The 56,999-nt window shown below is 68.3% G+C and carries 49 protein-coding genes (1 of these 49 running past the window's edge); 15 read left to right on the top strand and 34 right to left on the bottom strand.

The window, feature by feature from the left end; genetic code table 11:
* The 4 genes from QO010_RS20040 to QO010_RS20025 form a co-directional block, all read left to right on the top strand.
* Positions 1-1,604 carry the 3' portion of a hypothetical protein gene (locus QO010_RS20040; protein ID WP_307352162.1) on the top strand. It extends 328 nt beyond the left edge of the window, so 1,604 of the gene's 1,932 nt are visible here — the last part of the coding sequence; the start codon falls outside the window, past its left edge; it ends in the stop codon at positions 1,602-1,604.
* Between the two features lie 117 nt (positions 1,605-1,721).
* Positions 1,722-2,885 carry a type IV secretory system conjugative DNA transfer family protein gene (locus QO010_RS20035; protein WP_307352161.1) on the top strand — a complete coding sequence of 388 codons (1,164 nt, stop codon included), beginning with the start codon at positions 1,722-1,724 and terminating at the stop codon, positions 2,883-2,885.
* Positions 2,886-2,888: 3 nt separating this feature from the next.
* Complete coding sequence (locus QO010_RS20030; protein WP_307352160.1) at positions 2,889-3,065, top strand: hypothetical protein; 177 nt, start codon at positions 2,889-2,891, stop codon at positions 3,063-3,065.
* 348 nt (positions 3,066-3,413) lie between these two features.
* Positions 3,414-3,632: a hypothetical protein gene (locus QO010_RS20025; protein ID WP_307352159.1), complete on the top strand. Its 219-nt coding sequence runs from the start codon at positions 3,414-3,416 to the stop codon at positions 3,630-3,632.
* Between the two features lie 45 nt (positions 3,633-3,677).
* On the opposite strand, the gene QO010_RS24035 is transcribed toward QO010_RS20025, so the two are convergent.
* From QO010_RS24035 to sucC, 11 genes are all read right to left on the bottom strand, one after another.
* The gene (locus tag QO010_RS24035) at positions 3,678-3,884 is read right to left on the bottom strand and encodes a helix-turn-helix transcriptional regulator (RefSeq protein ID WP_370873792.1); all 207 of its coding nucleotides are present in this window, start codon (positions 3,882-3,884) and stop codon (positions 3,678-3,680) included.
* A gap of 185 nt (positions 3,885-4,069) precedes the next feature.
* A complete protein-coding gene (locus tag QO010_RS20020) occupies positions 4,070-4,669 on the bottom strand; it encodes an ankyrin repeat domain-containing protein (protein WP_307352157.1) in 600 nt (199 codons plus the stop codon).
* Between the two features lie 5 nt (positions 4,670-4,674).
* Complete coding sequence (locus QO010_RS20015; RefSeq protein WP_307352156.1) at positions 4,675-5,592, bottom strand: alpha/beta hydrolase; 918 nt, start codon at positions 5,590-5,592, stop codon at positions 4,675-4,677.
* Positions 5,593-6,017: 425 nt separating this feature from the next.
* Entirely contained in the window at positions 6,018-7,415 is a 1,398-nt protein-coding gene (gene lpdA, locus QO010_RS20010) for a dihydrolipoyl dehydrogenase (protein WP_307352155.1), read from the bottom strand.
* A gap of 131 nt (positions 7,416-7,546) precedes the next feature.
* Positions 7,547-7,924, bottom strand: a complete 378-nt coding sequence (locus tag QO010_RS20005; protein ID WP_307352153.1) for a hypothetical protein — start codon at positions 7,922-7,924, stop codon at positions 7,547-7,549.
* Positions 7,924-8,415, bottom strand: a complete 492-nt coding sequence (locus QO010_RS20000; RefSeq protein WP_307352151.1) for a hypothetical protein — start codon at positions 8,413-8,415, stop codon at positions 7,924-7,926. Before QO010_RS20000 ends, QO010_RS20005 begins: the two co-directional genes overlap by 1 nt.
* Before the next feature lie 37 nt (positions 8,416-8,452).
* A complete protein-coding gene (gene odhB, locus QO010_RS19995; RefSeq protein WP_307352149.1) occupies positions 8,453-9,700 on the bottom strand; it encodes a 2-oxoglutarate dehydrogenase complex dihydrolipoyllysine-residue succinyltransferase in 1,248 nt (415 codons plus the stop codon).
* Positions 9,701-9,721: 21 nt separating this feature from the next.
* Entirely contained in the window at positions 9,722-12,700 is a 2,979-nt protein-coding gene (locus QO010_RS19990) for a 2-oxoglutarate dehydrogenase E1 component (RefSeq protein WP_307352147.1), read from the bottom strand.
* Between the two features lie 456 nt (positions 12,701-13,156).
* Positions 13,157-14,041, bottom strand: a complete 885-nt coding sequence (sucD, locus tag QO010_RS19985; RefSeq protein ID WP_307352145.1) for a succinate--CoA ligase subunit alpha — start codon at positions 14,039-14,041, stop codon at positions 13,157-13,159.
* Between the two features lie 51 nt (positions 14,042-14,092).
* Entirely contained in the window at positions 14,093-14,644 is a 552-nt protein-coding gene (locus QO010_RS19980) for a hypothetical protein (protein WP_307352143.1), read from the bottom strand.
* On the bottom strand, positions 14,641-15,840 hold the full coding sequence (gene sucC, locus QO010_RS19975; RefSeq protein ID WP_307352141.1) for an ADP-forming succinate--CoA ligase subunit beta: 1,200 nt from the start codon (positions 15,838-15,840) through the stop codon (positions 14,641-14,643). Before sucC ends, QO010_RS19980 begins: the two co-directional genes overlap by 4 nt.
* Before the next feature lie 172 nt (positions 15,841-16,012).
* On the opposite strand from sucC, the gene QO010_RS19970 reads away from it, so the two are divergent.
* Complete coding sequence (locus QO010_RS19970; RefSeq protein WP_307352139.1) at positions 16,013-16,627, top strand: DJ-1/PfpI family protein; 615 nt, start codon at positions 16,013-16,015, stop codon at positions 16,625-16,627.
* 205 nt (positions 16,628-16,832) lie between these two features.
* On the opposite strand, the gene QO010_RS19965 is transcribed toward QO010_RS19970, so the two are convergent.
* The 8 genes from QO010_RS19965 to QO010_RS19930 all read right to left on the bottom strand — a co-directional run bounded on the left by QO010_RS19965 (position 16,833) and on the right by QO010_RS19930 (position 29,333).
* On the bottom strand, positions 16,833-20,177 hold the full coding sequence (locus tag QO010_RS19965) for a trifunctional glycoside hydrolase family 18/polysaccharide deacetylase/glycosyltransferase family 2 protein (RefSeq protein ID WP_307352137.1): 3,345 nt from the start codon (positions 20,175-20,177) through the stop codon (positions 16,833-16,835).
* A gap of 343 nt (positions 20,178-20,520) precedes the next feature.
* Positions 20,521-22,758: a TonB-dependent receptor gene (locus QO010_RS19960; RefSeq protein ID WP_307352135.1), complete on the bottom strand. Its 2,238-nt coding sequence runs from the start codon at positions 22,756-22,758 to the stop codon at positions 20,521-20,523.
* Between the two features lie 387 nt (positions 22,759-23,145).
* On the bottom strand, positions 23,146-24,495 hold the full coding sequence (locus QO010_RS19955; RefSeq protein WP_307352134.1) for a cytochrome P450: 1,350 nt from the start codon (positions 24,493-24,495) through the stop codon (positions 23,146-23,148).
* Positions 24,492-26,108: a Dyp-type peroxidase gene (locus QO010_RS19950; RefSeq protein ID WP_307352132.1), complete on the bottom strand. Its 1,617-nt coding sequence runs from the start codon at positions 26,106-26,108 to the stop codon at positions 24,492-24,494. Before QO010_RS19950 ends, QO010_RS19955 begins: the two co-directional genes overlap by 4 nt.
* 12 nt (positions 26,109-26,120) lie before the next feature.
* The gene (locus tag QO010_RS19945) at positions 26,121-27,068 is read right to left on the bottom strand and encodes a hypothetical protein (RefSeq protein WP_307352130.1); all 948 of its coding nucleotides are present in this window, start codon (positions 27,066-27,068) and stop codon (positions 26,121-26,123) included.
* A 12-nt stretch (positions 27,069-27,080) separates the two neighbouring features.
* A complete protein-coding gene (locus tag QO010_RS19940) occupies positions 27,081-27,740 on the bottom strand; it encodes a hypothetical protein (protein WP_307352128.1) in 660 nt (219 codons plus the stop codon).
* A gap of 266 nt (positions 27,741-28,006) precedes the next feature.
* Positions 28,007-28,702, bottom strand: a complete 696-nt coding sequence (locus tag QO010_RS19935) for a TetR/AcrR family transcriptional regulator (RefSeq protein ID WP_307352126.1) — start codon at positions 28,700-28,702, stop codon at positions 28,007-28,009.
* Positions 28,703-28,772: 70 nt separating this feature from the next.
* Positions 28,773-29,333: a DUF2306 domain-containing protein gene (locus QO010_RS19930; RefSeq protein WP_307352123.1), complete on the bottom strand. Its 561-nt coding sequence runs from the start codon at positions 29,331-29,333 to the stop codon at positions 28,773-28,775.
* 68 nt (positions 29,334-29,401) lie between these two features.
* Between QO010_RS19930 and QO010_RS19925 the strand changes: the two genes are divergently transcribed.
* Positions 29,402-30,199, top strand: a complete 798-nt coding sequence (locus QO010_RS19925) for a LytTR family DNA-binding domain-containing protein (RefSeq protein WP_307352121.1) — start codon at positions 29,402-29,404, stop codon at positions 30,197-30,199.
* A gap of 260 nt (positions 30,200-30,459) precedes the next feature.
* Here QO010_RS19925 and QO010_RS19920 read toward each other — a convergent pair whose 3' ends face one another.
* Together QO010_RS19920 and QO010_RS19915 are read right to left on the bottom strand one after the other, a co-directional pair.
* Entirely contained in the window at positions 30,460-30,906 is a 447-nt protein-coding gene (locus QO010_RS19920) for a DUF2141 domain-containing protein (protein ID WP_307352119.1), read from the bottom strand.
* 18 nt (positions 30,907-30,924) lie between these two features.
* Entirely contained in the window at positions 30,925-31,431 is a 507-nt protein-coding gene (locus QO010_RS19915) for a GNAT family N-acetyltransferase (RefSeq protein ID WP_307352118.1), read from the bottom strand.
* Between the two features lie 168 nt (positions 31,432-31,599).
* Here QO010_RS19915 and QO010_RS19910 point away from each other — a divergent pair, with 168 nt between their 5' ends.
* A complete protein-coding gene (locus QO010_RS19910) occupies positions 31,600-32,256 on the top strand; it encodes a lysozyme inhibitor LprI family protein (protein WP_307352117.1) in 657 nt (218 codons plus the stop codon).
* A gap of 147 nt (positions 32,257-32,403) precedes the next feature.
* Here the strand turns inward: QO010_RS19910 and mdh are convergent, their stop codons facing one another.
* A complete protein-coding gene (mdh, locus tag QO010_RS19905; protein ID WP_307352115.1) occupies positions 32,404-33,366 on the bottom strand; it encodes a malate dehydrogenase in 963 nt (320 codons plus the stop codon).
* A 111-nt stretch (positions 33,367-33,477) separates the two neighbouring features.
* Between mdh and QO010_RS19900 the strand changes: the two genes are divergently transcribed.
* The 3 genes from QO010_RS19900 (at position 33,478) to QO010_RS19890 (ending at position 35,984) form a co-directional block, all read left to right on the top strand.
* Positions 33,478-34,467 (top strand): hypothetical protein, encoded by a 990-nt coding sequence (locus QO010_RS19900; protein ID WP_307352114.1) that lies wholly within the window; start codon positions 33,478-33,480, stop codon positions 34,465-34,467.
* Between the two features lie 67 nt (positions 34,468-34,534).
* Positions 34,535-35,581 carry a MaoC family dehydratase gene (locus tag QO010_RS19895; protein ID WP_307352113.1) on the top strand — a complete coding sequence of 349 codons (1,047 nt, stop codon included), beginning with the start codon at positions 34,535-34,537 and terminating at the stop codon, positions 35,579-35,581.
* Complete coding sequence (locus tag QO010_RS19890; RefSeq protein ID WP_307352112.1) at positions 35,574-35,984, top strand: HIT domain-containing protein; 411 nt, start codon at positions 35,574-35,576, stop codon at positions 35,982-35,984. The genes QO010_RS19895 and QO010_RS19890 overlap by 8 nt, the downstream gene beginning before the upstream one ends.
* Before the next feature lie 224 nt (positions 35,985-36,208).
* Here the strand turns inward: QO010_RS19890 and QO010_RS19885 are convergent, their stop codons facing one another.
* The 3 genes from QO010_RS19885 to QO010_RS19875 form a co-directional block, all read right to left on the bottom strand.
* On the bottom strand, positions 36,209-36,601 hold the full coding sequence (locus QO010_RS19885) for a lipocalin-like domain-containing protein (protein WP_307352111.1): 393 nt from the start codon (positions 36,599-36,601) through the stop codon (positions 36,209-36,211).
* A 62-nt stretch (positions 36,602-36,663) separates the two neighbouring features.
* Positions 36,664-37,284: a hypothetical protein gene (locus QO010_RS19880; RefSeq protein ID WP_307352109.1), complete on the bottom strand. Its 621-nt coding sequence runs from the start codon at positions 37,282-37,284 to the stop codon at positions 36,664-36,666.
* Positions 37,281-38,150, bottom strand: a complete 870-nt coding sequence (locus QO010_RS19875; protein ID WP_307352107.1) for an HpcH/HpaI aldolase/citrate lyase family protein — start codon at positions 38,148-38,150, stop codon at positions 37,281-37,283. Before QO010_RS19875 ends, QO010_RS19880 begins: the two co-directional genes overlap by 4 nt.
* A 167-nt stretch (positions 38,151-38,317) precedes the next feature.
* On the opposite strand from QO010_RS19875, the gene QO010_RS19870 reads away from it, so the two are divergent.
* Entirely contained in the window at positions 38,318-38,710 is a 393-nt protein-coding gene (locus QO010_RS19870) for a DUF2237 family protein (protein WP_307352105.1), read from the top strand.
* Here QO010_RS19870 and thpR read toward each other — a convergent pair whose 3' ends face one another.
* The gene (gene thpR / locus QO010_RS19865) at positions 38,711-39,244 is read right to left on the bottom strand and encodes an RNA 2',3'-cyclic phosphodiesterase (RefSeq protein WP_307352103.1); all 534 of its coding nucleotides are present in this window, start codon (positions 39,242-39,244) and stop codon (positions 38,711-38,713) included.
* Positions 39,245-39,877, bottom strand: a complete 633-nt coding sequence (locus QO010_RS19860) for an arylesterase (RefSeq protein WP_307352101.1) — start codon at positions 39,875-39,877, stop codon at positions 39,245-39,247.
* A gap of 109 nt (positions 39,878-39,986) precedes the next feature.
* Between QO010_RS19860 and QO010_RS19855 the strand changes: the two genes are divergently transcribed.
* Genes QO010_RS19855 through QO010_RS19845 form a run of 3 tightly spaced genes read left to right on the top strand, consistent with a single transcriptional unit; the run spans position 39,987 to position 44,051 of the window.
* On the top strand, positions 39,987-40,679 hold the full coding sequence (locus tag QO010_RS19855) for an ABC transporter ATP-binding protein (RefSeq protein WP_307352100.1): 693 nt from the start codon (positions 39,987-39,989) through the stop codon (positions 40,677-40,679).
* Entirely contained in the window at positions 40,679-43,213 is a 2,535-nt protein-coding gene (locus QO010_RS19850) for an ABC transporter permease (protein ID WP_307352098.1), read from the top strand. The genes QO010_RS19855 and QO010_RS19850 overlap by 1 nt, the downstream gene beginning before the upstream one ends.
* A gap of 37 nt (positions 43,214-43,250) precedes the next feature.
* Positions 43,251-44,051: a Bax inhibitor-1/YccA family protein gene (locus QO010_RS19845; RefSeq protein ID WP_307352096.1), complete on the top strand. Its 801-nt coding sequence runs from the start codon at positions 43,251-43,253 to the stop codon at positions 44,049-44,051.
* 59 nt (positions 44,052-44,110) lie between these two features.
* On the opposite strand, the gene QO010_RS19840 is transcribed toward QO010_RS19845, so the two are convergent.
* From QO010_RS19840 to QO010_RS19820, 5 genes are all read right to left on the bottom strand, one after another.
* Positions 44,111-44,446, bottom strand: coding sequence for a DUF2794 domain-containing protein (locus QO010_RS19840; RefSeq protein ID WP_307352094.1), 336 nt, complete (start codon positions 44,444-44,446; stop codon positions 44,111-44,113).
* Positions 44,447-45,782: 1,336 nt separating this feature from the next.
* Positions 45,783-47,186 carry a tetratricopeptide repeat protein gene (locus QO010_RS19835; RefSeq protein WP_307352092.1) on the bottom strand — a complete coding sequence of 468 codons (1,404 nt, stop codon included), beginning with the start codon at positions 47,184-47,186 and terminating at the stop codon, positions 45,783-45,785.
* Positions 47,187-47,189: 3 nt separating this feature from the next.
* Entirely contained in the window at positions 47,190-49,532 is a 2,343-nt protein-coding gene (locus tag QO010_RS19830; RefSeq protein ID WP_307352090.1) for a GumC family protein, read from the bottom strand.
* Between the two features lie 197 nt (positions 49,533-49,729).
* The gene (locus QO010_RS19825) at positions 49,730-50,356 is read right to left on the bottom strand and encodes a polysaccharide biosynthesis/export family protein (protein WP_307352088.1); all 627 of its coding nucleotides are present in this window, start codon (positions 50,354-50,356) and stop codon (positions 49,730-49,732) included.
* A gap of 143 nt (positions 50,357-50,499) precedes the next feature.
* Positions 50,500-51,303, bottom strand: a complete 804-nt coding sequence (locus tag QO010_RS19820; RefSeq protein ID WP_307352086.1) for a tyrosine-protein phosphatase — start codon at positions 51,301-51,303, stop codon at positions 50,500-50,502.
* A gap of 421 nt (positions 51,304-51,724) precedes the next feature.
* Here QO010_RS19820 and QO010_RS19815 point away from each other — a divergent pair, with 421 nt between their 5' ends.
* Positions 51,725-52,816, top strand: a complete 1,092-nt coding sequence (locus QO010_RS19815) for an MraY family glycosyltransferase (protein ID WP_307352084.1) — start codon at positions 51,725-51,727, stop codon at positions 52,814-52,816.
* A gap of 452 nt (positions 52,817-53,268) precedes the next feature.
* Here the strand turns inward: QO010_RS19815 and QO010_RS19810 are convergent, their stop codons facing one another.
* Positions 53,269-54,447 carry an OmpA family protein gene (locus QO010_RS19810; RefSeq protein ID WP_307352082.1) on the bottom strand — a complete coding sequence of 393 codons (1,179 nt, stop codon included), beginning with the start codon at positions 54,445-54,447 and terminating at the stop codon, positions 53,269-53,271.
* Between the two features lie 275 nt (positions 54,448-54,722).
* Positions 54,723-56,804 carry an NAD(+) synthase gene (locus QO010_RS19805; RefSeq protein ID WP_307352080.1) on the bottom strand — a complete coding sequence of 694 codons (2,082 nt, stop codon included), beginning with the start codon at positions 56,802-56,804 and terminating at the stop codon, positions 54,723-54,725.
* Positions 56,805-56,999: the final 195 nt, after the last annotated feature.

Genomic DNA, 56,999 nt, shown 5'->3' with positions numbered 1-56,999 from the left:
CCGCCTGGGTTCTGTACTTTCCCTACCTCCGCAGCGCGGAGGAAGCCGCATTCCTAACAGACTGTCCTCGGTGCCTCGATCCGGTTCTTTCAGCCCGTAGTTTTTCATCTGAAGAGCCGGCAGCGAGTGGTTTCATCGTCGTTGGTGAGCCGGCAAACCGTTCCGACGGGCCTATTGCGGTCGTGGATGATGGTCATGTGCCCCGGTGGTTAGTCCGCAATGTCGAGCAATCAGCTCAAGCGGCGCTCAGTTTTCATGAACGGTTCTTCGGGTCCCGCGTCTCTGGGCGACCGGTCATTGCTATTTCCCAAAGCCCGCTAGTCGCAAACTCCTGGCGCGGAGACGCCGCCCAGAACGGGATAATTCTGTTGCGCATAAAAAGCGATACGCTGAAGGACGATCCCGGGTTGCGCCGGCAACTCGTGCGGTTCGTGGCGCATGAAACTGCCCATCTTTGGATCGGCGCTCGCTATCGGCTGCGAAGTGAAACGGATCCTTGGTTCAGCGAGGGGGCGGCCGAATACGCCGGGCTCTATTTCGCACTCCGGCGTGGATACGTCGAAGGGCATGTGGAGGACGAGCTCGCGCAGCATCTCAATAGTTGCGCGCGAGACCTGGGAGACCGGCCGTTCTCGGACCTGAATCAGTTGAAGGGCCGCGCCGTATATGACTGCGGAGTGCTCGTGCAGTGGTGGTTGGACTTAGAGATGCGTCAGGGTGGGGCAAATTCCTCGTTGCCCCGCCTATGGAGGGAAACTCTCGATCGCGCCGATCCGTCGGACGGTCAGTTCGCTCTGGAGGACATGTTCCAAACCGCCGGGGAGATTCTGGACTCCCCATTGAGCCCTGCCATGGCTGAATTTTTGGAGGGCGGAGAGGGGCGTTGGGCTAAATTTCTGTCGAGACTGCGCGAGCTTGGTGTCGTCCTCAGAGAGGATCCGAGTCTTGAGGAATGGCGCTCTGCAGTGCTGACGCCGTTCCTGAGCACTTACTGCCCGACCGGAACAGGATTCGGCTTCTGGACTGAAAATAATAGGGTGACGCTCGACACTGGAGCGAACTGCGGCCCCCTGTCGAATAGTCCTATAGTCGTCACCGTTGCCGGGGTAGATTTAGCGACGGCCCCTAAGGAAGCCTTCCTTTCATTACGGGCGCAGTGCGAGAAAGCGGTTTCGGTGTGGTTTGGGATTCGACGTGCCAGAAAGATTGAGCTTAGATGTCCCGCCTCCCTCTTGCGTCCCGATCAAGTTGATCGGCGACAACGCCTGCTGCGGCACCTCCTCCAGCAGGTATGCGCAACAGGTCCAATGGGCTTCACCGATCTAGGCAATGCGGTTCGCCTGGATACGGGCCAACGCTGCGGCCCGCTATCGGGCGACCCAATCATTTCGGAAGTGGCCGGGCACAACTTGGCTGGTGACATCGATGCTGCATGGGAAGACGTGCGTAAGCGTTGCTTGGACGGACTTCCAATCGAGCTAGCGAGTCCAGGGAGTCGCCCCCGGTCTATGGTCTGCGCCAATCCCATGGACGCGTTTCAACCTACCTTCCAAGTCGAATACAGCCCGGTTCCGCGTCGCCGCTTATTTGCTCTTAGCCCATAGAGGCTGCCTGGACGTCACGGGCATCTATTACCGCGTGCCAAGGTGACTACCAGCGCGCCACCATTCGTCACAAACCGACGCCTCGCGCCGCCGGGCATCCGGTCGCACGATGGCCGCATGCATGGCGACGTCTCATACATCGGCGAGACCACATTCCGCCGCCGCTTCCGCCGCTTCGGCATCAAGCAGGCCGACCGTCTCCCGCATGTCCATATTCTCGGGAAGACCGGCGTCGGTAAATCGACGCTGTTGGAAACTCTCGCCCGGCAAGACTTGGAAGCCGGCCGTGGCTTTGCCCTCATCGATCCGCACGGCGATATGGTGGAGCGGATCGCGGCGACGGTGCCGCCAGCATTTGCGCATCGCATCCGCTATCTGAACGCACCCGATCCTACGCAGCCTTTCGGATACAACCCGCTTCGGCGCGTTCGGGACGACAAGATTCCTCTCGCCGCTTCCGGCCTTCTTGAGACTTTGAAGAAGCTCTGGCCCGAAGCCTGGGGCGTGCGCATGGAGCATGTGCTCCGCAATTCCCTCTACACGCTCATCGGACGCGAGGGCTCGACCCTGCCCGACCTTCTTCGGCTCTACGCCGACAAGAAATACCGCCGACAGGTCACGGCCGGCGTCCGCAATGAGACCGTCCGGCGCTTCTGGACCGACGAGTTCGAGCACTATCCCGACCGTTACAAGCTGGAGGTCGTCGCGCCCATCCAGAACAAGCTCGGTGCGCTTTTGTCCGATCCGACGCTGTATCGCATCCTGGTAGCGCCCAAGGAGGAGCTTCGCTTCCGCTCGCTCATGGACGAGGGCGCCGTGCTCCTAGTGAACCTCTCTAAAGGGCAGCTGGGGGAAGACAGCGCAACGACGCTCGGCGGCCTTTTGGTCTCCACCATCGGCCTTGCCGCCCTCAGCCGTGCTGAGGTGCCGGCACAGGAGCGTCGGCCGTTCTTCCTGTATGTCGATGAATTCCAGAGCTTCACGACGCTCTCCTTCGTCAACATGCTCTCCGAACTTCGGAAGTACGGCTTGGGGCTCACCCTCGCACACCAGCATTTCCATCAGCTCGATCCCGATGTGCGGCATGCGGTGCTCGGCAATGCCGCGACCCTGGTCTCGTTCCGCGTCGGCCCCGAGGACGCCATGATCCTGGCCCGTGAGTTTCAGCCGACGTTCGGCGTCGAAGACCTCATCAATCTCCCGAACCAGCACATCTACCTGAAGCTCATGATCGACGGGACGCCATCGCGGCCGTTCAGCGCGCGTACCGTGCTACTGTGACGGATGCGTAGCGCCGCCCAATGCTTAGCCAAAGCCGCCGAAATTGCCGAGATGGCGGAGCAGACTCAGAGCCCTGAAGGGCGAGCGCGCTTCTTGGTGCTGGCGCTCGAATGGCAGCGCGCGGCCGTTGAGGCGGCCCGCCAGGATGGCGCCGTTATAGACGCAACCTCGGAAAACTAAGTCCCCGGGCTACCGAAGGGGTGCCAATCAGCGCCTTGCGGATCGCGCCGCGTGGGCCTCAAGTTCGGCTTGATGCTGCCGCCAGTGAGGTTCGTTTACGGCTAACAGCGCAGCTTCCCGACGGCGCGGTCACGAACCATGCACGGCTTCGTTTGGGGAGCGTCATGGAGCGGGCCCGCCGCCGGTCAACCCAGCATCGCTTCCTCCGCGCACAAGGTGCGCTCCGTGCAGCTTGCTCCCTGCGGGCGCGCCTTGGGCGCGGGGTCTGACCGCCGGCTCCTTGGCCCACTCCCTTGTCTCCCCATGAAGCCGCGGAATGGTCCGCGGCGGACTTAGGAGAAATCTCCCATGGCTCAGCAACCCCCACTGCTCTCCCGCATGCCGACCCACCGTCTGTATCGTGTCCTTGGCGATGGCCAGGGTGCGATCTGGACCCCCATCGGCGCGGCCTGGCCGAACAAGGACGGGCAGGGCTTCAGCATCATCTGCGATGCGGTGCCGCTGCATGGACGCATCGTGATGCGGACCATCACCGAGCGGACGGAGGAGACGCGGGGTCAGCAATGACCCCAACCTTCCAGGAGCCAGGCGCGAGGCGGTCGCCTCGCGCCTTCACGTGAGGAAGCGAGCGATTGCCGAACCGTATCGCGCTGCCGGCTCTTGCTTCCCTTGTTCCCAGAGTCCGAGCGTCCAGCGCGTGACGCCGATGAGCGCAGCGGCTCTCGCGCACGAAAGTCCGAGCTGCCGGCGGCGGCGCTCAATCTGAGCCCCAAGTCGCTCGCCTTGCCGGGCCCGGAATTTCGTCCTATCGCCCTTCAAACGAACCGGAACGCCCGGTACCAAAAAGGCTACGCGACCCAGGCTTTTTGCTGTTGAGGGCAATGCTGACAGGTCTGGACGGCTGAAAGTCAGCTACGAAAAACACCTGGGTCCCCGCTTTCGCGGGGATGAGCGGAGGGGGGGGTGAGCTCTTGAACTATCTCAATCGCAATTGAGTCTTGACCCTAGCGCAGCAATTCCAGGATCTCCGCCTGCAGCGCCCGGGCCGTCGGCGAGCCGCTGCCGCCCCGGCCCGTGGTGATTTCCGCCAGCTTGACCGGCGTCGAACCCCGCCCGTTGTCACGCCGGGGATCGGCGCCGCCCGCCAGCAGGGCCCGCACGGCCCCGGCGCAGCCGGTGCGCACGGCCCGATGCAGGGGCGTGGTCCCGCTCCTGTCGGCGGCGTTGGGGTCGGCCCCGGCGGCCAGCAGCACGGCGATGGTCGCCGCCTGGGTCGTCGGGTTCCAGCCGGGCGAGTCCGGATGGCCGTCGGCGGCGTAGTGCAGCGGCCGGGCGCCGCGCCGGTTGGCGGCCCGGACCGACGCCCCAAGCCCGATCAGCGTCCTGGCGATCTCCGGGCGATAGGCCGCCGCGGCGATGTGCAGGGCGGTGTCGCCGGCATAGAGATAGTGGGTGATGGCCTGGAAAAAGTGCGGGCTGGCGTCCTGCCGCGTCGCCCCCGCGCGCGAGACCGCCGTGGCCAGGCCGGGCGTTTCGGCCAGCAACCGTTCGGCCAGCGCTCCGTCGCCGTCGACAATGGCCTGCAGCAGGTCGGGCAGCGCCACGGCGGCTAGCCCAGCCTGGCGTTCATCCAGGCGCTGGCCTCGCTGATCGCCCGCCGGCCCGCGCCCAGCTGGGTGAAGAAGGCGTGCCAGACATGGATCATCTCGGGCCAGATCTCCACGCGGACATCCACCCCGGCCAGGCCGGCCTTCTCGGCAACGGCGATAGCGTCGGAGGCCAGGATCTCGGCCCCGCCGGCATGGATCAGCAGCGGGGCGATGCCGGCGTAGTCGGCCAGGGCCGGCGAGGCGAGTGGGTCGCTGACCGAATGGCCGTTCAGATAGGTCGCGGCGAACTCGTCGAGGCCCGCCTTGGTCAGCATCGGGTCGACCCCCGCCAGAACCTCATAGGCCGCGCCCTGCTGGGCGAGATTGGCCCAGGGGCTGATGGCGAACAGGCAGCCCGGCTGCGGCAGGCCATTGGCGCGGATGGCGAGCGCGGTGGCCAGGGTCAGCCCGCCGCCGGCGCTGTCGCCGGAGATGGCGATGCGACCGGGCGCGACGCCCTCATCCAGCAGATGGCGATAGCAGGCGACCGCATCCTCGACCGCCGCCGGGAAGGGATGCTCGGGGGCCATGCGGTAGTCGGGCACCAGGGCCGGGGCGTTGATCTCGCCGGCCAGCCGGGCGGCCAGGCCCCGGTGGCTCTTGGGACTGCCCACGCAATAGCCGCCGCCATGCAGGTAGAGCAGGGCCTTGGTCTGGTCGGCGCCGGCGGGGGTGAGTTTCTCGCAGGGGATACCCGCGACGGTGAGCTCGACCTTCTCGCAGCCGTCCGGCAGCGGGCTCATATCGCCGAACGCATCCATGCCCGCGCGGCGGGTGGCCCAGTCCTGGCCGGGCTGCTCGATAGCCGAGAACTGCTCCAGCAACACGCGCACCGCGCCGATATCGGGATCCTTCCAGACCTGATTGCCGTCAGCCATGCGCGTGTCCTCCCGTGGTTGGGAGGAAAGCTAGGTCGATGGGGAATGGAATCCAAGCGCCGATGAAGCCCACAGTCGGCTCCCTTCCTCCTCGATGGAGGAAGGGCGGGGATGGTGGTGGTGGCATAGCGCTTCCGGAAGCACTCGGGGAGGCGCCCACGCCACCCTGCGTTTTTCGCCCAGGCTCCAAGCGCGCACCACCAACCCTGCCCTTCCTCCATCGAGGAGGAAGGGTTCCCAGAGCTGACAGCGCTACATTGCGGACGAGATGCGGCAGCGCCCTCGGGTGATTTCGGTGACAGTTTACTTAATTCGCCCTTGGATCATCGTCAGGCGTGGGTGCGCTCAGAGCGAATTAAGTAAACTGTCACCGAAATGGCCCCCGCCACAGACGATAGGCCTGGGCGCGGTGAAGAGCGCCGTCGTCAGGCCTGCATCGTCCACCCCTCGACCCCCATCGCCGCCTGGCGCAACGCCTCGGACCGCGTGGGGTGGGGGTGGCACGTCCGCGCGATGTCTTCCGACGCCGCCGAGAACTCCATCGCCACGCAGTATTCGCCGATCATCTCGCCGACCTGGGGGCCGATCATGTGGACGCCCAGCACCTTGTCGGTCACCGCGTCCGCCAGGACCTTCACGAAGCCCTCGGCCTCGTGGTTGACCTTGGCGCGGGCGTTGGCGGTGAAGGGGAACTTGCCGGCCTTGTAGGCGACCCCGGCGGCCTTCAGCTCCTCCTCGGTCTTGCCGACCCAGGCGACCTCCGGCCAGGTGTAGACCACGCTCGGAATGACATCGTAGTTCACATGGCCCGCCTTGCCGGCGATCAGCTCGATGCAGGCGACGCCCTCGTCCTCGGCCTTGTGGGCCAGCATCGGGCCGTGGGTGGTGTCGCCGACGGCCCAGACGCCCGGCGCGCTGGTCTTGAAGTGGTCGGTCTCGATGAAGCCGCGCTTGTCCGGGGTGATCCCCACGCTCTCCAGCCCCAGCCCCTCGGTATAGGGCCGCCGCCCGATGGCCAGCAGGACATAGTTGGCCTCGATGGTCTGGGCCTCGCCGCCCTTCACGGGCTCGAAGGTCAGCTTGACGCTCGACCCGCCCGCCTCGGCCCCCGTCACCTTGGCCCCCAACTGGAAGCGCATGCCCTGCTTGGTCAGCGAGCGCTGGAAGGTCTTGGCGGTTTCCTCGTCCATGCCCGGGCAGATGCGGTCGAGATATTCGACCACGGTGACTTCCGCCCCCAGCCGGCGCCAGACCGAGCCCAGCTCCAGGCCGATGATCCCGGCCCCGATCACCACCAGGCTGCCGGGCACTTCGGGGATGTTCAGGGCGCCGGTGGAATCGACGATGCGCTGCTGGTCGACGGTGACGCCGGGCAGGCCGGCGGGCTCCGAGCCGGTGGCGATGACGATGTTTTTGGCGTTGTGGGTCTCGACCGACCCGTCGGCGGCGGTGACCTCCACCTTGCCGGGACCGGCGATCTTGCCGGCCCCCTTGATCCACTCGACCTTGTTCTTCTTGAACAGGAACTCGATGCCCTTGGTCAGGGCCCCGACGCTGTCGGCCTTCTGGGCCATCATCTGCGGCAGGTTGAGCTTGGGGGTGACGTCGATGCCCAGGCTGGCGAAATCCTTGCCGGCCAGTTCGAACATCTCCGAGGCGTGCAGCAGGGCTTTCGACGGGATGCAGCCGACGTTGAGGCATGTGCCGCCCAGGGTCTCGCGCTTCTCGACGCAGGCGGCCTTGAGGCCCAGCTGGCCGGCCCGGATGGCCGCGTTGTAGCCGCCGGGACCGCCCCCGATGATCACCACGTCATAGTCCGCCATGCCTCAGCCTTCCGCTTCTCGACTCGCCGCTCAGATAAGCATCCGGCCCGCGCTTTGCAGCCGGGCCGGAGAGGTGGGCGCCTTACCGCCGACGGGGACCCAAGGCAAGGCGGGGGGTCAAGGCAACCGGTTCAATCGCTGCCGAAGAAGCCTCGGTAGAGGAATGAGCCGATGGCGAACAGCATGCTGAGCGCCGCCAGGCCAAGCCCGGCATAGACAACATAGCCCAGAATCCGCACTGACAGCCGCCGGGGCCTGGCGGCGATCTCGGGATCCGGCTCGAAGTCGGCCGCCCGCGCCGCCGCCTCGTCCAGCACCGCCTTGGCGTCCTCAGCCTCGTCCTCCGGGACCCAGATCCCGAAGCCGCCGATGGCCTGGCGAACCAGAAAATCGACAGCGCCAAGCTGCTCGTTCTGCAGGTGTACGGCGAAACCCTGGGCCTGCAGCATGCCGGCCGCGATCTGGGCCTCCTGCAGGTCGATGTAGCGGCCGATGCGAACCTGATCCATCAGCGGCTCCGGCCGGCGGACCGCACCCGCAGCCAGAGCAGCAGGGCCAGGGCCAGTTCGCTCACCGCGAAGGTGATCGCCGCCCGCCGTTCGGGGTCGTTGATGGCTGGATTGTGCAGCAGGTCGAAGCTCAGGAACCAGTCGGCCCCGTTTAGGATAGCCGCGCCCGCGAACAGCATCGCCGCGAGGGTCAGCCGGCGACGGGCCTGGGTCAGGGCCGCGATGCAGAGCGCCACTTCCACCAGGCCAAGGCCGGTCTGCCACCAGCCGGCGGTCAGCCGGGCATGGATCAGCCGTTCCCAGAGAAAGGGCGAAAGCCGGTCGATCGGATGCCAGAGCTGGCGGCCCAGGCCCGCCTTCTCCGCCAGGGTGCAGAGCGGCGGGATGGCGTGGAACACCGCCGCGGCCCCGGCGGCCAGCGACAAGGGCAGCCATGCGCCGGCGCCGGGCGTCGGCGCCGCTTCAGGCTGTGGATTGGCGTCGTCCGACATGGCGTTCCCCGAGGTTGGGACCCACCATGGCCCAGGCCTAGAGGTCCAGCAACAGCCGCTGCGGATCCTCGAGCGCTTCCTTGACGTGGACCAGGAAGGTCACCGCCCCCTGGCCGTCGACCACCCGGTGGTCGTAGCTGAGCGCCAGATACATCATCGGGCGGATGACGATCTGACCGTTCACGACCATCGGCCGGTCCTGGATCTTGTGCATGCCCAGGATGCCCGACTGCGGGGCGTTGAGGATCGGGGTCGACATCAGCGAGCCATAGACCCCGCCGTTGGAGATGGTGAAGGTGCCGCCCTGCATGTCCTCGATGGCCAGATGGCCGTCGCGGGCCTTCTTGCCCAGCGCCCCGATGGCCTTCTCGATCCCGGCCAGGCTCATGGCGTCGGCGTCACGCACGACCGGCACGACCAAGCCCTTCTCGGTGCCGACGGCGACCCCGATGTCGTAGTGGTTCTTGTAGATCAGGTCCTGGCCGTCGATCTCGGCGTTGACGTCGGGCACCTGCTTGAGCGCCGCCACGCAGGCGCGGACGAAGAAGCTCATGAAGCCCAGCTTCACGCCGTGGGTCTTCTCGAAGACGTCCTTGTACTGGGCCCGGATGGCCATGATCGCGGTCATGTCCACCTCGTTGAAGGTGGTCAGCATGGCGGCGTTGGTCTGGGCCTCCTTCAGCCGCCGGGCGATGGTCTGGCGCAGGCGGGTCATGCGGACCCGCTCCTCGCGCTCATGGGTGGCGCGCGGCGCGGCGGGGGCCGCGGCGGGCGGCGGGGCGGCGGCCCTGGCGTCCAGCGCGGCCAGGGCGTCGCCCTTGGTGATGCGGCCGTCCTTGCCCGAGCCGGGGACGGTGGCCGGGTCCAGCCCCGTCTCGGAAACGATGCGCTGCACTGATGGAGCCAGCGGTTGGGCGGACGCGGCGGCTGGCTCGGCAGCCTTGGGGGCGGGCGCGGGTTCCGGAGCCTTGGCGGGTTCGGCGGCCTTGGCCGGCTCAGGCTCTTTCGCAGGTTCCGCCGCCTTGGCGGCCGGCTTGGCGGCGGCGGTCGCGCCTTCGCTCACCCGGCCCAGCAAGGCGCCGGGGACGACCGTGTCGCCGTCATTGGCCGCGATGCTCTCCAGCACCCCGTCGGCGGGCGAGGCGACTTCCAGGCTGACCTTGTCGGTCTCCAGCTCGACCAGGATCTCGTCCTTCTTGACGGCGTCGCCGGGCTTCTTGGTCCAGCGGGCGATCGTCGCCTCGGTGACGGATTCCCCGAGGGCGGGGGTCATGATGTCGGCCATGGTCTTCTTCTTACTCGGGGTCTAGGCGAAGGCTTCGGCGAGGAAGGCTTCGAGTTCTTTCAGGTGGCGGCTCATCAGGCCGGCGGCGGTCGAGGCCGAGGCCGGGCGGCCGACATAGCGGGCCCGCTTGGCCTTGATGTCCATCCGCGCCAGGGTCAGTTCCAGCCAGGGGTCGATGAAGGTCCAGCCGCCCATGTTCTTGGGTTCTTCCTGGCACCAGACCAGCTCGGCGCCCCGGAACCGCGCCAGCACCTGGCTCACCGACTTCAGCGGCCAGGGATAGAACTGCTCGATGCGCAGCAGGTAGACGTCGTCGCGGCCGGCCTTGGCCCGGGCGTCGACCAGGTCGTGATAGACCTTGCCTGAGCACATGACGACCCGCGTGATCTCCGCATCCGGCTTCAGCGTGATGCCGCCGACATCGCAGCCGGCTTCGGCCCCGTCGACCATCACCCGGTGGAAGCTGGAGCCCTCGGCCAGGTCGCTGAGATTCGACACCGCCTTCTTGTGCCGCAACAGCGACTTGGGGGTCATGACGATCAGGGGCTTGCGGAACTCGCGGTGCATCTGCCGGCGCAGGGCGTGGAAATAGTTGGCCGGGGTCGAGCAGTTGAGGACCTGCAGGTTGTCCTCGGCGCAGGACTGCAGGAAGCGCTCCAGCCGGGCCGACGAGTGTTCCGGCCCCTGGCCCTCGTAGCCGTGCGGCAGCAGCATCACCAGGCCGCTCATCCGCAGCCACTTGCGCTCGCCCGAGGCGATGAACTGGTCGATGACCACCTGGGCGCCGTTCACGAAGTCGCCGAACTGCGCCTCCCAGATGGTCAGGGTGTTGGGGTCGGCCAGGCTGAAACCGTATTCGAAGCCCAGCACCGCCTCTTCCGACAGGGCCGAGTCGATGACCTCATAGGGCGCCTGGCCGGGGCGGATGTTGTTCAGCGGCGTGTAGTGCGCCTCGCTGGTCTGGTCGATCAGGTCGCTATGGCGCTGCACGAAGGTGCCGCGCACGCTGTCCTGGCCGCTGAGACGAACCGGGAAGCCTTCGTCCAGCAGGGTGGCGAAGGCTAGGTGCTCGGCCGTCCCCCAGTCGAGGTTCTCGCCGCTCTCGATGGCGGCCCGGCGGTTGTCGATGGCCCGGCGCACGGTCTTGTGGGCGTCGAAGCCTTCGGGAATGGTGGTGATGCGCTCGCCGATGTCCTTGAGCTTCCGCAGCGGCACGCCCGTCGTGCCCCGGCGCTCCTCGTCGAGCGGCTGGGCGAACCCGGCCCACTTCCCATCCAGCCAGTCGGCCTTGTTGGCGTGATAGGTCTTGCCGGCCTCGAACTCGGCGTCGAGGAAGGCGGCGAACTCGGCCACCCAGCCGTCGACCTCGGCGGCGGTGGCCACGCCCTCCTCGACCAGCCGCTTGCCGTAGATCTCGCGGGTCGAGGGCTGGTCCTTGATGCGGGCGTACATCAGGGGCTGGGTCATCGTGGGGTCGTCGCCCTCGTTGTGACCGAACCGCCGATAGCAGAACATGTCGACCACCACGTCCTTGCCGAACTGCTGGCGGTATTCGGTGGCCACCTTGGCGACGAAGGTCACCGCCTCGGGGTCGTCGCCGTTGCAGTGGAAGATGGGCGCCTCGACCATCAGCGCCACATCCGAGGGATAGGGGCTGGAGCGCGAGAAGCGCGGATCGGTGGTGAAGCCGATCTGGTTGTTGACGATGAAGTGGATGGTGCCGCCGGTGCGGTAGCCCTTCAGGCCCGACAGCGCGAAGCACTCGGCCACCACGCCCTGGCCGGCGAAGGCCGCGTCGCCGTGCAGCAGCAGGGGCATGACATGGCCGCGGCCGGCGTCTGGCGTCTCGCGCAGGGTGAAGGCCTGCTTGGCCCGCACCTTGCCGATCACCACCGGGTTGACGATTTCCAGGTGGCTGGGATTGGCGGTCAGCGACAGGTGGACGATGTTGTCGTCGAAGCTGCGGTCCGACGAGGCGCCCAGGTGGTATTTGACATCGCCCGAGCCCTCGATGTCCGAGGGCAGCGACGAGCCGCCCTGAAACTCGTGGAAGATGATGTGGTAGGGCTTGCCCATCACCGCGGCCAGGACGTTCAGCCGGCCCCGGTGGGGCATGCCGATGACGATGTCCTTCACCCCCAAGGCGCCGCCGCGCTTGATCATCTGCTCCAGGGCCGGGACCATGGCCTCGCCGCCGTCCAGCCCGAAGCGCTTGGTGCCGGGGAAGCGCTTGTGCAGGAAGCGCTCGAAGCCCTCGGCCTCGATCAGCTTCTTGAGGATGGCGATCTTGCCCTGGGGCGTGAAGACGATCTCCTTGTCGCGCCCCTCGATGCGCTCCTGCAGCCAGGCCTTCTCCTGCGGATTGGAGATGTGCATGTACTGCACGCCGACCGTGCCGCAGTAGGTGCGGCGCAGTATGGCGAGGATTTCGCGCAGGCTGGCGGTCTCCAGGCCCAGCACGAAATCCAGGAAGATCGGCCGGTCGAGGTCGGCGTCGGAAAAGCCGTAGGTGGCCGGGTCCAGTTCGCTGGCGTCGCCCGGCGTGGTGGCGATGCCGAGCGGGTCGAGCTTGGCCTGCAGGTGGCCGCGCATGCGGAAGGCGCGGATCATCATCACCGCCCGCAGCGAGTCGAGGGTGGCGGCGCGGATGGCTTCGGTGGTGGGGGCGACCGCGGGCGCGGTGGCCGGGGCGACAGCGCGGTCGGCGATGGCCTTGCCGAGCTTGGCTTCCACGGCGGGCCAGAGGCCGTCGATGGCCGACAGCCAGTCGGGGCGCGCCGTCGGGGCGGAGACATGGGTCCAGCTCGGCTTGACGGCGCTGGCTTTGACCTGGGCGGCCTGGTCGGTGAGGCTGGCGAAGAAGGCGGCCCAGCTGGGATCGACCGAGCCCGGATCGTTCGCCCAGCGCTCGTGCAGGTCCTCGACGAAGGCGGCATTGCCGCCGTAGAGGAAGGAGGTCTCGGTCAGGACCTTGTTGATGATGCCCGCGTCGTCAGCCATGGGTCGTAGCGCCTTCCAACCGTCCCTGCTGGGGACGGCTTAACTTTAAGCCGGTGTATATAGTGTTTCGGGGTCGTGCTTGTGCGCCTGTCAGGCGAAAAACTCGACCCCTTACGGGCCTTCTAGACCCACTTTTTTACCGCAATGCGGCAATCAGCCTTCCAGGAGGGCCGCTGGCGTCTCTTGCAGGGCTGAGGCGTGGGGATTTTGGGGTCGCTTCGCGACAGAAAGATAAGGGAGAGAAGAAGAGGAAGCGGCCGTGGCCGCGGCCGGCGCCACGTGTAGCCTGCGCTGGCGGCGGGCTTGTTGAGGCGCTACGCGCCTCGATAGATATCAGCGGGTCTGCAAAAGCGGCCCTCAGGACAGCGCCGTCCCTTGCGCTTCTTCTCTTCCCTTATCTTCCTGTCGCGCAGCGACCCGGAACCCCACCTTCACGCCGGCAACGGCCTGGGGCAACTAACCCTTGAGAAGAGCCGCCAGCGTCTCGCCCAGAGCAGCCGGAGACGGCGAAACCTTGATCCCGGCCGCTTCCATGGCCGCAATCTTGTCTTCCGCCCCGCCCTTGCCGCCCGAGATGATGGCGCCGGCATGGCCCATGCGCCGGCCCGGAGGCGCGGTGCGGCCGGCGATGAAGCCGACGGTGGGTTTCCAGCGGCCCTTCTTCTTCTCGTCGGCCAGGAACTGGGCGGCGTCCTCTTCGGCGCTGCCGCCGATTTCGCCGATCATGATGATCGACTGGGTTTCCTCGTCGGCCAGGAACAGCTCCAGCATGTCGATGAACTCGGTCCCCTTGACCGGGTCGCCGCCGATGCCGACCGCCGTGGTCTGGCCCAGGCCGGCATTGGTGGTCTGGAACACCGCCTCGTAGGTGAGCGTGCCCGAGCGCGAGACCACGCCCACCGAGCCGTGGCTGAAGATGTTGCCCGGCATGATGCCGATCTTGCACTGGTTGGGGGTCAGCACGCCCGGGCAGTTGGGCCCGATCAGCCGGGACTTCGACCCGCTCAGCGAGCGCTTGACCTTGACCATGTCGGCCACCGGAATGCCCTCGGTGATGCAGACGATCAGCGGCACCTCCGCGTCGATGGCCTCCAGGATGGAGTCGGCGGCATAGGGCGGCGGCACATAGACCACCGAGGCGTCGGCCTTGGTGGCGTGCATGGCCTCGCCGACGGTGTTGAACACCGGCAGGCCGACATGGGTCTGGCCGCCTTTGCCAGGGGTGACCCCGCCGACCATCTGGGTGCCATAGGCGATGGCCTGCTCGGTATGGAAGGTGCCCTGGGCGCCGGTGAGGCCCTGGCAGATGACCTTGGTGTTCTTGTCGATCAGGATGGACATGGTCGGACTGGCTATCTCGTGAGGGCGGGAGCCGAAAAGGCGATAAGAAGCTTAGGGCTTGCGGGCGAGGCGGGCGTCGAGCAGCAGGCGGGCGGTCAGGGCGCGCATTCTCGGATCGGGTTCGTTGCCCAGCGCCGTGGTGGCGATGTTGGTGAAGGCGTTGCCGAAGAAGCCGGGCGTCGCGCCGTCCGGATAGACGATCTCGCCGGTATCCGGATCGAGCCTGGCCTTGTCATAGGGGCCGATCATCATCTTTCGGGCGGCCTCGGCGTCGGCCTTTTGCTCGGGCGTAGCCTTGGGATCGTCCGGCATGGCCTTGATCATCGCCCCGAACGGGCCGCCATCCTTCATGGTCTCAATGAGGGCGCTGTTCTGGATGTAGCGCTGGCGATTGCCGAGTTCTACGGCGCAGAGATCGTGCACGATGAAGGTCACGCCATCGGCCAGACTCGGCTCGACCCGCTCGACGCTGGGAACCGCGGCCCGGATGCAGGCCTCGGCCTTGCCGGTCAGCCGGGCCAGGTCCGGGCTCTCGGCGGCGTTGGCGGCGCCGGCCGTCAGGCCCAGCGCCAGGAGGGTCAGGATCGCGAGGCGGCGGCTCATTTGCCGGCCCGCACGGCGGCGACGATCTTCTGGGCGCCATCGCTCAGGTCGTTGGCGGCGATCACGTCCAGGCCGCTCTCATTGATGATCTTCTTGCCCAGCTCGACGTTGGTGCCTTCCAGCCGCACGACCAGCGGAACCTTCAGCCCCACCTCCTTCACGGCCGCCACCACGCCCTCGGCGATGATGTCGCAGCGCATGATGCCGCCGAAGATGTTGACCAGGATGCCCTTCACGTTGGGATCGGCCGTGATGATCTTGAAGGCCGCGATGACCTTCTCCTTGCCGGCCCCGCCGCCGACATCGAGGAAGTTGGCGGGTTCCGCGCCATAGAGCTTGATGATGTCCATGGTCGCCATGGCCAGGCCCGCGCCGTTGACCATGCAGCCGATCTCGCCATCGAGCGCGATGTAGCTGAGGTCGTATTTGGAGGCCTCGATCTCCTTGGGGTCCTCCTCGGTCTCGTCGCGCAGGGCGACGACGTCGGGGTGGCGGTAGAGGGCGTTGCTGTCGAAGCTGACCTTGGCGTCCAGCACGATCAGCCGCTCGTCGCCCGTGGCGATCAGCGGATTGACCTCCAGCATGGCCATGTCCTTGTCGACAAAGGCCTTGTAGAGCTGCGGCAGCAGGGCGCTGGCCTGCTTGGCCAGCGGCCCTTTCAGGCCCAGCGCCGTGGCCAGCTGCAGGCCATGGTGCGGCCAGACGCCGGTCGCGGGATCGATGAAAAAGGTGACGATCTTGTCGGGCGTCTCGTGCGCCACGTCCTCGATGTTCATGCCGCCCTCGGTCGAGGCGACCACGGCCACCCGGCTGGTCTCGCGGTCGACCAGCAGCGAGAGGTAGAATTCCTTGGCGATGTCGGCGCCTTCCTCGATGTAGAGGCGGTTGACCTGCTTGCCCTTCGGCCCCGTCTGGTGGGTCACCAGCACCCGGCCCAGCATCTCCTCGGCGTTCTTGCGGACGTCCTCGACGGACTTGACCACCCGCACCCCGCCCTTGGCGTCAGGGCCCAGCCCCTCGAACCGCCCCTTGCCGCGGCCGCCGGCATGGATCTGGCTCTTGACCACGAACACCGGCCCACCCAGCCGCTCGGCGGCGCTGGCCGCCTCATCGGGAGTGAAGGCGGCGAAACCCTTGGGAACCGGGACGCCGAACTCGGCCAGAACGGCCTTGGCCTGATGCTCGTGGATGTTCATGGAGGGGTCCGGTCGCTGCGCCGATGGTCGGGAAGGCTGTAGTTGGGAGATGGGCGCTTATAGGCGCCGGTTTTTGGCGGCGCAACGGATGACGCCGGGTGAGGTCGCGCGAGACAGGCGCGGGAAATTGATCCTACAAACCCCTATCGGTTGAAACAGGGGGCTGCGCGCCATGATCATCGGCATCCCGGTCTATGAGGGCGTCGACGTCCTGGACGTCACCGGCCCCTTCGAGATGTTCCACTGGGCCGGCTACGACATCGAGATCGTCGCCCAAAAGAGGGGCCCGGTGGTCTGCAACGGCGGCCTGGTCATTCACGCCGAGGCGTTCGGCAAGGCCGGCGCCTGGGACGTCCTCTGGACCCCGGGCGGCAATCCGCAGGCGCTGAACCGGATGATCGGCAAGGCGGGGACGGCCTACCGCCGGTTCCTGAACCAGAAGGCGACCGACGCGAGATATGTCTGCTCGGTCTGCGAGGGCGCGTTGATCCTGGCGGCGGCGGGGCTGCTGGATGGGTTCACGGTGACCACCCACTGGGCGTTCATTCCGTGCCTGCTGCAGAGCTATCCCAAGATCACCGTCGCCGACGGCCATCCCAGGTTCGTGCTGGACGGCAATCGGCTGACGGGCGGGGGGATATCCTCGGGGCTGGACGAGGCGCTGGAACTGATCAAGCTGCTCAGCGGCGAGGCGGCGGCGGTGCAGGTGCAGCAGACGACGCAGTACTACCCGGACCCGCCGGTGAGCAGCCAGATACCGAACACGATCAGCTGTCCGCTCCCCTAACTCCTCTCCTCGGTAGAGGAGAGGTCGAGAGGCATGCGCCGCAAGGCGCTGCCTCCGGGTGAGGAGATTCCCACGGTGGCGGCCGCAGGCGGTTCAGCTTGGTGTCGGCGTGGGAGATTTAAGCGACGGCAAGCGCGGGAATCTCCTCACCCGCTCTTCGCGCTGCCGCGCTCAGAGTCGACCTCTCCTCTAACGAGGAGAGGAGTTACGCCGCTTGATCCATCACCGCGCTGTTGCGGCGCTCCAGCTTGCCCCAGCCGACCCTGGGCCCACGGATGGCGGTGACGATCGACTTGACCACCACCCAGTACATCAGCTGCCGGTACCCGAACCGCTGGGCCGGCAGCCACAGCAGGTCCTTCCAGGGCGCGCGTTTCTCCAGCGCCATGCCCAGCGCCCCGGCCGACAGGTCCAGGAAGATGAAGGCGGCCCAGTAGAAGACCGGGCGCAGCACATTGTCCGGCGACCATTCGATGGGGTGGTAGCTCCAGCCGTAGACCGCCGAGACCAGGCTGAAGACGATGGCGAGATCGACCAGCGGCGCGACCGCGGTCAGCAGGATCTGGAACAGCCAGATCTGCGGCAAGGCCACGAAGCCCAGCACCGGCCGCCGTTTGTCCCAGAGCGCCGCCCGGTGCTTCCACAAACATTGCAGGGTGCCGAACGACCAGCGGAACCGCTGCTTCAAGAGTCCTCCGACCGTATCGGGCGCTTCGGTATAGGCCCGCGCCTGCGGATCGAACTCCACCCGCCAGCCGGCGCGTTGCACGGCGAGCGTCAGGTCCTGGTCCTCGGCCAGGGTGTCTTCCGGATAGCCGCCCAGCTGCTCCAGGGCCGCCCGCCGCCAGGCCCCGACCGCGCCCGGCACCACCGTCACCGCCCCCAGCGCCGCCAGGGCGCGGCGTTCCAGGTTCTGGGCGGTGACATATTCCAGGGCCTGCCAGCGGGTGACCAGGTTGATGCGGTTGCCGACGATGGCGTTGCCGGCCACCGCCCCCACCCCCGGGTCTTCGAACCAGCGCACCAGCCGTGCGATGGTTTCGGGCGCGAACAGGGTGTCGGCGTCCAGGGCCACGACGATCTCACCCCGGGCGTGGGTCAGGCCGCGGTTGAGGGCCAGGGCCTTGCCGCCGTTGGCGAAGCTGAGCAGCCGCACGCGCGGGTCCGAGCCGTGGTTGAGCCGGACCTGCTCGGCGGTGCCGTCGGTGGAGCCGTCGTCCAGGACCAGCACCTCCAGGCGACTCCAGCGAGAAGCGAGAATGCGCTCCACGGATCCGGCGATGACCGCTTCCTCGTTGAAACAGGGGATCAGCACGCTGACCAGCGGCTCACGCTCCAGCGGCAGCAGCTCGGGGGTCCGCCGGGCGACGCGCGAGCGGTGGATCAGGGCCAGCACCGCCAGGAAGACCAGCCTCAGCACCCCCAGCACGATGGCCGTGATGAACAGCCAGTAGAAGGCCAGGTCCAGGGTCCGGAAGAATCCGAACCCGATGCGGTCCAGCAGCAGGTCGCCGGAATCCCGCGTGGCCGCCGGCATGGCCTGGGCGTTGGTCATCCCGGCCAGTTGGTCGACGCTCACCAGCCGGTAGCCGTGGGCCCGCAGCGCGTCGATCAGGCCCGGCAGGGCCGCCACCGTGCGGCTGCGGTCGCCGCCGCCGTCGTGCAACAGCACGATCTGGCCGGCCCGCGGGCCCCCGTCGGCCAGCCGCGCCAGGGTGGTGTCGATGATGTGCTGCGGATCGGGCTTCTTCCAGTCGTCGGGGTCGATGCGCAGGCCCACGATCAGATAGCCCAGCTTCTGGGCGGTCAGCAGGGGTTCGACCTCGTTGGGGGTCGAGGGCTCCGCATCGCCGAAATAGGGCGGCCGGAACAGGCGCAGCGAGCGTCCGGTCAGCACCTCGAACAGGCGCTGGGTGGTGTTGAGCTCCAGGTCGGCCTGGGGCGCGGAGATCTCGCCGATATTGGGATGGGTCCAGGTGTGGCTGCCCACTAGTTGGCCCTCGGCCACCTCGCGCCGCACCGCCCCCGGATCGTCCTGCATGTTCTTGCCGATGACGAAGAAGGTCGCCTGGGCCCGCTTGGCCTTGAGAATGTCCAGGATCTTCGGCGTCCAGCGCGGATCGGGGCCGTCGTCGAAGGTCAGCGCCACCAGGCCGGGCCGCGCCCCATAGCGCTCGACCACATAGGAGGTGGGCATGACGTCATAGGTCTCGCCGTCGATCAGCCCGGTGGCCGGGTCGGTGGTCAGGGTCCGCTTGCCCACCGTGGGCGTCGCCGACACCCGCAGCACCTCGCCCGTGCCGTCGAAGTCGACCCCCTGGCCGGCGACGATGGTCTGCAGGCCAGTCGGCCGGTTGGAGCCATAGGGCTTGCCCATGAACCGCCAGGCCGAGGGATCCTCGGCCCCCATCCGCCAGAGGGCGTAGCCCATGGGCCGGTAGCTGTCGGCGGTGCGGATCTGGTTGAACAACGTCGCGGCGTCGAGGAACCAGACGCTGTGGTCGGCCCCGTTGTCGTCCTGGTAGTCGAAGGTCGGGTTGAGGCTGTCGCCGTCCAGCTCGACCTGGGCGTCGGCGTCGTGCGCCGTCTGGGTGGCGTCGTAGAAGCCGACCGCGTCGGCCGACCTCTTCGCGCCGGTCGTCCAGTCATACCCGTAGGCCCCCAGCGCCACGACCGTATGGGCCGGGTCCAGCCCGCGCATGGATTCGGCCAGCCGGGCCTCGAACCAGTCCTGGCCGGCGGCCGGGCCCGGATCGCCGGTGCCGTAGTGCTGGTCGTAGGCCATCAGCACGATGGCGTCGGCGCTCTTCTGCAAGCGGGGCAGCGGCCAGGCGCCGTCGCCGACCGGGGCGGAGACCCAGATGTCGCGGCCCAGCGGCTTCAGCGCCGCCTGCGCCTCTTTCAGGAAGGCGGGGTAGACCGCCAGGGACGGCGCCGACAGGTTCTCGAAATCGAAGACATAGCCGGCGTAGTTGCGCTTCCTCGCCAGATCGACCAGATGGCCGATCAGTCGGGAGCGCGCCGCCGGATCGGCCAGCATCCGGTCGGCCAGCGGGCCGTCGCTCAGGTCGTCATGGGCGTTGTGGACCAGCGGCAGGACCGAGACGGGATGCGGGGCCTTGGCCAGGATGGCCTCGGCCTGCGGGTCGGCGGTGACCTTCACGTCTCCCGCCGAGCCGTTCAGGGCCACCCACTGCGGGACCACCACGTCCAGGCTGGCGACGTTGCGGGCCAGCGAAGTGCGGCTGTCCTCGTCCCAGGAGACATAGAAGCCCACCGACAGCGGCCGGGCCGGTCCGCCGCTGGCGGCGCGGGGCTTGGGCACCCTGGTCCAGCCGGGCCGGCCCTTCACGTGGCGGGCCGTCTCGATATGCAGGGCCTGCAGGATGCGCGGATCCTTCAGCGACACCCCCGGCAGCCGGGGCGCGAAGGCCAGGGTGGCGAAGAATCCGGCGACCAGCAGGGCCGCCAGCGACACGATCAGCCCCAGCCCCTGCCCGGCCCGGCGCGCCCGCCGCCCGCTGGGATCGTGGAAGATGTAGTTGGCCATGCGGGAGAGTTCGCCGAGGTATCGCTCGAGCGCTTATGCCGCTGGCATCATGGCGGAACCTTGGCCTCTATTGGCCGGGACTGAGGAAGGCCGAACCCCACCCTAAACTCCGCTCATCCCCGCGAAAGCGGGGACCCAGGCTTTTTTGCTGTAGCGGGCGATTCTGACAGGCCCGGGCGGCTGAAAGGCTGAAACGAAAACACCTGGGTCCCCGCTTTCGCGGGGATGAGCGGAGGGTGGGTGAGGCTAAGGGACACCGCCCGGGCGATCCCCAGGCTTTCTCAAACGGAAGGCCCCGCGGAGGTTATCCGCGGGGCCCGTTCAGACATAGCTCAGACAGGCCTTAGAACTTGGCCGCGACCCGCAGCGTCACCGTCTGCGGCGCGCCGTAATAGACGGTGCGGATGCTGCCGACCGAGGAGAACTCCTGGCCGTCGGTCTTGTAGACCTCGTCCGAGAGGTTCTGGCCATAGACCCCGGCGCTGTATTTGCGCGAGGAATCCTCCCAGACGATGCGGGCGTCGAACAGCCAGTAGTTGGGCTGGTAGAGGCCGGCGATCTTGGTGTGGCTGTTGGTGATGGTGTTGTCGACCGCCAGGGCCGATTCGGCCCGGTAGCGGGCCTGGCCGCCCAGGGTCAGGAAGCCGGCCCCGCCCAGGTCCCACTGGTACTGGGCGCCGTAGCGGGCCGTCCATTTCGGCGAGAAGGCCGGGTCCTGGAAGTCGCGGCTGCCGCCGGTGGCGGTGAAGCGCACGTCCTTGAAGCCGTCATACTCGGCGTTCAGCAGGCCGATCTGGGCGTCCAGCTGCAGGTTGGCGATGGGAGTGGCGTTCAGTTCCAGCTCGGCGCCGGAGAGCTTGAGAGCGCCGGCGTTGATCACCGTCAGTTCGGGGCTGGGCAGGCCCGTGCCCGGGTCGATGACCAGGCCCGACACCCGCGCCTGGAAGTCCTTATAGCGGCTGGAGAACACCGCCAGGTTGGCCCGCAGGCGGTTGTCGAAGAACTGGGTCTTCAGGCCGCCTTCGATGGAGGTCAGGGTCTCGGGCTCGTAGGGGGCCTGTTCGCCGGGGTTGTTGGCGCGGCCGTTGAAGCCGCCCGACTTGAAGCCCTTGGACCACTTCAGATAGCCCATGGCGTTGTCGGCGAACTGATAGTCCACCGAGATCATCGGCGAGGTGTCGCTCCAGGTCTTGTTCAGACCGGTGAAGGCGAAGGCCGGATTGGCGGTCAGCAGCGGGCTGGAGGAGAAGGTCGAGGTGGTGCGGCTGTAGGTCTTTTCCTCCTCGGTGTAGCGGATGCCGCCCGAGATGCGCAGGGCGTCGGTCAGGTTGTAGCTGACATTGACGTAGGCGGCCTTGGAGGTGGTCTCCAGGTCGTCGTCGATGGTGCGCAGGAAGGTCGGATTGCCCAGCACCGGGCCCACCAGGTCGTCGGCATAGGCCTCCTGGTGCGAGGTGATGTTTTCCTTGAGGTAGTAGAGGCCGCCGACCACCAGCCAGGGACCCTCGTCATAGGTCAGCTGGAATTCCTGGCTGGTCTGGTCCTGGTCGACGCCCACGAAGACGTCGCCGACTTCCAGCTGGGTGGCGTCGATGTCGACATAGTCGTCGGTGTTGAGCTTGCGGTAGGCAGTGATCGACTTCAGCGTCAGGGCGTCGGTCAGGTTCCAGGTGAAGGTCCCGTTGATCCCCTGGCTCTTCAGCTTGGTGGAGTTGGGCAGGCCCGGGGTCGTACGCGCGGTGAACCTGTACGGGGCGTCGGTCGGGATGGCCAGCAGCGGGCCGCCGAACAGGGTGGTCAGGCTGTTGATCGGCTTGCCGACATTGAGGGCGGCGTCGTCGCGGCTGTAGTCGGCCGAGAGGTCGAAGCGGAAGTTGTCGGTCGGGGTGAAGGCCAGGGCGGCGCGGATCGCCTGGGTGTCCTTGTTGTTGTAGTCGCGGTGCAGGACCGGGTCATGGACATAGCCGTCGCGGGTCGAGCTGAGGACCGCGGCGCCCACCGCCAGGGTGTCGCTGATCGGGCCGGAGACCGCCAGCTTCACTTCCTGCTGGTTGTACGAGCCCAGGGCCAGGTTGACGCTGGCCCGGAAGTCCTGGCCGGGCCGGCGGGTGACGAACTTCATCGCCCCGCCGATGGTGTTCTTGCCATAGAGCGTGCCCTGCGGCCCGCGCAGCACCTCGACGCGCTCCAGGTCCAGCAGGTCGAACTGGGTGCCGCGGATACGGCTGTAATAGACATCGTCGATATAGACGCCGACCGCCGGGTCGAAGGTCTGCAGGGCGTCGGGCTGGCCGACGCCGCGGATGAAGATGTTGGTCGAGTTGGACGAGCCGCGGCCCGGCACGATGTTCAGGTTCGGCACCGCGCCCTGCAGGCCGGTGGCGTCGACGGCCTGGATCCGCTCCAGGGTCTTGTCCGAAAAGGCCGAGACGGCGGCCGGCACGGTCTGCAGGTTTTCTTCCGTCCGCCGGGCCGTGACCACCAGGGCCTCGACATCGGTCGTGTCCTGGGCCGCGGCGATCGTCGCGGTCGCACTCCAGGCGGCGCCCGCCAGCAAGGCGGCTTTCCACATCGTCTTCATAGGTTTCCCTCCCCGGGGCGCCGTTGCGGCGCATGTTCATTACGAACAATTCATCAGAACGCGAATTAGGGGCAATGTCGGGCAGACGGCGCCGCACGGGAAGGGGGTGCGGCGTTGCAGCGTAGTTTTTTCACTGCATGATGAATTGGCGCCACACTCCGCCCCCGGCGGGGGCGGACGGCCGCCCGAGGCGCGCATGCGGCGCGCCCGTGGCCCGGCCAGGTGAGGGTTTAGGAAGCCGTGCGCTGGCGTCTACCGAGGTTCACCGGCTGCAGCGGGGAGCCAAGCCCAGACCCCGAGGCTAGTTCCCACGACCAAACACGGCCTCGGAAACCCCCACCGGATCGCGCTCTGGCGCGATCGTCCGCCCCCGCCGGGGGCGGATTACTAATCGTATTCCAGCACCCAGTGCTGCGGGAACGGTGTCCCGCCGCTGTTGATCTGCCCGTCCGCCCCCTTGGCCCGCCGCAGGTTCTGGCGAGCCAGCAGGGGCGTCAGCATGGCCGGGATGACCGCGCGGTTGATGTAGTCGCCGAAACAGACATGCATCCCCACGCCCCACAGGATGTAGTCCTGCCAGGGCCGGCCGGCCCTGAAGCTGTTGGGCGACTCCAGGGCCGTCGGGTCGAACATGCCCGAGAAGTTGCCGGCCATGACCATCTGGCCCTTGCGAATCCGGCAGGCCCTGAGCGTGTTGGCCGCGATCACCGTGTCCAGGGCCGAGCGGCGATAGATGACCGGGTTGAGCGGATTGAACCTCAGCCCCTCGAACAGGATCTGCCCCACCGCCGCCTCGTCGCCCGAGCGGGCCGCCGCCTGGGCCTGGGCCAGGACATCGGGACGGTCGAGGATCTGGTCGAGGGCCAGGATCGAGGCCTTCGACAGGGTCGGGATGGCCCCGATGAGGAGGCCGATCATGTTGTCGCGGATGCCGACATCGTCCATGCCCGGCGTGCCGGAGGTCTGCAGCGCCAGGCAGCGGCTGATGACATCGTCCTTCAGATGTCCTTTGCGCGCGTCGATCGAGCCGGCGATAGCCTCGCGGCAGATGGCGGCATAGCGCAGGGCCTCGGCCTCGACCGCCGGGTCGCCGGCCAGGTCGATGAACAGGTACCAGAACATCCGGGTGGCGCCGTCGATCAGGTTCTGGCGGCTGCCGACATCGATGCCGAAATAGTCCTGCACCATGCTGGTCGGCACCTGCAGGGTCAGGTCCTGGGGCACGTCGATCCGGCCGGGCAGGCCCGCCACGATGGCCGCCGCCTGTTTCGCCGCCGGCGGCTGCACCAGGGTCGCCACGTCGTCCCGCCGCATGGCCAGGCGCATGTTGGAGGTGTCGCGGACATAGAGGGCGGTGTCCTGCATCCCTAAGAAGAAGTTCGCCCCGCCGGTGATCTTGCGCATCTTCGGCTCGTAGACGACCTCGAAGTCCTCGTTGCGGGCGATGACCTCCTGCACGTCCGCCATGCGACCCACGATCACCGTGCCGGTGTTCTGGTAGGCCTTCACCAGCTGGGCCTTGAGCGACAGGTTGGGGATGAAGGCCCGCAGGAAGGTGAAGATCAGCCGCTGGCCTTTGGGATTGCCCAACGCGGCCCCGACCTTGCCCCCGAAGCCCTTCCCCTTTGGACCCTTGGTGGTGAGGATCATCCAGAGCAGCCGCGGCAGCGCTAGCAGGCCATCCAGCACCATCAGGATGCGGACCCAGACGGCGACGATGAAGTTGATGACGATCATGTCGGATCCACCACGCCCATGGCGATCATGCGCAGGGCGGTCATGCTGGGGATGAAGAAATAGGCCCCGCCCCGGGTCTCGACGAAGTTGGGCATGCGGGCGGCGATGAAGGGCGGACCGCCGGTCTTGGGATCGGCGGCGATGACGAACTTGGCCCCTTCCCGGTGCACCCCGACCAGGGGGCAGGTGTCGTTGCCGACGTTGAAGTCCAGGCCGTAATTGATCCACTGCTGCTGCACGAACTCGAACTGGCGGAACAGGCTGGCGCAGACATTGAGCATGACGATGCCGTGCTCTTCCTCCTCGGTCGCGTCCTTGGAGGCCGTGCCATACGGAAGCCCGCGGCGCAGGATGCGGCGGCGGTTGTTGAGCACCGAGCCGTTGGGGGCCCGGGGCAGGCTGGGATTGTCGGTCGGGTCCAGGGCGTCGCGCGGATTGGCCCGGCGCAGGTGCGAACTGACCGGGCATTTCAGCCCCTGCGGATCGTCGTGATAGGTGAAATCCGACAGCGCCTTGGGCCGCTCGCCGCTCATCGGATAGCGGACATTGAAGGCCAGCAGGTCGTCCCAGGTCGGGGCCAGACTCAGCGGCGTGCCGTCGGCCCAGCGGCCGGCGATCTTGGCCATCACCGTCTCGCGGGCGATCAGGTCGTGCGAGACATCGTACATCCGCTGATAGGCCAGGGCCTGCTCGTCGATGTATTTGCGGAAGGCCACCACGTTCTGGTGCAGCTTGCGATAGGCCATGAAGGTGCCGTTGAGGGCGAGACTCAGCGGCATCGGCCCGCCCGAGGTCTCCTGCGCCTCGTCCGGATAGCCCAGCAGGAACTCGCCGGTGGCCAGCGGCCGCCAGACCCCATCGCCCCCCAGCTTGCCGTTGCCGACGACCCGGTAGTCTTCCGTCGACTTGGGGAACTGCCCCTCGAAGACCGGATCGCCGATACCGTCGGTGAAGCCGAAATGCTCATTGGGCGTCGGCTGCCAGAGATTGTCCGAGCCCTGCTGCAGGATGGCGGTCAGCGGCTGGTATTCCGTATCGGGCCCGCGATGGCCGGGCAGGATGACCACCCCGCCCTCGGTCTGCCGGCACATCCCCTTGATGCGCTGGAACATCATCTCCTGCTCGGGGACCGGTTCGCCGGTGACCGGGTCCATCTGGGAATTGAGCGTCACCAGCACATGCACCCGCTTGTCGGCCTCGGCGTCGTGCCGCCAGACGTCATCCCAATGGTCGATACTATCGTTCGGAAAGTCGTCGCCCAGGATCGAGGCCCGGGCTGCCATGCCGTCCATGAACTCCTCGGGCATGCCCCGCAGCGAGCGGATCGGCAGGCCCAGGGCCAGCAGCCCCCAGAAGGTGAAGCCGAAATTCAGCGCCACCTTGGGCCGGATGGCCACCACCTCGTCGGTGGGAATGTCCTTGTGCGAGGGCCAGCGCAGGCCGCTGGTCACCTCGGGCAGCAGGTCCAGCAGCAGCTTGCGCCCCTTGGCCCCGTCCCGGACGTTGAGGACGAAGAAGCGTCCCTTGGGAAAGCCCTGCCGCCCATAGGCGGTGAGGATGTTGCCCTGGATGTCGGCCTGGTTGAGCTTGACCGGTTCGTCATGTTTCGCCACGGGGCGTCTCCTCTAACCGATCACGCCGGGGGGCTGGGTGGGGGTGGCCTGGTTGGGCTGGTGCGCATTCAGGAAGGCGCCGAAGTTGGCGTGCAGGGCGGCCGGGTCGACGCCCTGGTTGTCGATGGCGAAGTCCATGAAGTGCTTCTGCAGGTAGAGGCTCTTGAGCACGCTCGGCAGGTCGCTGTTGGGCGCCGTCGGGAAGGGCTTGGCGGCGGCGTTGGCGACGGTGCGCAGGGCCGACCAGATTCCCAGCGCCAGCCCCAGCAGGGCGGCGAAGATCCCCACCAGCCAGGGGTTCCAATGCAGCCAGATCATGTTGGGGATGAAGATGGCGGCGAACACCACCGCGGCCATCAACAGCACTTCCCCGGCCAGGCCGCCCAGCGACAGCGACGGGAAGGGCGGGGGGATGATCCAGTAGTCGTTGAACGGCATCACCGTCTCGATCTGGCATTTGCGGATCCAGGCGGCGAATTCCGAGGGCCCGTCGACCGTGTCGAAGCCGGTGCAGTACTGGAAGACGTCGGTCAGCTCGTCCTTGGCGACCGTCCACAGCCCCTCGAGATAACCGTTGAGCGTCGCGTCACTGCCGTCGGCGGCGTCGAAATCGACGGCCCAGAGCATGAAGGGGCAGGTCAGGGCGTCGACCGGCTGGGGGATGACCGGGTTGACCCCCTTGATGGCCATGCCGATCGAGTTCTGCGGGTCGCGGCCGTTATAGGCGACATCCGGTATGACCGCGAACCGGGTCAGGTGGGTGCGGCTATCGCGGGTGAAGGGGCTGGTGCAGGGATTGGCGATGCTGGCCTTGGACTGCCGGGCGGTCGGCAGGGTGTTCAGGGCCTCGCGCAGGGCGTTGATCGGGGTGGTCACCGTGCCGTCGGCGCGTTTGCACGGCCTGGTGTTCACCGGGATGATCACGGTCAGGAAGTAGTGGCCGCCGTCGAAATTGGGCATCGGTCGGCGTCCTTAAGGCTGGCAGTCGCCCCAGCGCGCTTCGACGAAGGGCTGGCGGCGGACATCGGCGTTGTAGGTGTCGTTGGAGGCCACGGGCGCGAAGCCCTGCGAGCCCAGGCTGTTCTGCACGGACAGGAGGGCCGTCTTATAGGCCTGAGCGAACTGGTCGGGCGGCAGGCTGGCATGGGCCCTGGCCAGGTTCAGCAGCATGGCCCGCACCCGCAGGCCAGCCTTGATGTCCCGCTGCGCCGCCCCGGGATAGGCGTTGTAATAGTAGTCGGTGTCGATCTGGTTGACCCGGATATAGGTCTTGAACGGGGTGATCGGGATCGACAGGGGGTATTTGGTCGAAGAGTACCAGAACAGGTTCAGGCCGTTCGGAATGCCGTCCGAGAAGGCGTCGATATACTGATCCCAGGTGCCGTTGAAATTGCTGCAGAACAGCATGTAGTCGTTGTTCAGCGCCTGTGGCCCCTGGCCCAGGTCCGGCCACTGATCGCGGCGGATGAAGGCCCAGCGGGCGAAGTGGATCAGCGACAGCCCCAGCAGCCCCGACAGGGTCGACGGGATGGCCCGCGCCACCTGGAACAGCAGGTTGTTGATCCAGGTCAGCCCCGGCTTCATCGGGGTGATCACGTTCATCGCGTACGCCTTGCCGGCGACATTCGACATCGGCAGCCCCCTCCAGACAGCAAGCCAGAAGGCGAGCCTAGCCGAGGCTTTCAAACCGCACAATCAGTGCGGGAAGTTTATACGGCCTCGCGAGAGATTTTCGGGCGCCCGTTCAGGCTGCGCGTTGGCGACCCAGCCCAAGCGCCTTCCAACACCCCGCATCCCCAGCGAAAGCTGGGGCCCATGGGTGAAGCTAAGCCCGCACCGCCCTCGCCGACCATCTGCCCTCATGGGCCCCAGCTTTCGCTGGGGAAGCGGGGATGAGATTACTGCGCGGCCTTGCGGCTCACCGCCGCGAAGCCGGCCGCGCAGTAGGTGTAGAGGCGGTTGCGCATGGCCTCCAGGTCATTGGAATGGCACAGGCCGTCGCTGAGCTGGTCGATGCGGCCGGTCTCCGACAGGGCCAGGGTCATGGCCCCGGTCAGGAACTGGTAGCACCAGTAGAGATCCTCCATCCGCGCCTCCGGCATGGCCTTGGCCAGGGTGTCGACCAGCTGGTGGACGACCGGGTCGAAGAAGCGGTGCATGGTCTCGCCGCCCCAGGCGGGTGTGTTGTTCACCAGGGCGACCAGGGCGAAATAGTTCTTCCAGCCCTGGCCGCCGGTCAGAGAGCGCTGGATCAGGGGCTCGATGAAGGCGGTGATCACCCCCTCGGCAGTCATGCTGTCCGGGTGAGCGGCCTCGTAGGCGGCCATGGCCTCGGCGCGGTCGCGGTTGAGGATGTCGGCCCGGCGCAGGAAGACCGCGTCGAACAGCTCGCGCTTGGCCCCGAAATAATAGTGGATCAGCGCCGTATCGACCCCGGCCTCCTGGGCCACCTGGCGCGTCGTCACCCCGTAGAAGCCGTGGCGGGCGAACAGGCCCTCGGCGGCGTCGAGGATGGCCTCCTTCAGGTCGACGCCATGCGCCTTGGCCGGACGGCCCCGGCCGCCATTGCGGGCACGCGGAGAAGGCTGGGTCATGAGCGGACCAGGCGGTTGGTGAATCCCGCTTAGTCCGCCCCGACCGGCCCTGGCAATGGATTTGAATTCATCAGCCGAAGAACAATCTCCACATCACCCGCCCCGGCAGGAAGGCGATGAAGCCGTTGATGATCAGCCCGCCGTAGAACAGGCCCATCATCGTGCGCCGGTGGATGCCGATCCTGTGGCCCCGCGCCGCCAGCAGGGCCAGGGGCAGCATGATCAGGGTCCAGCCGCTGAACAGGTGGATGAAGGACCAGTAGTCGCCGTTCAGCCCGGTGATGAACAGCGAGACGACGGCGGTCGTCCCCATGGCGGCGGCCCAGATCCAGCCGAGCGTGCGGTGGAAGGTGACCCCTTTTCGCGCCGTCATCAGGACGCCGCCGATGACGATGGCGGTGACCGCCGCCCCGACATGGGCCTGCACCACCAGGGGCTGGGCGTTCCACAGCGCCAGGTCCGGCCAGTGGGGCGTCGCGGTCAGGGCCGCGTGGATCATGTTCGGGATGGCGTTCCTCAGGGCGTAGAAGAAGCCGGCGGTCAGGGCCGCCAGCACCAGCCAGCGGATCATGATCGATCGGCGGCTCATGGCGCCGCCATCGACACGGGTGGTTTCAGTCATCTGGGACATGGCATAACTCCGACTCGAACCTTCGTTGCGGCCACCTGCCGCCCCAGCCGAGCCGAGCGCAAAGCCCGATGCGTCAACCTTCTCCGCCGGTTCGCGAACGGCCGGCCCCCGCCGTTGGCGCTTCGTCAACGCACGGCTGGCGTGACGACTGGAAGGGCGTCGTGGCGGCGGGAATCGCCGGCGTCTTCCTGGCCGCCATCGGCGCGTTCGGCACCGACGAGGCCCCGCCGCTGGCCCGCTACGGCTATTGGGTTGGCCTTTGCCTCACCGGCGGCGTGGTCGGCCACGCGCTGAGCCATGTCTTCCGCCGCTACGGCCTGATGGACGAGCGGCCGTGGGTCTGGGGGCCGCTGATCGTCGTCGCCATCTCCATCCCCTTCACCCTGGTGGTCTGGACGGTGTCGGGCCTGGCTTTCGAGGGCGGCGTGTATCCCCGCGCCCTGCCGCACTATTTCCTGCCGGTGCTGATCGTCACCGGGGGGATGACCTTCCTGGTCGTGCTGATTCACCGCCGCCCGGCCATCACCCACGCCGCCCCCGCCGGAGCCGCGCCGCCGCGCTTCCTCGAGCGCCTGCCGCTGAAGCTGCGCGGGGCCGAGGTCTGGGCGGTCGAGGCCGAGGACCACTACCTGCGCCTGCACACCTCCAGGGGCCAGGACCTGATCCTGATGCGCCTCTCCGACGCCGTGACCGAGCTGGAAGGCATCGAGGGCAGCCAGACCCACCGCTCCTGGTGGGTGGCCCGCGACGCCGTCACCGACGCCCAGCGCGGCGACGGCCGCGCGGTGCTGACGCTGAAGGACGGCGCCAAGGTCCCGGTCAGCCGCGCCTATGCGAGAATTCTGCGTGAGGCGGGTTGGTTCTAGGACTGGCCACGTCGCGGGCGATCATCTGGCGGTTTTTGGGGTCGCTTCGCGACAGGAAGATAAGGAAGATTCAAGAAGGGTAAGCGGTCGGGACATCCCCGAAGCGCCGCAGGCAATTGAATCCGAAAGACAGCCTGCGGCGCATCCAGCGAGCCGCAGCCCCTTGCTCTTCTTCTCTTGAACTTCTCTTCCTGTCGCGAAGCGACCCCAAAATCTCACGGCTCACCCAGTTCGGCTGGCGTCCGTAAGACCTCGGGACATCACTTCAACCGCAGCACCTGATGGTTCGGCCCCGGCCTCACCTCGAACGCCGCCGAGCGCCAGCTGGCCGGGCCGAACAGGCCCCGGGCGTTGTTGGAGAACGCATAGGGCTCCAGCGGCATGCCCACCGGGTTGAACCGCATGGCCCCGTTGGCGTCGATGTCCTGGAAGGTCTTGACGGCGTACCAGCCCGGCTTGAGCCCTGCGATGGTCACCGAGATGTCGCCGTCGGCGGCCGGCAGCTTCAGCTCCCGGAGCGATCCCTTGTTGGCGTCATAGGTCCCGCGGCTGTCGAACAGCGCCCCCAGCACCACGCCCCGGCGCACCTTGATGTTCTGGAAGTCGATGGTCAGCGACCCTTCGCCCGCTCCAGAAGAACTCTGTGCGCCCGCCCCGGCCGGCAGTAGCGCCAACGCCGCCAGACCCGCGATCCAAATCCGTTTCATGCCCCCACCCTTCAAGTCCTAGGTTTTTCGGGACCGCCACTGCTCGCGGCTCTGGCCCCACACATCGATGATCAGCTCATGGTACGGCGGCGGCAGGTGATCCTGGCGCAGCAGGGTCGAGCCCAGCCGCTGCGCCAGCTTCTGCGAATTGACGTTGCCCGGGTCGATGCAGTGGATGACCTGCGTCCAGCCCAGATGGTCGAAGGCCCAGTCGATGGCCGCCGTCGCCGCCTCCAGCGCATAGCCCTTGCCCCAGGCCTCGCGGCGGATGCCCCAGCCGACCTCGGTTCCCGGCCAGCCCTCCGGCTGCCAGGGCCCGGCCCGGCCCAGCCACTCGCCGGTCTGCTTGTCGACCATCGAGAACATGCCAAAGCCCAGGATGGCCCAGGACCCGGCCATCGAGGCCATGCCCCGCCAGCTCTGTTCCCGGCCCTGCAGCCCGCCGATGTAGCGCGAGGTCTCCTCGTCGGCCATCATCGCCGCCCAGCCGTCCAGATCGGCCTGGGCCGTGGGGCGCAGGATCATGCGGGCGGTTTCGATTGTGGGGCCGGGAGCGATCATGGCGGGGTTATAACCCAGGTCCGCCGCCAGGAAAGCCGGGCTCGCTGAGCGGGCGAGGACGGCTCGCCCGCCGCAACCTTGCCGCATCCGGCGGGTTAGATGGACCCGAGGGATCGTGCGGAGGATATCGAGATGAGCCAGGAAATCCCGGCGGCGGCGCCCGAGCCCGCGCCCGGCCCTGTTCCAGCCGCCCGGCCCGGCCCTTCGCCCAGCCTCGTCGACGGCGGCTCGCGCCCCGGCGGCCGGATGATGCTGATCGGCCTGGCGGTCGCCGCCGTGCTGGGCCTGGGCCTGGCCGTGACCCTCTCCGACCACAGAAAAACCGCCGAGGCCGCCGACCCCAAGGCCGGCCTGGCCATCGCCGTCCAGCCGGCGCCCAAACCCGCCCCGGTCGCCGTGGCCGCCGCGCCCGGCCCGCTCAACGCCCTGCCGGAGGAGGCCGCCAGCCTGCCGGCCAATCCGCCGCCGCAGCGGGTCAGCCTCCCCGCCGCGCCGGCCGCCGACACGCCGACCCGCGCGGCCGCCAACCCCACCTTCGACTGCGACGGCGCCAACAACCGCGCCGAGCGGATGATCTGCGCCGATACGGGGCTGGCCGCCGCCGACCGCCGCATGGACCAGGCCTTCCAGCGGGCCCTCGACGCCGGAGTCCCCTTCCGCGTCCTCCAGCGCCAGCAACGCGCCTGGCTGCGCGCCCGCAACGACGCCGCGTTCGATGGCCGTGACGCGGTGGCGGCGGTCTATCAGGACCGGATCGATGAGCTGCGGCAGATGGCGCGGGGCGATTAGCACCCCACACATCCGCTCATCCCCGCGAAAGCGGGGACCCAGGTGTTTTTCGTAGCGGACTTGCAGCCGCAGAGACCCGACAGAACCGCCCCAAACAGCAAAAAGCCTGGGTCCCCGCTTTCGCGGGGATGAGCGGGGTAGGGATGCTTACGCCAACGACGGATCGATGACCTTGCAGGCGTCGATCAGCCCCTGCACCGAGGCCACGGAAGCGGCGAACATCGCCTTCTCGTCGTCGGTCATCGGGAACTCGATGACCCGCTCGGCGCCGCCCGCCCCGATCACCACCGGCACGCCGACATAGAAGCCCTTCTGGCCATACTGGCCATCCAGCCAGGCGGCGCAGGGCAGGACGCGCTTCTTGTCCTTCAGATAGCTGGTCGCCATGGCGATGGCGCTCTCGGCCGGGGCGTAATAGGCGCTGCCGGTCTTCAGCAGGGCGACGATCTCGCCGCCGCCGCCGCGGGTGCGCTTGACGATGCCGTCCAGCTCCTCCTGGGTCATCCAGCCCTGCGCGACCAGTTCGGTCAGCGGCAGGCCGCCGACAGTCGAGTGGCGCACCATCGGCACCATGTCGTCGCCATGGCCGCCCAGGGTCCAGGCGTGGATGTCCTGCACCGACACCCCGGTCTTCTCGGCCAGGAAGTAGGCGAAGCGCGATGAGTCCAGCACCCCGGCCATGCCGATGACCTTGGCGTGGGGCAGGCCCGAGAACTCGCGCAAGGCCCAGACCATGGCGTCCAGGGGGTTGGTGATGCAGATGACGAAGGCGTCGGGGGCATGGGCCTTGATGCCCTCGCCGACGGCCTTCATGACCTTCAGATTGATGCCCAGCAGGTCGTCGCGGCTCATGCCCGGCTTGCGCGGCACCCCGGCGGTGACGATGCAGACATCGGCCCCGGCGATGTCCTCATAGGCGTTGGCGCCCTTGAGGCTGACGTCCTTGCCGAACACGGCGGTGGCCTCGGCGATGTCCAGGCCCTTGCCCTGCGGCACGCCCTCGGCGATGTCGAACAGGATGACGTCGCCCAGCTCTTCGCGCGCGGCGATATGGGCGAGCGTGCCACCGATCATGCCGGCGCCGATGAGGGCGATCTTGGCTCGGGCCATGCGGAAGGTCTCCTGGTCGAATTTGGGCTTATGTTGCGGTGCGGCGGGGTCTAGACCCGTCCTCGCGCGCCTGCAAGGGTTGCGGCTCTATTGCCGCCTGCGAGGACAGAGATGGCCTGGTCGCCCTTCGGCGCGAAGAATCCCCGCGCCGACGCCGAGAAGCGGATCGAAGCCGCCATCCGCCGCGCCGCTCCGGCCCGGGCGGCGACCGGCGACTGGAGCGGCGTTCGGGAAATGGCCGGCGTCAGCGCCGGTCCGGACGGAGAATTTCGCGACGCGGCCGGCGCCGTCCTGGGCTATCTGCCCGACGCGGCCGCCGACGCGATCCGGCGTGAAATCGAAACCCTGGCCCAGCGAGAGGCCCTGCCCGGGCCGCAGGGCTGGAATCGCTATGCCATCGCCTGGCGGCCCGGGACGGCGACCCTGACGACACGGTTCGATGCCGAGATCGTGCCTCGGGGCGCGGAGGATCCGGTCTACGAAGCCGCCGCCAACGCCCGCCGCGCCTTCTGGAGCGGCCTTGGCGCCGTGCGGGACTATGTCGAGAGGGGCGGTCAGCTCAACGCCTGGGGCCAGACCCCGGTGTTCCTGGGTCCGCACGAGCGGCTGATCCTGATCGACCGGCCCGCCACCCGCCTTTACGCCACCGACGGGCTGTCGACGCCCTGGCCGGGAGTCGCCGACCAATCCAACGGCTGGGGTTGCGAATTCGTCCTGGAGGCCGCCCGGCCAACCGGTCCCGCCCCCGCCGGCGTCGATCCCTGGGTCGAGTTGATGTTCTACTGCGCCAGGCAGTTCACCGACTGGCCGAACCTGAAGGACTATGTCGAAAAGGAGGGCGCCGCCGTCTTCTTCACCTACGAGTTCGACGGCGGCGGCGAGTTTCCCGTCGTCATCAGCCGGCCCCTGGACCTCCCGGCGGAAATCCCCGGCCTGCCCTACGGCCCGGTCCCGCTGCTGGCCGTCACCGCCTGCAACCCGGCCGAGATGCGCGGCCTGGAATTCACCGACGACAGCTGGGCCGCGCCGGTGGCGCTCGAACTGCTGAAACGCCGCAAAGCCAGCGGCCAGGGGCTGGTTTCGCGCCTGGGCGACGACTAGACATTTGCAGCGGGTTGCGGGCGGAAAACCGCTTCGCACTTTTCCTCAACCCGCTCTAGAAGGCCTCATGTCCAAGACCGACCCCGGCCATTATTTCGAGGACTTCCGCCTCGGCCAGACCCTGCATCACGCCACCCCGCGCACGGTGACGCCGGGCGATGTCGCCCTCTACAACGCCCTCTACGGCCCCCGCTTCGCCCTGACCTCCTCGGACGAGTTCGCCCGGGCCTGCGGGCTGGAACTGGCCCCGGTCGATCCGCTGCTCGCCTTCCACATGGTGTTCGGCAAGACCGTGCCCGACATCAGCCTGAACGCCATCGCCAACCTGGGCTATGCCGAGGGCCTGTTCCTGGACGCCGTCTATCCGGGCGACACCCTGACCGCCGTCAGCGAGGTGATCGGGCTGAAGGAGAACTCCAACCGCAAGACCGGCGTCGTCTATGTGCGCACCACCGGCGTCAACCAGCGGGGCCGGGCGGTCCTGCGCTATGTGCGCTGGGTGATGGTCCGCAAGCGCGACGAGGCGGCCCCTATCCCGGAACAGGCGACCCCGACCCTGGCCCCCGCGGTGGCGGCCGGCGACCTGGTCCTGCCGCGCGGGATCGATTTCTCGCGCTACGACTTCGCCCTGGCCGGCGCCCCGCACGCCTTCGAGGACTATGCGGTCGGCGAGAAGATCGACCATGTCGACGGCATGTGCGTCGAGGAGGCCGAGCATCAGCTGGCCACCCGCCTCTACCAGAACACCGCCAAGGTGCATTTCAACCAGTATGAGCGCGCCAAGGATCCGACCGGCCGGCGGCTGGTCTATGGCGGGGTGGTGATCTCCACGGCCAAGGCCCTGTCGTTCAACGGGCTGCAGAACGCCGGCATGATTTTGGGAATCAACGCCGGCCGCCATGTGAACCCCTATTTCGCCGGGGCCACGGTGTTCGCCTGGAGCGAGGTGCTGGACAAGGCGGACCTTGGACCCTGCGGCGCCCTGCGCCTCAGGCTGGTGGCGACCAAGGACCGGCCCTGCGCCGACTTCCCCGACAAGGACGAAACGGGCGCCTATCCCGGCGAGGTCATCCTGGACTTCGACTATTGGGCGGCGGTTCCCAAGCGTGGCTGATTTCGTTCTCGACCCGGCCTTCGCCGCTGCCTCGCACCGCATCGGCGACCTGCCGCTCTGCGAGGCGCGGCTGCAGGACGACGCCCGCTATCCCTGGATCGTGCTGATCCCCCGCCTGGGCGGCCTCACCGAGATCGAGCAGCTGTCGGCGGAGGATCGCGGCCAGCTGATGGAAGAGATGATGGCGGCGGGAGAGCTCGTGCGGGTGTTGGGTCCCGTCCACAAGCTGAACTTCGGCGCGCTCGGCAACGTCACCGCCCAGCTGCACGTCCACGCCGTCGGCCGCACCCGGGACGACCCCGCCTGGCCCGGCCCGGTCTGGGGCCACAGCCCGGCGGTCCCCTACGAGCCCGAGGCGCTGGAAGCGGCCCTGAGCAAGGCGCGCGCGGCGCTCGGGCTTTAGGTCGTATCGACGTTCAGCGATCCGCCCGGCCATTAGCCCTCCATCTAAATACCGTCATGGCCGGGCTTGTCCCGGCCACCCATGAACACCGGCAAGGGTGAATAGCGCTCGGACGCGCCGCGCCCTCTGAATAGCCGCTCGCGCGTATGGGTGGCCGGGACAAGCCCGGCCATGACGGCTGAGAGGTGGTTTGAGGGCCAGAACAATTGAATGTCGCTCGGCCTTTAACCGACGCGGACCCAGGTCAGGGTGCGGACAACCGCCGTCCCGCCGACGACGGTGTCCAGGCGGATCGTCAGGCTGTCGCCCTCGAGGTTCATCGTCCGGGTCAGCACCGCCCCGACCAGGGCCGGGTTCAGAGCGCCGGCCAGGGACTGGGTTACGGTTCCGGTGGCGTCGTCGACCTCGTAGGTGCCGAAATAGGCGTCGAAACCCGCCGCGCCGGTGCGATCCCGCCGCATGAACTGGGCGCTGAAATGGCCCGAGCGGTCATAGATCAGCAGCGCCACGGGGTCCTCACCCAGCACCGGTTCGGGCCGCCGCTCGCCGTCCGGGCCGGTGTCGATGCGCGAGATCAGCCGCCAGCTTCCCGGCAGCCCGTCTGAGAGCCGTGTCATGGCAGGGTTGCTAGAGCGTCAGGGCGAGCCGGCCCAGGGGGCGATCCGGACAGATGGCGGGGTCAGTTGCGCCGCATGGTCACCGGGATCGACTGGCCCTTGTCGAACAACTCGCCCGACCAGTCGCCCTTGGCGTCGGGGCGGATCTGCAGCACCACGCCGCCGGCCCCGCGCGGCTGGAAGCGGATGACCAGGTCGCCGGCGCCCCGGTCCAGGCTGTCGATCAGCCCGACCGGCTCGACCCCGTCGGGGGTGGTCAGGTCGCGCCAGGCGCCCTCCAGCCGGCCCGAGCCGTCGCCCGGATCGACCAGCTGCAGCACCACCAGGCCCCGGCCATCGGGCCCGGTGACGATCCAGCCGCCGTCCAGCGGCCCCTGCAGGCCCTCGGCGGCGTCGCTGGAGGCGCGGACCCGGGCGTCATAGCCCAGCGCCACCGGCGACAGCGGCCCCTCCGGCGTCACCCCCAGCTCGTCCAGCGTCACGGCCCGGTCGCGCACCGTCAGCCGCTGCGGCGGGATGGGCATCGACCGCCGCGACGGCGCCCAGGGCATCGGTTGTTGCGGCAGGTCGGGCTGGGCGACCTGGTCCTCGTCGGGATCGGTTTGCGCGACGGCGAAACCCGGCTGGGCGACCAGGGCCAACAAGGCGATCAAGCCGCCTGCCAGGATCGCCGAAATCCTCATGTCGCCGCGATCGCCTCGGCCACCGCCACCAGCCGCTCGGCCTGGCCCAGATGCAGCAGCTCGGCCATGCGGCCCTCGACGCGGATGGCGCCCTTGCCGGCGTTTTCGGGCAGGGCGAAGGCGGCGATCACCGCCCGGGCCCAGGCCACCTCGCCCTCGCTGGGCGAGAACACCCTGTTGCAGATCTCGACCTGGCGGGGATGGATCAGGGTCTTGCCGTCGAAGCCGAAATCGACCCCCTGCTCACAGACCGCCTCCAGGCCCGCATCGTCCTCCAGGGCGTTATAGACCCCGTCCAGGATGCTGAGGCCATAGGCCCGGGCGGCCGCCACAGCCAGGCCCAGCGCCGCATGGAAGGGCTCGCGCCCCGGCGTCTGGCGGGCCCGCATCTCCTTGGCCAGGTCGTTGGTGCCCATCACCCAGCCGCTGAGGCGGGTGGTCTCCGAGGCCGCCGCGATCTCGTCCAGCCGGAACAGGCAGCGCCCGGTCTCGATCATCGCCCACAGGCGCGTGGCGGCCGGGGCGGCGTGCAGGGCCGAGTGATAGGCCTGGACGTCGGCGGCGCAATTGACCTTGGGAACCAGCACCGCGTCGGGTCCTGCCTCGGCGGCCGCCTTCAGATCGTCCTTGCCCCAAGGGGTATCCAGGCCGTTCACGCGGATCACCAGTTCGCGCCGCCCGAACCCGCCGGCCTTCACCGCCTCCACCGCCTGGGCCCGCGCCGCTTCCTTGGCCTCGGGCGCGACGGCGTCCTCCAGGTCCAGGATAACCGTGTCGCAAGCGAGCGTCCGCGCCTTGTCGACGGCCTTGGCGTTGGAAGCCGGCATGTAGAGGGCGCTGCGGCGGGGACGGGGGGTGTCGGTCATGGGTCAGGCCTTAAGCGGGATCGCCCGCCTCTTAGCGTTCCGCGCGTTTGCCTGACCAGAGCCGTGGCCCATTGTTGTTAGACTCCCCCGTCTTCTGCCATCCTGGCAGGCGCTTTCCATGCCGCCAAGCGCTGGCAGCCGAGAGGCGAACAGCGCAGGATAGCGCCATGACGACTCGCCCCGACATTCCCCGTTACGACGAAGGCGCCCTGAACGTGCTGGGCCAGGAGCTGGTCCCCTGTTCGCTGGACCCGGTGACCGGCTTCTTCCGCAACGGCTGTTGCGAGACCGGGCCGGAAGATGTCGGCATGCACACCGTCTGCGCGGTGATGACCGCCGAGTTCCTGGCCTACTCGGCCATGGTCGGCAACGACCTCTCCACGCCCCGCATGGAGTTCGGCTTCGTCGGCCTGCGCCCCGGCGACCGCTGGTGCCTGTGCGCCCCGCGCTGGAAGGAGGCCCTGGACGCCGGGGCCGCGCCGCAGGTGGTGCTGGAATCCACCCACGAGGAGACCCTGGCCATCGTGCCGCTGGGGGTGCTCAAGGACCACGCGGTCTAGCTAGAACCGGTATTCCTTCTCCAGCCGATACCGCGAGCCCTCGCCCGTCTGATGGCTGGAATAGAGGCCGAAGCGGTCGACGCCGAACGGGGGTGATTTCAAGAGGTTGTTGGCCTGGATCCAGGCGGCGACCGCGGCCGGCGCCGGACGCTTGAGATAGGCCAGGGTGACGTGCGGTTTGTAGACCCGCCCCTCCGGCTTGAGCCCGGCGCGGCGGGCGGCGGTTTCGCAGCGGTGGGCCAGCTGGCGCAGAGGCTCGCTGTCGCTCACCCCGGCCCAGAGGGTGTCGAGGCGGTAGCCCTCGCCGAACGAGCCGACCTCCTGCAGGTTCAGGGCGAAGGGCGGCGAGGTGATCGTCGAGAGCTCGGCGTCGAGATCGTCGGCGACGGTCTCGGTGAGCTCGCCGAAGAAGCGCAGGGTGATGTGCAGCGCCTCGATCGGCCGCCAGCGGGCGCCCTCCAGGTCGTGCAGGCGGCCCTCGAGCGGCTCGGCGATGTCGTCAGGGATGGCGATGGCGGCGAAAAGTCTGAGCATTCAGGTGAGCACCCGCGCTATGGCCGGGGCAAGTTTCTGCACGATCAGCTTCACACCCGCGGGATTGGGATGGATGCCGTCGCGCTGGTTGAGGCGGGGAATCCCCGCCACTCCGGCCAGCAGGTCGGGATAGAGCGGCACGCCATACTGTTTGGCCAGGGCCGGGTAAATGGCCGAGAAGTCGCGGGCATAGCCGGCCCCGATGGCGGTCGGGGCGCGCATGCCGGCCAGCATGGCATGGATGCGGCGGGCCTTCAGCCGCTTGAGGATGCTCGCCAGATTGGCCTTGGTGCGGCCCGTGTCCAGCCCTTGCAGCAGGTCGTTGCCGCCCAGGGCGATCAGGCAGAGGGCGGTGTCGGACTGGACGCTGAAATCCACCCGGGCCAGGCCCGACTGGGTGGTGTCGCCCGACACCCCGGCCCCGCGCACCTTGACGTTCAGGCCCCGCGCCTTCAGCGCCGCCTCCAGCTGCACCGGCAGCGACTGGGCGGCGGGCAGGCCGTAGCCGGCGGTGATGGAGTCGCCCAGGATGGTGACGATCCTGGGCTTCCCGGCCGCGAAGACAGGCGTGGCCGGCGCAAGCGCCAGGGCGGCGATCAGGACGCGGCGGGTGGGGTGGGGTGTGCAAGTCATCGGCGCGTCCTATGTAGGCAGGATATCGCCTGTCTCAATCGGGAATCAGGCCGGCCCAACCTCTAGAAACCGATCATGTCGCGAAGGCGACATGATCCGGGAGGCCTGAATGTTCGACGCGGCGATCGATAGCCTGCCTCTGACCCTGGAAAACGTCACCCTGACCCTGCCGTCGAGCGCCGGGCCGGTGGACATCCTGCGGGGCGTCAGCCTGGTGGTCGGGGCCGGCGAGCGGGTGGCGGTGGTGGGGCCCTCGGGCTCGGGCAAGTCGTCGCTGATCGCCGTGGCGGCTGGCTTGGAGCAGCCGACCAGTGGCCAGGTGCGGCTGTTCGGCCAGGACCTCGGGTCCCTGGGGGAAGACGGCCGGGCGAAGCTTCGGCGCAACCGGGTCTCGCTGGTATTCCAGTCGTTCCACCTGCTGCCCAACATGACCGCCGAGGAAAACGTCGCCGCCCCGCTGGAGATCGCCCGCAAGCCGAACGCCGGCAGGACGGCCCGCGACTGGCTGGACCGGGTGGGTCTCTCCGCCCGCCTCACCCACTACCCCCACCAGCTGTCTGGCGGCGAGCAGCAGCGGGTCGCCCTGGCCCGGGCCCTGGCCGCCGAGCCGGCCCTGCTGTTCGCTGACGAGCCGACCGGCAATCTCGACGCCGCCAACGCCGCCGCCGTCGCCGACCTGATGTTCAAGCTGGTGGCCGAGACCGGCGCGGCCCTGGTCATGGTCACCCACGACTCGGCCCTGGCCGCCCGCGCCGACCGCTCGGCGGTGATGGCCGATGGCCGCATCGTCGAGGGCGGCTGATGCCTCTCGCCTTACGGTTCGCCCTGCGCGAGCTGCGCTCCGGCGTGGCGGGCTTCCGCATCTTCCTGGCCTGCCTGGCCCTGGGCGTCGCCGCCATCGCCGCCGCCGGCTCCACTGCCGAAGCCTTCCGCGCCGGCCTGGCCGCCCAGGGCCGCGAACTGCTGGGCGGCGACCTGCGCATCAGCGTCGAGGACCGCCGCTTCACCCCCGCCGAGCGCGCCGCTTTCCAGAAGCTGGGGGCCACGGTGTTCAGCGCCGGCAGCCGGGCGATGGCGCAGGCCCAAAGCGGCGAGCGGCGGCTGGTCGAGCTGCGCGGGGTCAGCCCGGGCTATCCGCTGGCCGGCAAGGTCAGCCTGGCCGGCGTCAAAACCCTCGACGAGGCCTTCAAACCCGACGGCGCGGCGGCCGGAGCGGCGGTCGAGCAGACCCTGATCGACCGGCTGGGCCTGAAGCTTGGCGACCATATCGTCATCGGCAACTCGCCCTTCGTCGTTCGCGCCGTGCTGGTGAGCGAGCCCGACCGGCTGAGCCGCGGCTTTGCCCTGGGCGCGCGGGTGCTGACCAGGCTCTCGACGCTGGAGACCGACGGCTTCCTGCAGCCGGGCCTGCCCGACCAGGGCGAGACCGCCCGCATCGCCTTCGCCCCCCCTGGTGTCGGAGGGCCCTCGGCGCCCGATCCCGTCGCCAAGGCCCTGACCCGCCAGTTCCCCAAGGCCGGCCTGCAGATCCGCGGCCGCGACGAGGCGGCGGCGGGGATCAAGAACCTGATCCGTCAGCTGGAATACTTCCTGGGCTTCATTGGCCTGGCCTCGCTTGTGGCCGGCGGCCTGGGCGTCGCCGGCGCGGTCTCGGCCTATCTGGAGGCCCGCAAGCCCTCCATCGCCGTGCTCAAGGCGCTGGGGGCCGAGGGCGGGCTGATCCGCGACGTCTATCTGATCCAGATCGCCGTGCTGGCCGCCCTGGGCGTCGGCATCGGCCTCATCATCGGGGCCGCCGCGCCCCTGGCCCTGGGCGAGATCGCCAGGAACCAGCTGCCCATCCCGGCCCTGTTCGCCGTCTATCCCTGGCCGCTGGCCAAGGCCGCCCTGTTCGGGCTTCTCGCCGCAGCCGCCTTCTCCCTGGCCCCTCTGGCCAGGGCGAGAGCCACCCCGCCCGCCGCCCTGTTCCGCCGCGACCTGACCGGGCGGCTGAGGTTCGGGCCGGAGATCGCCGTCTCCGTCCTGGCCTTCCTGGGACTGGCGGGCCTGGCCATCGTCACCGCCCCCACGCCGGTGGCGGCGGCGATCATGATCGCCGGGGTGGCCTTCGCCTTCGTGCTGCTCTGGGCCCTGGGCTGGGGCGCGGCGCTGGGCGCGGCCAAGGTCAGGCTGCTGGCCAGGGGCTCGATCCGCATTGGCCTGGCCAACCTGGCCGGCCCCCGCTCGGCCGCCAAGACCGCCTCGCCGGCCATCGGGCTGGGGGTGGCGCTGCTGTCGGCGGTGGTGCTGATCCAGTCCAGCCTGCTGGCCCAGGTCAGCCAGGTCGCCCCCAAGACGGCCCCGGCCATGGTGTTCACCGACATCCCCGGCGACCAGGTCCAGGCCTTCGACGCGGTGGTCCGCCAGGCGTTCGGCCAGCCGCTGACGTCAAAGAACTATCTGCGCGCGCCCTTCGCCACCGGCCGCATCGTCAAGGTCCGGGGCCAGGCGGTGAACCTGGACAAAATCAAGGACAGCGAGCGCTGGGCCTATGACAACGACATCGCCCTCTCGGCCATCGGCCCCGAGCCCAGCGAGGCCAATATCGTCGAGGGCCGCTGGTGGAGCGCCGACTATGCCGGCCCGCCGCTGGTGGCCATGGAAGTCCAGGCGGCCAAGGGCGCCAATCTCAAGGTCGGGGACGCCATCACCGTCTCCATCCTGGGCCGCGAGATCGACGCCCATGTGGCGGCGCTGCGCAAGGTCGACTGGGGCGGGTTCGGCCCGACCTTCGCCCTGATCGTCAACCCGGCCGCCCTGGCCGGCGCCGACCTGCGCAATGTCGCCATCGCCAAGACCGGCAAGGCCGGCGAGGCCGCCGTCACCCGGGCGCTGGGCCGCGACTTTCCGACCGTCAACGTCATCAGCGTGCGCGAACAGCTGGAGGCGGCCACCGACATGTTCGCCCGCCTGGCCCTGGCGGTGCGCGGGGCGGCGGGCGTGGCGGCCCTGGCCGGGCTGCTGGTGCTGGCCGGCGCCATAGCGGCCGGGGCGCGGGCGCGGGCCCGGGAAGCGGCGACGCTGAAGGTGCTGGGCGCCTCGCGCGGCCAGGTGCTGATGGCCTATGGCGTCGAATACGGCGCGGTCGGCCTCATCGCCGGGGTGGCGGGGGTGGCCCTGGGGTATGCCGCGGCCTGGCCGGTGGTGGTCAAGGTGTTTGAGGCGCAGTGGAGCGTCGACTGGGGCGGGGTGGCCGCCCTGGTCGGCGGCGCCTCGGGCCTGGCGGCGCTCGGCGGCCTGCTGGCGGCCCTGCAGGCGCTTAGCCGCAGGCCTGCGCCGGTGCTGCGCGCCGAATAGCCTTGCGTGGCGCGGGTCGCCACCCGATATTCCCCACATGTCCTGCGAGCAGGACGTCACATTCAAGGGTCATCACTCGATGAGCGACTACAATAACGGCTATGCCCGACCCACCGTGGCGGACATGTCCGTCGATGCGGGCCTGCGCAGCTTCATGCTCGGGGTCTACAACAAGATGGGCCTGGGCCTGCTGCTGGCTGGCGGCCTGGCCTGGACGGTCGGCAATGTGCCGCAGCTGGCGCAGCTGCTGTTCCAGGACCTGGGCGCGCGCGGCATCGGCTACACGCCGCTGGGCATGGTCGTCGCCTTCGCGCCGCTGGCGGTGCTGCTGGCCTCCCGCTTCCTGATGCGCAACATGACGGTCGTCAGTTCGGCCGCCCTCTACTGGGTGGTCGTCTCACTGGTCGGCCTCTCGCTGGGCGTGCTGTTCGTCGTCTATGCCGGGACCCTGATCTACACCGCCCTGCTGGTCACCGCCGTGGCGTTCGGCGGCCTCAGCCTCTACGGCTACGCCACCAAGCGGGACCTCTCGCCCTTCGGGTCCTTCCTGGTCATGGCGGTCTTCGGCCTGGTGGCCAGCTCGGTCGCCCTCTTCTTCCTGCCGCCCGCCGTCTACAACAGCCCGATCATCTTCTTCGGCTTCAACATCATCGGCGTGCTGGTGTTCTCCGGGATGATCGCCTGGAAGACCCAGGAGCTGAAGATGATGTACTACCAGCTCGGCGGAAACTCGGCCTCGACGGCGATCGTGACCAACATCGGCGCGCTCAGCCTGTTCATCTCGTTCGTGAACCTGTTCCAGGTCATCCTGGCCCTGATGGGCGGCCGCCGGAACTAGCGGCTCTCCATCCACGACGGAAATCAGGGCCTCGGCGGGCGACCGCCGGGGCCTTTTTCCTACTCGACGACCTTCAGCCGGCCCTTGTCGAACACCCGCAGCACCTGCTCCAGCTCGTGGCCGCGGCGCACGATCAGCCCGCCCTGGGTCACCACCGCCCAGGCGCCCTGCCGGCGAGCCAGGGCCGGCCGCTTCTCGATGCGGTAGAGGGGCGCCTCGGCCGTGCGGCGGAAGATCGAGAACACCGCCGTCTCGGCCCCGCCGGCGATGGCGTAGTCGCGCCACTCGCCCGCCGCCACCATGCGGCCGTAGACCCGAAGGATCTGGTTGAGTTCGCGCCGCTCGAAGAAGACCGTATTCGAGCGGGGGTCGGAGTATGTCGGATCGAACGCCATGCCGAACGCCAGCTTAAGCCCAAAAGCCGGGATTCCGCCACAGCCTCCTCGATTGTAGCGATCCTGACATGTGAGGCCGCGAAAAGACCTCTACGCGAACAGAGCCCCGCCCGAACCGGCCGCCATGTTGCATCTGTCGGCGGACAGGACCTGACCTTGGAGATCCTGAACAGCCCCCACCCCCCTCTCCGGGGATTGGACCACCGGTCCGCCGACCCTTCCTCATCCTCCCTCCAGAGATGAGCCCCCCGCGCGGTCCTCCCTCCCCCCTGAGCCGCGCGGGGGTTTTTTCTGTGGTTCCCGCAACACGGATCATCCGGAATCAAACCGGCGTTACGGCTGGCCCCCAAATGACCTCAGTTCGAACAAGCCCCCGCCCGGTTGCCCCCGCAAAAGGTGGGGGTCGGCCGGTCGGAGCCGGTGGCGGTTCCGGATCCTGAACAGCCCCCCCAGCCCCCTCTGGCATCGCCGCCCCCGGCCGGCCGACACACTTGCCCCAAATTCAGGGGGCCTTCGAGACAACGCCCGCGCCCCCTCCGACGCGGGCGTTTCTCTGTGTGCGTCGTCCGAACATCCCCGCCTGGCTGATCGGTGGGTTTAAATTGGGAAGGAAGAGAAGGGTAGGAAGAAGCGCAAGGGGCCGCAGCCAAAGGCCGATACGCCGCGAGCCATGCGCACGCAGCGGGTATCGAGGCGCAAAGCGCCTCCGCATATATCCGCTGACCAGAGACGAGCAGGCTCAGGGAGGCGCCGTCGCTTGCGCTTCTTCTTACCCTTCTCTTCCTTCCCAGTTTAATCCCACGCTCATGTCGCCAGCAGCGTCTCAGTGAGAATCTTGTCGCTCGCCCGACACAGGCCGTCAGAAAAAACACCGTTTCCGCCGAAGCCGTGAAATGACCGCATTTCCGCCCCGACGCCGCCCGTATGGGCGGCGATAACGGCCGGGTCGGTTGGCCGGAACACCTCGCGGTTCCGGATCCTGAACAGCCCCCCCAGCCCCCCTGGATCGTGGGCGTCCGGTCAGCCGACAAATTCTCCTGGTCCCGACACGACCATGCAAATGAACTAAGCAACCCGCGGCGGCTTCCCCTCAGGCCTCCGCGGGTTTCATTTTGTCTGGTGCGTGGCGTGCTCGGCCTGCGGTTACACCCCGTCCCCCCCAAAGACCGTCATGGCCGGCCGAAGTGCCGGCCACCCATGAACACGGTGGGTCAAGCAGGCTCTTGGACAGGTCCGCCGCCAATCGTCATTGCCTGTGATCATGGGTGGCCGGGACAAGCCCGGCCATGACGGCTGAGAGGTAAATGAGGGCGGGTCGAAAGGGACCGGAGCGGCTCTACCCCGCCCGCAGGATCTTCAACCCGTCGAACCAGATATCGCCCCGGGTGGCGATCGGGCGGTGGGCGGCCTGTTCCAGGGTCAGCCATTGGGCCGAGCAGTCGCCGGGCCGCACCTCGAACTCCGCCGCGATGGGGGCCCAGCCCCCACCCTTACTAATGGGCGCCTCATTGATCGGCCCGGTCTCGCCGGCCAGACCTTTCGAACCCTCGGCGCAGCGCAGGGTCCAGGTCAGGCCCAGGGCCGATTCGAAGCGCTGGGTGCGGGCCTGGCCCAGCAGGCGATAGCGGCCGGGCGGCAGCACCAGCAGCTGGCGGGCCAGCACCACGGGCGCGGCCCCGCCGCCAAAGCTCAGATGCAGGGCGCCCCCGCCGGGACCGCCGCCGGCGTCGTCCGGGGCCGGGTCCAGTCCCCCGCTGGCGCCCTTGAGGCGGGGCAGTTGCCAGTTGAAGGGCGGCGGGCCGGGCAGGCCGTTGAAGTCGCCGTCATAGAGATCGCCCAGCCCCTTCATGCCGGTCTGCGGCAGCAACTGCACCCAGGTGACATAGGCCGCCTGGTAGAGGCGCTCGCGGACCAGGCGGTCGATATAGGCCTGCAGCTCGATCGACCGGGGCGGCTGCGGGCTGTCCTGCAGGGCGGAAAACACCGTGAAGGGCGCGGTCAGGTCCGGGACATTGCGCGACAGGTCGATCAGGAACCGCGTGCGCCAGGGCGGATCGGCCGCCAGGGTCGCGGCGATGGCCTTGCCGGCGTTCGGGTCGACGGCCATGGCGCTGAGCAGCCGGGTCACCGGCGCGCGCATCTCGTTCGGCCAGGCCCGCATCAGCCCGTCGGCATGGACCACCGCGTCGCGATAGCGGCCCTGGCCCGCCCGCCGCTGCAGCAGCCACAGCTGGGCCGGCCGGTCGCGCTTGGCCCGCCGCCCGGCGATGGTCATCAGCTCGTCGGCCTGGTCGTAGCGGCCGCCCGCGGCGGCGGCCAGGCCCAGGGTCCGGAAGGCGGTCAGGTCGAGGGGATCGGCGACCAGGGCCCGGCGGGCCAGGACCTGGGCGTTGGCGGCATCGCGCTCGGCGAACCGCTGCTCGGCCAGGCTGGACAGGGCCTGGGCGTCGCCGGGCCGCACGTCCAGGGCGTCCTGGGGACTGTCGATGGAGTCGCGGTCGGCCAGGGCGGCGACGCCGATCCCCCAGCCCAGCAGCAGCACCAGCACGGCGAGGCCGCCGCCGATCAGCCCATCGCGCCAGGCGCGGCGGGCAAACAGAGGCGGGGCGGGCGCCGGCGGCGGGATCGCCTCGTCCGGGGTGACCAGGCGCAGCCGCGGCCGTCGGTCCGACGGATCGCCCCGATCCTCGCCGCCCCGACCGCCGTCGAACGGGCCGCCCCCTGTCTGGCCTGGCGCCATCGCCTACTTCTTCGCTTCCAGCCTCTTGGTGCCGTAGTCGTAGTTGTAGGCGTAGGCATAGCCGTAGCCATAGCCATAGCCGTAGCCATAGCCGGCATGCTTGACGCTGAACTTGGAGAGCAGCGCTCCCAGGATGCGGGCGTGACCCAGGTCCAGCCGGCGCAGGGCCGCCTTGGCCAGGCCCTGGCGGGTCGAGCCGGCCTCGATGACCAGGATGGTTCCGGCGACGCCGCTGGCCAGCAGCGGGGCGTCGGAAAGCCCCATGACCGGCGGGCCGTCGATGATCAAGAGGTCGAAGCTGGCCTGGGCCTCGGCGACCAGCTGGCGGATGCGCGGACCCGCGAGCAATTCGGCCGGATTGGGCGGCAGCGGCCCGCAGGGCATGAAGTGCAGGTTGGGCTGGTCGGTGATCTGGGCCAGTTCGGTCAGGGCGCCCGAACCGGTCAGGTAGTTGGACAGGCCGGCGCTGGAATCGGCCCGCAGCGCGCGGTGCAGCGAGGGATTGCGCAGGTCGCCGTCGACCAGCAGCACATTGACGCCCAGCTTGGCGAAGTTGCGGGCCAGGGCCACGGCCGTCGTCGACTTGCCTTCCGAGGGCCGGGCCGAGGTGACCAGGATGCTGCGCGGCACCCCGTCGGCGGTCGAGAACTGCAGCGCCGTGCGCACCGAGTAGTAGGCTTCCGAGAACGCCGAGCGCGGGTCGTTCAGGGCCTGTTCCGGGGTCATGCCCTTTTCCAGGATCGGGATCGAGCCCAGCAGCGGCAGGCCCAGCTTGGCCTCGATGTCCTCGGGCACCTTGATGGTCTCGTCGAGGCTTTCGAGGGCGAAGGCCGCGCCCAGGCCCAGCAGCAGGCCGATCATCGCGGCGAGGGCCAGGTTGAGCAGCAGATTGGGCTTGTAAGGGCTGCGCGGGGTCTCGGCCTGGTCGACGACCGAGACGTTGTTGGCCCCCACGCCGCCGGCGACGCCGATCTCCTTGTAGCGCTGCAGCAGGCCTTCATAGAGCGAGCGGTTGGTGTCCACCTCGCGCTGCAGGATGTTGTACTGGATCGAGCGGTTGCGCAGATCCATGACGCCGGACTTCAGGCCGCTGACCTGGCCGGAGAGCTGGGCCTCCTGGCGGGCGGCGGTCTCGTACTCGGCCTTGATCGACTGGCGGATGGTGGCGATCTCGGCGGCGATCTGCTGATCGGTCTCGTCGATCTGGGCCTTCAGGGCGATCATCGCCGGATAGTCGGCCTTATAGGTCGCCAGCTTGTCCTGGTACTGCGCCTTCAGGGTCGACTTGGTCTGGCGCAGCGACTGGATGGTCGGGCTGGCCAGCACCTGGGGCAGGCTCGCCCCGTCGGTCTGGGCCTGGCGCCAGCGCTGCTCGGCCATGATCCGGTTGGCCTTGGCCTGGGACAGGGTCATGTTCATGGCGATCAGGTCGGAGGCGGCGAGCGACTGCCCGGCCGTCTGCTCGGCCCCGCCGCCGCCGCCCGGCGCGCCGCTGGCCGAAGAGGCCCCCGTGACGTTGATGATGCCCTGGGCGGTGGCGTAGGCGACCAGCTGCTTTTCGGATTCCTCCAGCTTGATCTTGGAGGAGGCCAGCTTTTCCTCGAGGAATTTGCGGGCGTAGGTCGAGGCGTCGAACCGCCGGTCCAGGTTGGCGCCGATGAAGTTGTCGGCGACGGCGTTGATTACCCGCGAGGCCACCGCCGGGTTGGGGCTCTCATAGGAAATCTTGACCAGCTGCGAGCCGCGCACCGGCTCGACCTTGAGATTGGCGGTGATCAGCGAGACGGCCAGGCGTGTGCGGGCGGCGGCGTCGCCCGCTGAGGCGACGGCGGGTTTGCGGCCCAGCAGCTTGGCGATGATGCTGAAGGGCGAGGACCGCTGCTGGTTCATGAAGCTGGGATCGTCGGCCAGGTTCTCGTGCTGGACGACCCGCTGGGCCAGGGAACGGCTCTTGAGCAGGGTGTACTGGGTCTGGAAGAATTCCGGGTCGCGAACCTCGTTGGGCGTGACGTCCTGGATGTCTTGCCCAACGACGTTCTGGGTCTGGCGATCCAGCTGGATCATCGCCGTGGCGCGGTAGACCGGGGTGGTCATCAGGGTGACGGCCAGGCCCATGACCAGCATGCCGGCGATACAGGCGGCGATCACCAGGCGGTGCTTCATCAGCACGTGCCAGTAGGCCAGCAGGTTGATCTCGGGAGTGGGCTCGTCGCCGCCGCCGCGGCCGCCGCCGGTCGTGGCCAGACCCCGACCGCCGCGCACGACCAGGGGCCGCGGCATGGCGGTGGTCAGATAACGGCCCTCGGGCTCGTCATCCCAGCTGTCTTCCTGCTCCCCGCGCTTCATACGTCCTCGCGTTCGAAATCCCTGAACCCTCCTATCGCTGCCGCGACGGATGAAGGCCCCACCCCTTATTTCCAAGCCCGAAAGGCCTGTGCGACCCAGAATGGGCGGCCAGGCCGTTTCTAGGGCGCCCTGAGGCGAAGACGAAGCCTCTTCGCGTCAAAGCTTATCAGTCTGGACGCGCCTTCGCGTCCGTAGCGCTAGCCGACCGGCCGGAAGATGCTGAAGATCGGCACCGCGCCGGTGACGCCGCGCAGCACGCTCTTCATGCCGTCGCGATCGACCACGACCACGTCGTTGCCGAAAATCTCGGGATCGTCCATGCGGCCGGCGCGGATCTGGCCGATGTCGAACACCGCCGCCATGCGCTGGTTGTTGATCATCCGGAAGATCACCACCCGCTTGTAGTTGGCGTCCTTGTCGGTGCCGCGCGCCATGGCGATGGCCTGCAGCAGCGTGGTCTTGCCGGAGATGGCGTAGACGCCGGGCTGGTTGACCGAGCCGTCAACCGTGACCTTCTGGCTGGTGTATTCCTTGACGAAGACGGTGACGTCCGGGGACTGCAGGTATTTGGCGGCCAGCTTGGCGGCGATATCGCTCTGGACCTGGGTCACCGTCTTGCCGGCCACCATGACCTGGCCGATCAGCGGCAGGGTGATCTGGCCGGCGGCGTCGACCTGCACGGTGCGGGTCAGGTCGGCGACCTGGAAGACGCTGATGTCCAGCACGTCCATCGGGCCGATATGGTACTCGGTAGCGCCGCTGACCTGGACCTGGGTGGTGTCGGGCGGCGGCAGGGGGGTGCCGATCCGGGCGCTGTCGGCCATCGGCGTCGATTGGCACGCGGCCAGCCCCAGAGTGAGGGCCAGGGCCAGGGGCGCGATCCATCGCGCCAGCCGGCCCCCGTTCTCCGATTTGGCGCCCCTTGAGCCCATCCCCTCGACCATCATCGCCCTCTTCAATCCCCGTTTCAGGCCGCGCTGAACAAACGGCGCAGCATTCCCAAACCCGTCGCGCGCACTGGCGCCTTGGCTACACCCTCGGCCGCCGGCAGGGCCGTCGGCGCCAGGTCATCCAGGATGCCCTGCGGCCGCGTCAGCACCATGTCCGTCGCCGCCTGTTCGCCCAGGCGCTGGGCGACCATGTCGCGCGCCTCGGCCATCCGCGGCGCACGGTTTCGCATATTATGCGCGTCCGTGGCCAGGATATGAACCAATCCTTCGTCCAGCATGCGCTCGGACCAGTATTTCGCCCGCCGCCCAAAGCGCCCCGTCACCGAGCCACAGGTCAGCTGCATCCAGGCGCCGGCATGGGCCAGCTTGCACATCGTGTCGTAGTGGTTCTCGATCCAGTGCAGCCGCTCGGGGTGGGTGACCACTGGCTGCCAGCCCGCCGCCATGATGTTGAACACCGTCTCCTCCAGCCGTGGCGGGGCGGTGTGGTGCGGCGGCTCGAACAGGAAATAGCGGCTGTTGTTCAGCGACAGAATCCGGCCGGACTTCAGGCCATCGGCCAGGTTCACGGCCAGCTGCACATCGGCGCCGGTCACCAGCTTCAGCGGAATGCCGGCCTCGTCGAGCCGGGTCTGCAGGTCGGCGATGGCCTGGCGGATCTCGGGCCCCTTGTTCTCGTAGAGGCCGGGAAAGATGTGGGGGGTGCAGGCGGTGACGGTGATGCCGTCGGCGACCGCGCAGCGGGCCATGGCCAGGGAATCGTCGAGGTCAACGGCGCCATCATCAATGCCAGGCAGCAAATGACAGTGCAGATCGATCACTAGGGCGCGCTCCAGCACAAATAAGAGGCAGTAGGCGCGCCGGGGCAGGCGCGCTCACACGCCACGGCGCCCACCACCCGACCCGGTTGTTATCCGGGAGGCGGGTCAAAGCGTCAAGGCGAAACTGCGTCAACTCGCCGCGTCGGCGAGTTGCTTTGACAGATTAACCAGCCTTATCGCCGATTGTTGATCTGCAGGGCGCGACCGATGCCCGCTATCGGTCGGACAGTAGACGGAAACTAAGCTTTGCCAATACTGATGACAAAACCACGAAACGATCGGCGTTGCCAATTCCGGGCGACACGGTTATGTCAGGCTCCCGCTCGCTCAGGGGTTTGGCGGGGCGGCGGGCGGGCGCCGTTAGCTAGGCATCGGTCCTGATCCAGTTCATCCTTAAGGCCGACACCGGGCAAGGGCGCGCATGCATATCGTCTGGCGATTGGTCGCCTTCGAATTCGTCGCCGCCTTCGCCGCCGTGACGGCGCTCATCTATCTGCTCGATCCCCTGGCCCGGAAGCTGGGCCTGCTGGACCATCCGGGCGGGCGCAAGGATCACGCCGCCCCGACCCCGGTGACCGGCGGGGTGGCCATCGCCATCGGCACCATCCTGCCGGCCCTGGCGCTGGTCAGTCCCAGCCTGCAGCTGATCGGCCTGGGCCTGGCGGCGGTCATCCTGGTGACGATCGGGGTGCTGGACGACCTCTATGACCTGCCCTGGCCGATCCGGGTGCTGGCCCAGGTCGCCGCGGCCCTGGCCATCATCTATGTCGGCGGGGTGCGGGTCGAGAATATCGGGGCCGCCTTCGGGCTGGGCCATCTGGCCCTGGGCTGGCTATCGGTTCCCTTCAGCGTCGTGGCGGTGGTCGGGCTGATCAACGCCCTGAACATGGCCGACGGGATCGATGGCCTGTGCGGCAGCCTGGCCCTCTGCGCCCTCGTCATGCTGATGGCCGCTTCCGTCTATGCCGGCAACCTGGACCTGGCCCATGGCATGGTGGTGATCAGCGGGGCCGTGGTCGCCTTCCTGGCCTTCAACCTGCGCACCCCCTGGCGCAAGCGCGCCCAGGTGTTCCTGGGCAACTCCGGCAGCGCCTATCTGGGGCTGATCATCGCCTGGGCCGCCTTCCGCCTGACCCAGAACCCGCTCTATCCGGTGACCCCGGTCCTGGCCCCCTTCCTGGTCGCTCCGCCGGTGATCGACACCCTGGCCCTGATCGCCCGCCGGGCCATGGCCGGCCATTCGCCCTTTCACGCCGACCGCACCCACGTCCATCACCTGATGCTGGACGGCGGCTTCACCCCCACCGGCGTGGTGCTGACCTTGAGCGCCCTCAGCCTGGTCCTGGGCGGCGGCGCGGCCCTGGCCCTGCTCGCCGACGTGCCGGACCCGCTGTTCATCGCCGTCTACCTGGCGCTGATCGTAGGTTGGCTGGCCCTCACCCGCCGCCATGAACGGGCCGTGGCGCTGTTCAAGTGGCTGAGCCGCCTGACCCCCGCGCGCAAGGCGGACTGACGGCGGGCGCCGGGGTCGCGGCCCCGGCGCAAGGTTTACCACGGACAACACGGACAACACGGACGGGTCGGCATGCTGGCCGGCGTTGCGGGTGTCCTGGCGGCCTAAGATTTTAAACGCGAACAACGCGAACAACGCGAACGGGAGCCAGTCTCACGCCCGGCGTTCGAATGAGAGCCCTTCGGGCGAAGCCCTGTTCTTGAACCGACTACAGAGACGAGAGGGCTCGTTCAGCGCAGGCCCGTTGGCGTTGTTCGCGTTGTTCGCGTTTAACCCCTTACGGGCAGCCGAGCCGCACCGACCTCGCCGAAGAGCCCACCCGTCCGTGTTGTCCGTGTTGTCCGTGTTGTCCGTGGTGAATCTTCGCACCGCCTGAGCCAGCACAACGCCCAAAGCAAAACCCCCGGCCTTTCGACCGGGGGTTCGCTTAGCCTTGTCGCTTCAGATCAGGATCAGAAGTTGATCTGGATCGTCGAGCGGCGGTTCAGCGGTTCCTTGGTGCCGTCCGGAGTCGGGACGGCCAGTTCGGTTTCGCCCTTCCAGTCGACGGTCAGAGCCGACTGGTTGACGCCCAGGCCCACCAGCGCATCGGCGACAGCCTTAGCGCGGCGTTCCGACAGGCGGACGTTATACTTGGCCGAACCCGAGGTGTCGGCATGGCCGACGACCTGAACCGAGGTCGCGTTGCCCGAAGCCGCGTACTGAGCCGCTTCCTGGACCACCGCCTGGGCTTCCGGCGTCAGGATGTACTGATCGAACGGGAAGTAGACGATGAACTGCTTGGCCTCATACGCCGGCGGAGGCGGCGGCGGGGGAGGCGGCGGCGGGGGAGGCGGCGGAGGCGGAGGCGGCGGCGGGGGCGGCGGCGGCGGCGGCGGGGGAGCCGGCGGCGAGCTGAACGCGTAGCGCAGACCGAAGGTCAGCGACTGGTCGCGGTATTCGCCCTTGATGTTGTCCAACGGGAAGGCGTTGCCGATGTCGTTGGTGTCGTAGCTGACGTCCGAACCGCCCAGGAAACGATAGGTCAGGTCGGCCGAGAGCCGCGGGGTGACGTCGAACGAGGCGCCGGCCAGGACTTGCCAGGCAAAGGCGGTGTCGTCGCCATGGACGCCCAGGCCGCCAAAGGCGACGTTGTTCATCCGGCCCGAGATCTCGGTGCTGACGCGATTGACGCCCACACCCAGGCCCACGAACGGACGGAAGGCCGAGTCGGGCATGAAGTCGTAGACGGCGTTCGCCATCAGCGTCCACGATTCAACCGAACCTTCGGGGCGCTTGCAGGGAACCACCGGCAGGGTGACCGAGCAGACCTCGTTGGGGAACGGGCGGGTCGTCGGCTCGCGGATGGTTTCCACGTTGCCGGGACGGGCGCCCAGTTCCAGTTCGAAGCGCCAGTTCGGCGTGGCGCGGTAGCCCAGGCGGAAGAAGCCCAGGACCTTGTCTTCGGATTGGATGGTGAAGTTGTAGGGAGCCGCGTCAGGCGCGTTGCCCGACGACGTGGTCTCCATGCCGTCCGGCGAATGGTAGCCGAGGTCGAAGGCCCCGTACCAGCCGTTGTTCTCGGCCATCGCCTGGGGCGCAAACGCAAGCGCCCCAAAAACGCCGGCCAGCAGTATCGCTTTTCTGTTCACCTTGAGCCCCTCGCTCCAGATTTGCCTGCGACAATCGCCCGGCATTCACATCATTACAGACGCTGTAAGAGCCCCGCGTGGTTGGAACAGGTGCTTAAGCCCCCAGCCCTTCCCCATGGCGCCCACTCGTGCGACCGACGCTGCTAACGCCGAGTTCCAGGAACAGTTCCCCGAAATTCAGCAAACGCGCCAGCGGGCCGCGCGATATACAACGCGCGTTGCGACCATACGCCACCTTTTCAGACATTTCCAGCGTGCCGCGCGGGCACCTTTGTCTACCCGCTGACAGTTGAATCCGGGGTGTTGGCGTCGAGTTCCGCCAGCCAGGCGTCGGCCCGGGCGTCGGACGGCATGCGCCAGTCGGAACGCGGCGAAAGTGCGCCGCCCGATGAGATTTTCGGCCCGTTGGGGACCGCCGAACGCTTGAACTGATTGGCGAAGAAGCGGGTGATGAACAGCCGCAGCCATTTCTTGATCTCGGCCAGATCGTAGGCCCGCCGCTCGGGCGCCGGCAGGTCGGCGGGCCAGTCGCCGCGCGCCGAATCGCTCCAGGCGCAATGGGCCAGGTAGGCGATCTTGGACGGGGCCGCGCCGTAGCGGGTCAGATGGTAAAGATTGAAGTCCTGCAGCGCGTAGGGGCCGACGAAGCTCTCGGTGGACTGGCCCTGGCCGTCGGCGCCGGCCGGAACCAGCTCGGGCGAGATCTCGGTGGCCAGGATGTCGGCCAGCACGGGCCCGGCGGCGGGTCCCAGGTCGCCAGTTCCCGCGACAAAGCGGATCAGATGCTGGATCAGCGTCTTGGCGACCGAGGCGTTGGGATTGTAATGGCTCATATGGTCGCCGACGCCATAGGTGCACCAGCCCAGGGCCAGTTCCGACAGGTCGCCGGTCCCCACCACCAGGGCGCCCCGCTGGTTGGCCAGCCGGAACAGATAGTCGGTGCGCAGGCCCGCCTGGACGTTCTCGAAGGTCACGTCATAGACCGGCTCGCCCCGGCCAAACGGGTGGTCCAGGTCGGCCAGCATCTGCCTGGCGGCCGGGCGGATATCCAGCTCGGCGCCGGTGACGCCCAGGGCCTTCATCAGCTTCCAGGCGTTGTCGTAGGTGCGGTCGGAGGTCGCGAACCCCGGCAGGGTCCAGGCCAGCACGTTTTCGCGGGGCAGGCCGAGGCGATCCATGGTGCGGCAGGCGACGATCAGGGCCTGAGTGGAATCCAGCCCCCCCGACACCCCGATGACCAGCTTCTTCAGGCCCGTGGCCTTGAGCCGCTGGGCCAGGCCCTGGACCTGGATGTTGTAGGCCTCGTAGCACTGCTCGGCGAGCAGGGCCGGATCGTCCGGAACGAAGGGGAAGCGGTCGACCTTGCGGGCCAGGGCCAGGGGCCCGGCCGGCGGCGCCCAGTCGTACTCGACGATGCGGAAGTCGCCGACGGCGTCCTCATAGGCCACGACATCGCCGAACGAGCCGGTGCGGCGGCGCTCCTGGCGGATACGGCCGACATCGATGTCGCTCAGCGCCCAGTCGTCGTCGGTCGGGAACCGGCCGCTCTCGGCCAGCACTTCGCCCAGCTCGAAGATCGAGGCCTGGCCGTCCCAGGCGGTGTCGGTGGTGCTCTCGCCCACCCCGGCGGCGGAATAGAGATAGGCGGCGATGCAGCGCATCGACTGCGAGGCGCAGAGCAGCCGGCGGGCGTCGGCCTTGCCGATGACGATGTTGCTGGCCGACAGGTTGAGCAGGATCTCGGCCCCCGCCAGGGCGCCCCGGGTCGAGGGCGGGGTCGGGGTCCAGATGTCCTCGCAGATCTCGGCATGCAGGGTGAACGCAGTTGGTCCAACCGCGCGGAACAGCAGGTCCACGCCGAATGGAGCCGTGCGGCCGGCGACCGCGATCTCGCCGTCCTCGACGCCCAGGCCGGAGGCGAACCAGCGGCGCTCGTAATACTCGCGATAGTTGGGCAGCCAGGTCTTGGGGACCACGCCCAGCACCTCGCCGCCCTGGATGACCACGGCGGTGTTGAAGAGGCGCCCCTCGCCCCGCAGCGGCGCGCCCACCACGAACAGCGGCGACAGCCTGGCGGAGGCCTCGGCCAACCGCCCGATGGCGGCCTCGACGGCGTCCAGCAGGGCGTCCTGCTGGTGCAGGTCGTCGATGGAATAGCCCGACAGCCCCAGTTCCGGGAACACCATCACCGCCACGCCCTGGTCATGACCCTTGGCGACCATCCCCAGGGTGCGCTCGGCATTGGCGGCCGGGTCGGCCAGGGCGATCTGCGGCACACAGGCGGCGACCCGCACGAACCCGTGCCGGTAGGGCGACAGGAACGGCGGGGAATCGGCCTTGGCGGCGGGTCTGGCCATTGTCGCCCTAAGAAATGGAGTTTCGGCTTAGCAGCCACAAGCCGAGACGGGCAAGCCGGGCGCGGCCTGTGATTCCTCTAACCCGGAATGCCTTTTTCATCCGCTCATCCCCGCGAAAGCGGGCGACTGTATTGGGTCAAGTGGGTTTGGCCCAAGGCTGCTGGTGCTTGAGGATGCTGTTGGCGGCGATGACGA

Origin of the sequence: Caulobacter ginsengisoli (genome assembly GCF_030814835.1) — a bacterium.
Classification (GTDB): domain Bacteria; phylum Pseudomonadota; class Alphaproteobacteria; order Caulobacterales; family Caulobacteraceae; genus Caulobacter; species Caulobacter ginsengisoli.
The sequence above is the reverse complement of the archived record's forward strand: the minus strand, read 5'-3'. Positions and strand labels throughout refer to the sequence as shown.

Coding starts and splice junctions, on each gene's coding strand:
- QO010_RS19930 (WP_307352123.1), bottom strand. CDS start 29,333: ATGTCCCAGATGACTGAAACCACCCGTGTCGATGGCGGCGCCATGAGC.
- QO010_RS19835 (WP_307352092.1), bottom strand. CDS start 47,186: ATGGCGCCAGGCCAGACAGGGGGCGGCCCGTTCGACGGCGGTCGGGGC.
- sucC (WP_307352141.1), bottom strand. CDS start 15,840: ATGAACATCCACGAGCATCAGGCCAAGGCCGTTCTGGCCGAGTTCGGC.
- QO010_RS19855 (WP_307352100.1), top strand. CDS start 39,987: ATGTTCGACGCGGCGATCGATAGCCTGCCTCTGACCCTGGAAAACGTC.
- QO010_RS20025 (WP_307352159.1), top strand. CDS start 3,414: ATGGCTCAGCAACCCCCACTGCTCTCCCGCATGCCGACCCACCGTCTG.
- QO010_RS19955 (WP_307352134.1), bottom strand. CDS start 24,495: ATGATCGTCATCAACTTCATCGTCGCCGTCTGGGTCCGCATCCTGATG.
- QO010_RS19870 (WP_307352105.1), top strand. CDS start 38,318: ATGACGACTCGCCCCGACATTCCCCGTTACGACGAAGGCGCCCTGAAC.
- mdh (WP_307352115.1), bottom strand. CDS start 33,366: ATGGCCCGAGCCAAGATCGCCCTCATCGGCGCCGGCATGATCGGTGGC.
- QO010_RS19805 (WP_307352080.1), bottom strand. CDS start 56,804: ATGGCCAGACCCGCCGCCAAGGCCGATTCCCCGCCGTTCCTGTCGCCC.
- QO010_RS19895 (WP_307352113.1), top strand. CDS start 34,535: ATGTCCAAGACCGACCCCGGCCATTATTTCGAGGACTTCCGCCTCGGC.
- QO010_RS19885 (WP_307352111.1), bottom strand. CDS start 36,601: ATGACACGGCTCTCAGACGGGCTGCCGGGAAGCTGGCGGCTGATCTCG.
- QO010_RS19990 (WP_307352147.1), bottom strand. CDS start 12,700: ATGGCTGACGACGCGGGCATCATCAACAAGGTCCTGACCGAGACCTCC.
- QO010_RS19910 (WP_307352117.1), top strand. CDS start 31,600: ATGAGCCAGGAAATCCCGGCGGCGGCGCCCGAGCCCGCGCCCGGCCCT.
- QO010_RS19925 (WP_307352121.1), top strand. CDS start 29,402: ATGCGTCAACCTTCTCCGCCGGTTCGCGAACGGCCGGCCCCCGCCGTT.
- QO010_RS20005 (WP_307352153.1), bottom strand. CDS start 7,924: ATGGATCAGGTTCGCATCGGCCGCTACATCGACCTGCAGGAGGCCCAG.
- QO010_RS19845 (WP_307352096.1), top strand. CDS start 43,251: ATGTCCTGCGAGCAGGACGTCACATTCAAGGGTCATCACTCGATGAGC.
- QO010_RS19830 (WP_307352090.1), bottom strand. CDS start 49,532: ATGAAGCGCGGGGAGCAGGAAGACAGCTGGGATGACGAGCCCGAGGGC.
- QO010_RS19880 (WP_307352109.1), bottom strand. CDS start 37,284: ATGAGGATTTCGGCGATCCTGGCAGGCGGCTTGATCGCCTTGTTGGCC.
- odhB (WP_307352149.1), bottom strand. CDS start 9,700: ATGGCCGACATCATGACCCCCGCCCTCGGGGAATCCGTCACCGAGGCG.
- QO010_RS19980 (WP_307352143.1), bottom strand. CDS start 14,644: ATGAGCCGCCGCCTCGCGATCCTGACCCTCCTGGCGCTGGGCCTGACG.
- QO010_RS19875 (WP_307352107.1), bottom strand. CDS start 38,150: ATGACCGACACCCCCCGTCCCCGCCGCAGCGCCCTCTACATGCCGGCT.
- lpdA (WP_307352155.1), bottom strand. CDS start 7,415: ATGGCGGACTATGACGTGGTGATCATCGGGGGCGGTCCCGGCGGCTAC.
- QO010_RS19825 (WP_307352088.1), bottom strand. CDS start 50,356: ATGGCCGACAGCGCCCGGATCGGCACCCCCCTGCCGCCGCCCGACACC.
- QO010_RS19965 (WP_307352137.1), bottom strand. CDS start 20,177: ATGGCCAACTACATCTTCCACGATCCCAGCGGGCGGCGGGCGCGCCGG.
- QO010_RS19970 (WP_307352139.1), top strand. CDS start 16,013: ATGATCATCGGCATCCCGGTCTATGAGGGCGTCGACGTCCTGGACGTC.
- QO010_RS20015 (WP_307352156.1), bottom strand. CDS start 5,592: ATGGCTGACGGCAATCAGGTCTGGAAGGATCCCGATATCGGCGCGGTG.
- QO010_RS20035 (WP_307352161.1), top strand. CDS start 1,722: ATGCATGGCGACGTCTCATACATCGGCGAGACCACATTCCGCCGCCGC.
- QO010_RS19860 (WP_307352101.1), bottom strand. CDS start 39,877: ATGACTTGCACACCCCACCCCACCCGCCGCGTCCTGATCGCCGCCCTG.
- QO010_RS19840 (WP_307352094.1), bottom strand. CDS start 44,446: ATGGCGTTCGATCCGACATACTCCGACCCCCGCTCGAATACGGTCTTC.
- QO010_RS19940 (WP_307352128.1), bottom strand. CDS start 27,740: ATGTCGAATGTCGCCGGCAAGGCGTACGCGATGAACGTGATCACCCCG.
- QO010_RS19900 (WP_307352114.1), top strand. CDS start 33,478: ATGGCCTGGTCGCCCTTCGGCGCGAAGAATCCCCGCGCCGACGCCGAG.
- QO010_RS19960 (WP_307352135.1), bottom strand. CDS start 22,758: ATGAAGACGATGTGGAAAGCCGCCTTGCTGGCGGGCGCCGCCTGGAGT.
- QO010_RS19850 (WP_307352098.1), top strand. CDS start 40,679: ATGCCTCTCGCCTTACGGTTCGCCCTGCGCGAGCTGCGCTCCGGCGTG.
- thpR (WP_307352103.1), bottom strand. CDS start 39,244: ATGCTCAGACTTTTCGCCGCCATCGCCATCCCTGACGACATCGCCGAG.
- sucD (WP_307352145.1), bottom strand. CDS start 14,041: ATGTCCATCCTGATCGACAAGAACACCAAGGTCATCTGCCAGGGCCTC.
- QO010_RS20000 (WP_307352151.1), bottom strand. CDS start 8,415: ATGTCGGACGACGCCAATCCACAGCCTGAAGCGGCGCCGACGCCCGGC.
- QO010_RS19945 (WP_307352130.1), bottom strand. CDS start 27,068: ATGCCCAATTTCGACGGCGGCCACTACTTCCTGACCGTGATCATCCCG.
- QO010_RS19920 (WP_307352119.1), bottom strand. CDS start 30,906: ATGAAACGGATTTGGATCGCGGGTCTGGCGGCGTTGGCGCTACTGCCG.
- QO010_RS19815 (WP_307352084.1), top strand. CDS start 51,725: ATGCATATCGTCTGGCGATTGGTCGCCTTCGAATTCGTCGCCGCCTTC.
- QO010_RS19915 (WP_307352118.1), bottom strand. CDS start 31,431: ATGATCCTGCGCCCCACGGCCCAGGCCGATCTGGACGGCTGGGCGGCG.
- QO010_RS20030 (WP_307352160.1), top strand. CDS start 2,889: ATGCGTAGCGCCGCCCAATGCTTAGCCAAAGCCGCCGAAATTGCCGAG.
- QO010_RS19935 (WP_307352126.1), bottom strand. CDS start 28,702: ATGACCCAGCCTTCTCCGCGTGCCCGCAATGGCGGCCGGGGCCGTCCG.